The sequence below is a fragment of the Mordavella massiliensis genome, assembly GCF_016902415.1.
GTDB classification, from domain to species: domain Bacteria; phylum Bacillota; class Clostridia; order Lachnospirales; family Lachnospiraceae; genus Merdimonas; species Merdimonas faecigallinarum.
On the sequence record NZ_JACJLV010000018.1, the window covers coordinates 1 to 47,500 of the forward strand.

General features: G+C 51.1%; 46 protein-coding genes. 28 read left to right on the top strand and 18 right to left on the bottom strand.

Going from position 1 to position 47,500, the window contains the following annotated elements; all coding sequences use genetic code 11:
- On the top strand, nt 1-499 hold a 499-nt coding region (locus tag H6A13_RS06765), incomplete at its 5' end, for a hypothetical protein (RefSeq protein WP_204908856.1).
- 36 nt (nt 500-535) lie between these two features.
- On the opposite strand, the gene H6A13_RS06770 is transcribed toward H6A13_RS06765, so the two are convergent.
- The 8 genes from H6A13_RS06770 to H6A13_RS06805 form a co-directional block, all read right to left on the bottom strand.
- Nucleotides 536-1,453 carry a S1 RNA-binding domain-containing protein gene (locus tag H6A13_RS06770; protein WP_204908857.1) on the bottom strand — a complete coding sequence of 306 codons (918 nt, stop codon included), beginning with the start codon at nt 1,451-1,453 and terminating at the stop codon, nt 536-538.
- A gap of 16 nt (nt 1,454-1,469) precedes the next feature.
- On the bottom strand, nt 1,470-3,431 hold the full coding sequence (locus tag H6A13_RS06775) for a VirD4-like conjugal transfer protein, CD1115 family (protein ID WP_204908858.1): 1,962 nt from the start codon (nt 3,429-3,431) through the stop codon (nt 1,470-1,472).
- The gene (locus tag H6A13_RS06780) at nt 3,421-4,530 is read right to left on the bottom strand and encodes a hypothetical protein (protein WP_204908859.1); all 1,110 of its coding nucleotides are present in this window, start codon (nt 4,528-4,530) and stop codon (nt 3,421-3,423) included. Before H6A13_RS06780 ends, H6A13_RS06775 begins: the two co-directional genes overlap by 11 nt.
- A 127-nt stretch (nt 4,531-4,657) precedes the next feature.
- Complete coding sequence (locus H6A13_RS06785) at nt 4,658-5,380, bottom strand: DUF6100 family protein (RefSeq protein WP_275952150.1); 723 nt, start codon at nt 5,378-5,380, stop codon at nt 4,658-4,660.
- Nucleotides 5,320-5,856, bottom strand: coding sequence for a DUF5697 family protein (locus H6A13_RS06790; RefSeq protein WP_204908860.1), 537 nt, complete (start codon nt 5,854-5,856; stop codon nt 5,320-5,322). The genes H6A13_RS06785 and H6A13_RS06790 overlap by 61 nt, the downstream gene beginning before the upstream one ends.
- A 214-nt stretch (nt 5,857-6,070) precedes the next feature.
- Nucleotides 6,071-6,643: a hypothetical protein gene (locus H6A13_RS06795; RefSeq protein ID WP_204908861.1), complete on the bottom strand. Its 573-nt coding sequence runs from the start codon at nt 6,641-6,643 to the stop codon at nt 6,071-6,073.
- Entirely contained in the window at nt 6,636-7,799 is a 1,164-nt protein-coding gene (locus H6A13_RS06800; protein ID WP_204908862.1) for a MarR family transcriptional regulator, read from the bottom strand. The genes H6A13_RS06795 and H6A13_RS06800 overlap by 8 nt, the downstream gene beginning before the upstream one ends.
- A 376-nt stretch (nt 7,800-8,175) precedes the next feature.
- The gene (locus tag H6A13_RS06805) at nt 8,176-9,189 is read right to left on the bottom strand and encodes an acyltransferase (RefSeq protein WP_204908863.1); all 1,014 of its coding nucleotides are present in this window, start codon (nt 9,187-9,189) and stop codon (nt 8,176-8,178) included.
- Nucleotides 9,190-9,380: 191 nt separating this feature from the next.
- On the opposite strand from H6A13_RS06805, the gene H6A13_RS06810 reads away from it, so the two are divergent.
- Genes H6A13_RS06810 through H6A13_RS06830 form a run of 5 tightly spaced genes read left to right on the top strand, consistent with a single transcriptional unit; the run spans nt 9,381 to nt 16,297 of the window.
- Nucleotides 9,381-10,169 (top strand): EAL domain-containing protein, encoded by a 789-nt coding sequence (locus H6A13_RS06810; RefSeq protein ID WP_204908864.1) that lies wholly within the window; start codon nt 9,381-9,383, stop codon nt 10,167-10,169.
- A complete protein-coding gene (locus tag H6A13_RS13405) occupies nt 10,166-11,860 on the top strand; it encodes a GGDEF domain-containing protein (protein ID WP_275553017.1) in 1,695 nt (564 codons plus the stop codon). Before H6A13_RS06810 ends, H6A13_RS13405 begins: the two co-directional genes overlap by 4 nt.
- A 5-nt stretch (nt 11,861-11,865) precedes the next feature.
- Nucleotides 11,866-12,588 (top strand): glycosyltransferase family 2 protein, encoded by a 723-nt coding sequence (locus H6A13_RS06820; protein WP_204908865.1) that lies wholly within the window; start codon nt 11,866-11,868, stop codon nt 12,586-12,588.
- Nucleotides 12,585-14,519 (top strand): glycosyltransferase family 2 protein, encoded by a 1,935-nt coding sequence (locus tag H6A13_RS06825; protein WP_204908866.1) that lies wholly within the window; start codon nt 12,585-12,587, stop codon nt 14,517-14,519. The genes H6A13_RS06820 and H6A13_RS06825 overlap by 4 nt, the downstream gene beginning before the upstream one ends.
- Before the next feature lie 8 nt (nt 14,520-14,527).
- Complete coding sequence (locus H6A13_RS06830) at nt 14,528-16,297, top strand: hypothetical protein (RefSeq protein WP_204908867.1); 1,770 nt, start codon at nt 14,528-14,530, stop codon at nt 16,295-16,297.
- A 75-nt stretch (nt 16,298-16,372) separates the two neighbouring features.
- Here the strand turns inward: H6A13_RS06830 and H6A13_RS06835 are convergent, their stop codons facing one another.
- Entirely contained in the window at nt 16,373-17,659 is a 1,287-nt protein-coding gene (locus H6A13_RS06835; protein ID WP_204908868.1) for an MFS transporter, read from the bottom strand.
- A gap of 264 nt (nt 17,660-17,923) precedes the next feature.
- Between H6A13_RS06835 and H6A13_RS06840 the strand changes: the two genes are divergently transcribed.
- Nucleotides 17,924-18,733, top strand: coding sequence for a hypothetical protein (locus H6A13_RS06840; RefSeq protein WP_204908869.1), 810 nt, complete (start codon nt 17,924-17,926; stop codon nt 18,731-18,733).
- 167 nt (nt 18,734-18,900) lie between these two features.
- On the opposite strand, the gene bilS is transcribed toward H6A13_RS06840, so the two are convergent.
- Together bilS and H6A13_RS06850 are read right to left on the bottom strand one after the other, a co-directional pair.
- On the bottom strand, nt 18,901-19,413 hold the full coding sequence (gene bilS / locus H6A13_RS06845; RefSeq protein ID WP_204908870.1) for a flavodoxin family protein BilS: 513 nt from the start codon (nt 19,411-19,413) through the stop codon (nt 18,901-18,903).
- A 27-nt stretch (nt 19,414-19,440) separates the two neighbouring features.
- A complete protein-coding gene (locus H6A13_RS06850; RefSeq protein ID WP_204908871.1) occupies nt 19,441-19,836 on the bottom strand; it encodes a hypothetical protein in 396 nt (131 codons plus the stop codon).
- A gap of 211 nt (nt 19,837-20,047) precedes the next feature.
- Here H6A13_RS06850 and H6A13_RS06855 point away from each other — a divergent pair, with 211 nt between their 5' ends.
- From H6A13_RS06855 to rpsR, 6 genes are all read left to right on the top strand, one after another.
- Nucleotides 20,048-21,361, top strand: coding sequence for an L-cysteine desulfidase family protein (locus H6A13_RS06855; RefSeq protein WP_204908872.1), 1,314 nt, complete (start codon nt 20,048-20,050; stop codon nt 21,359-21,361).
- A 1-nt stretch (nt 21,362) separates the two neighbouring features.
- Entirely contained in the window at nt 21,363-22,163 is an 801-nt protein-coding gene (gene srtB, locus H6A13_RS06860) for a class B sortase (protein WP_204908873.1), read from the top strand.
- Nucleotides 22,163-22,357 (top strand): DUF951 domain-containing protein, encoded by a 195-nt coding sequence (locus tag H6A13_RS06865; RefSeq protein ID WP_204908900.1) that lies wholly within the window; start codon nt 22,163-22,165, stop codon nt 22,355-22,357. The genes srtB and H6A13_RS06865 overlap by 1 nt, the downstream gene beginning before the upstream one ends.
- Before the next feature lie 127 nt (nt 22,358-22,484).
- Nucleotides 22,485-22,772, top strand: coding sequence for a 30S ribosomal protein S6 (rpsF, locus tag H6A13_RS06870; RefSeq protein WP_204908901.1), 288 nt, complete (start codon nt 22,485-22,487; stop codon nt 22,770-22,772).
- A gap of 20 nt (nt 22,773-22,792) precedes the next feature.
- Nucleotides 22,793-23,248 carry a single-stranded DNA-binding protein gene (locus H6A13_RS06875; protein ID WP_204908874.1) on the top strand — a complete coding sequence of 152 codons (456 nt, stop codon included), beginning with the start codon at nt 22,793-22,795 and terminating at the stop codon, nt 23,246-23,248.
- A 15-nt stretch (nt 23,249-23,263) separates the two neighbouring features.
- Complete coding sequence (gene rpsR / locus H6A13_RS06880) at nt 23,264-23,530, top strand: 30S ribosomal protein S18 (protein ID WP_204908875.1); 267 nt, start codon at nt 23,264-23,266, stop codon at nt 23,528-23,530.
- 100 nt (nt 23,531-23,630) lie between these two features.
- Here rpsR and H6A13_RS06885 read toward each other — a convergent pair whose 3' ends face one another.
- A complete protein-coding gene (locus H6A13_RS06885) occupies nt 23,631-24,980 on the bottom strand; it encodes an MATE family efflux transporter (protein ID WP_243424749.1) in 1,350 nt (449 codons plus the stop codon).
- A gap of 233 nt (nt 24,981-25,213) precedes the next feature.
- Here H6A13_RS06885 and H6A13_RS06890 point away from each other — a divergent pair, with 233 nt between their 5' ends.
- Nucleotides 25,214-25,834 carry a carbohydrate-binding family 9-like protein gene (locus H6A13_RS06890; protein ID WP_338043025.1) on the top strand — a complete coding sequence of 207 codons (621 nt, stop codon included), beginning with the start codon at nt 25,214-25,216 and terminating at the stop codon, nt 25,832-25,834.
- Nucleotides 25,835-25,852: 18 nt separating this feature from the next.
- A complete protein-coding gene (gene nagB / locus H6A13_RS06895; RefSeq protein WP_204908878.1) occupies nt 25,853-26,584 on the top strand; it encodes a glucosamine-6-phosphate deaminase in 732 nt (243 codons plus the stop codon).
- Nucleotides 26,585-26,587: 3 nt separating this feature from the next.
- Here the strand turns inward: nagB and H6A13_RS06900 are convergent, their stop codons facing one another.
- Complete coding sequence (locus tag H6A13_RS06900) at nt 26,588-27,517, bottom strand: AraC family transcriptional regulator (protein ID WP_204908879.1); 930 nt, start codon at nt 27,515-27,517, stop codon at nt 26,588-26,590.
- A 168-nt stretch (nt 27,518-27,685) separates the two neighbouring features.
- On the opposite strand from H6A13_RS06900, the gene H6A13_RS06905 reads away from it, so the two are divergent.
- The 6 genes from H6A13_RS06905 to dnaB all read left to right on the top strand — a co-directional run bounded on the left by H6A13_RS06905 (nt 27,686) and on the right by dnaB (nt 34,762).
- Nucleotides 27,686-28,612 (top strand): nucleotidyltransferase family protein, encoded by a 927-nt coding sequence (locus H6A13_RS06905; RefSeq protein ID WP_204908880.1) that lies wholly within the window; start codon nt 27,686-27,688, stop codon nt 28,610-28,612.
- Nucleotides 28,613-28,614: 2 nt separating this feature from the next.
- Nucleotides 28,615-29,733: a phosphotransferase enzyme family protein gene (locus tag H6A13_RS06910; RefSeq protein ID WP_204908881.1), complete on the top strand. Its 1,119-nt coding sequence runs from the start codon at nt 28,615-28,617 to the stop codon at nt 29,731-29,733.
- A gap of 12 nt (nt 29,734-29,745) precedes the next feature.
- Nucleotides 29,746-30,768, top strand: a complete 1,023-nt coding sequence (galE, locus tag H6A13_RS06915) for a UDP-glucose 4-epimerase GalE (protein ID WP_204908882.1) — start codon at nt 29,746-29,748, stop codon at nt 30,766-30,768.
- A gap of 111 nt (nt 30,769-30,879) precedes the next feature.
- Nucleotides 30,880-32,940, top strand: coding sequence for a DHH family phosphoesterase (locus H6A13_RS06920; protein WP_204908883.1), 2,061 nt, complete (start codon nt 30,880-30,882; stop codon nt 32,938-32,940).
- 16 nt (nt 32,941-32,956) lie between these two features.
- The gene (rplI, locus tag H6A13_RS06925; RefSeq protein WP_204908884.1) at nt 32,957-33,406 is read left to right on the top strand and encodes a 50S ribosomal protein L9; all 450 of its coding nucleotides are present in this window, start codon (nt 32,957-32,959) and stop codon (nt 33,404-33,406) included.
- A gap of 15 nt (nt 33,407-33,421) precedes the next feature.
- The gene (gene dnaB, locus H6A13_RS06930) at nt 33,422-34,762 is read left to right on the top strand and encodes a replicative DNA helicase (RefSeq protein ID WP_204908885.1); all 1,341 of its coding nucleotides are present in this window, start codon (nt 33,422-33,424) and stop codon (nt 34,760-34,762) included.
- Here dnaB and H6A13_RS06935 read toward each other — a convergent pair.
- Both H6A13_RS06935 and H6A13_RS06940 read right to left on the bottom strand, forming a co-directional pair.
- Nucleotides 34,745-35,104 (bottom strand): hypothetical protein, encoded by a 360-nt coding sequence (locus H6A13_RS06935; RefSeq protein ID WP_204908886.1) that lies wholly within the window; start codon nt 35,102-35,104, stop codon nt 34,745-34,747. The genes dnaB and H6A13_RS06935 overlap by 18 nt on opposite strands.
- Before the next feature lie 152 nt (nt 35,105-35,256).
- Nucleotides 35,257-35,427 carry a DUF362 domain-containing protein gene (locus H6A13_RS06940; RefSeq protein ID WP_204908887.1) on the bottom strand — a complete coding sequence of 57 codons (171 nt, stop codon included), beginning with the start codon at nt 35,425-35,427 and terminating at the stop codon, nt 35,257-35,259.
- Between the two features lie 209 nt (nt 35,428-35,636).
- On the opposite strand from H6A13_RS06940, the gene H6A13_RS06945 reads away from it, so the two are divergent.
- Entirely contained in the window at nt 35,637-36,824 is a 1,188-nt protein-coding gene (locus H6A13_RS06945; RefSeq protein WP_243424750.1) for a substrate-binding domain-containing protein, read from the top strand.
- A gap of 40 nt (nt 36,825-36,864) precedes the next feature.
- On the opposite strand, the gene H6A13_RS06950 is transcribed toward H6A13_RS06945, so the two are convergent.
- Genes H6A13_RS06950 through H6A13_RS06960 form a run of 3 tightly spaced genes read right to left on the bottom strand, consistent with a single transcriptional unit; the run spans nt 36,865 to nt 41,404 of the window.
- A complete protein-coding gene (locus tag H6A13_RS06950; RefSeq protein WP_204908889.1) occupies nt 36,865-38,283 on the bottom strand; it encodes a sensor histidine kinase in 1,419 nt (472 codons plus the stop codon).
- Between the two features lie 17 nt (nt 38,284-38,300).
- Entirely contained in the window at nt 38,301-39,008 is a 708-nt protein-coding gene (locus tag H6A13_RS06955; RefSeq protein ID WP_204908890.1) for a response regulator transcription factor, read from the bottom strand.
- Nucleotides 39,009-39,028: 20 nt separating this feature from the next.
- Entirely contained in the window at nt 39,029-41,404 is a 2,376-nt protein-coding gene (locus tag H6A13_RS06960; RefSeq protein ID WP_204908891.1) for an endonuclease MutS2, read from the bottom strand.
- 116 nt (nt 41,405-41,520) lie between these two features.
- On the opposite strand from H6A13_RS06960, the gene H6A13_RS06965 reads away from it, so the two are divergent.
- The 6 genes from H6A13_RS06965 to H6A13_RS06990 all read left to right on the top strand — a co-directional run bounded on the left by H6A13_RS06965 (nt 41,521) and on the right by H6A13_RS06990 (nt 47,348).
- The gene (locus tag H6A13_RS06965; protein ID WP_204908892.1) at nt 41,521-42,804 is read left to right on the top strand and encodes a S1C family serine protease; all 1,284 of its coding nucleotides are present in this window, start codon (nt 41,521-41,523) and stop codon (nt 42,802-42,804) included.
- Nucleotides 42,805-42,887: 83 nt separating this feature from the next.
- Nucleotides 42,888-43,829 carry a 3'-5' exoribonuclease YhaM family protein gene (locus tag H6A13_RS06970; protein WP_204908893.1) on the top strand — a complete coding sequence of 314 codons (942 nt, stop codon included), beginning with the start codon at nt 42,888-42,890 and terminating at the stop codon, nt 43,827-43,829.
- Nucleotides 43,830-43,936: 107 nt separating this feature from the next.
- Nucleotides 43,937-45,334 carry a 23S rRNA (uracil(1939)-C(5))-methyltransferase RlmD gene (gene rlmD, locus H6A13_RS06975; RefSeq protein ID WP_204908894.1) on the top strand — a complete coding sequence of 466 codons (1,398 nt, stop codon included), beginning with the start codon at nt 43,937-43,939 and terminating at the stop codon, nt 45,332-45,334.
- Nucleotides 45,335-45,586: 252 nt separating this feature from the next.
- Nucleotides 45,587-46,582, top strand: coding sequence for a ParB/RepB/Spo0J family partition protein (locus H6A13_RS06980; protein WP_204908895.1), 996 nt, complete (start codon nt 45,587-45,589; stop codon nt 46,580-46,582).
- A 20-nt stretch (nt 46,583-46,602) separates the two neighbouring features.
- Nucleotides 46,603-46,953 (top strand): TnpV protein, encoded by a 351-nt coding sequence (locus H6A13_RS06985; protein WP_204908896.1) that lies wholly within the window; start codon nt 46,603-46,605, stop codon nt 46,951-46,953.
- 80 nt (nt 46,954-47,033) lie between these two features.
- Nucleotides 47,034-47,348 (top strand): helix-turn-helix domain-containing protein, encoded by a 315-nt coding sequence (locus H6A13_RS06990; protein WP_204908897.1) that lies wholly within the window; start codon nt 47,034-47,036, stop codon nt 47,346-47,348.
- The last annotated feature ends 152 nt before the right edge of the window (nt 47,349-47,500 follow it).

Below are 47,500 nucleotides of genomic sequence, written 5' to 3' on the forward strand. Positions count from 1 at the left end.
GCAATATAGGAATCAGAAGCATTTATGGGAAAAAGAAGAAAGAAATAAAGTTCTTTTTGAATCGAATTCTATATTTTTCTTCTTGACGAATAACACCTTTTTAGAGGAAATTCAGGGGATAACAGCAGAGAAGGCGTTTGCTAATCCATTACAAAAGAGTTTTTTAAAGAAAATGGAAAGTATCAAAGAAATATCTACAAAAATAGAACTTATTTTTTCTGGTGAAAATGCGCATTGTTTGGCGAAATTTGTATATTCATATCAGGATCTTTTGCATTCCTTATATCAGTATAAGATAATATTGGAAAAGCTGCAGGAGCATTCTGATCAGTTCCATGTGACTCTTGAAGAAGCACAAAGAAAGATACCCGAGCAGGAATACAGAGATAGAGTGTGGAAAGTAATGGATGATTTGGAAGCCTTATTTGTAGATATAGATTCAAATGATATGATGATAAAATTGGAAGACCAAATTAGACTTACAACAATGAATAAGTAGTGTGCAGGAAGACTAAAGCCTCCTGCACTTTTTATTTTAAAGGTTCTGCCGGATGATCCTCGTAATGATTCCGAGCGCCACATTACGTTCAGAGTCTATATGGGTAACGACAAAAGAAACTTCATCCTTTTTCCCCACAGTCCGGCTGTCATAGCAGGTATGAGCAATGGCATTGACACCAATCTGAAGCCTGACAAATACTGTCCCGTTATGGATATCTTCAACTGTGCCGGCATATTTTCCCTGTACCTTACAAAGTGCCAGATTTGCCTTGCTGGTATCCCCTTCTACACTTTTTACATCTGCCCGGACGGAAATGTGCTCCGGATCTTCTGCTTTTACTTCCTGAATCCGGACAAGGATATGATCCCCGACGTGAAAACGCTCTCTGGCATCACCCAGCCAGTCAAATGACAGATCCCTTGCGGGAATGGATGTCTCCACGCCGAATATCTCCGCGCGGACAACCTTTTCCGCAACAGAGATCACCCGGGCCTGCACCACCCGATCCGGATAGACTTTCGGAGTCCCGGATGAATCCTGATCAAAATAGAAGATCTGCCGTTTCTTGAGCATGGCATCTTTCCGGCTTGCGACAATGCTTCGTTCTTTACTGTCCAGACCTTTGATGATGAAGTCGATTTCGCAGCCAAGCATTGTGTTTACGATCTTATTCTGCCGCAGAGACAGCTCTCCGTAATTGTGTGTCTCATCTTCGACCAGATTGATCATCATTTCGGTTATAGGGATGACAACACGGAAATTTTTGTAGTAAACGATTGTGATTGTAGCTCCGCCCTCCAGCTTTTCAATTCCGCCAAGCATCCCGGTCAGTATCCGGCGGGTGCGGTAGGCGTTGGTTATCTCGTGCCATATCAGATCTTCTTTAGATTTTTGTGTTTCAATTGCAGCGTCACTTTCCAGAGTTAAAATATTGTTCATTTCATTTGGCATAGTTTGTATCCTTTCTTTAAGACATAATTGAATTTTTATCTATGGGTGTCAGAAAATCATCCTCTTCAGAAAGCAGGTCATCAAACTCTGTTTCTTGAGAAAAATCGGAGTCCATCTCCTGCACATTCATATCATCTGAAGGTACAGGAGGAAGGTCCGGGCGCTTCTTTTTCCGGCCGGGGCGTTTTGGCTTTGGTACAGACGGAGCATAGTCGGTTTCTTCCGTCTGCAGCTCCCGCCATTTGGGAATATGACTGGCAGCTTTCCGTTTCACCAGCTTCTTTGATTCGGGATGCCTGGTATAATCATATTTCTTAGCTTTCAGCACTTTCTGCCCTCGCAGGATAATGAGTTCTTCATCCAGAGACAGCCTCAGCACCTCATCAGGAGTCAGTACGGCTCTCTTTCCGATAGACTCCGTACGGCGATATTCCGGAGTGTAATCAGAAACACGCCAGCTATTGAGCTGTTTAGCCTCCGAAGAAACATTGACGGAGGCAATGCCCGTGCGCTCGGATATAAAAGTAGCAGTAATTGGATCTGTACAGCCTAAAAAGACTGTGGAATCGCAATTTCCTAAAATTTCCTGCCATGCATTATACGGATAGCGGTTTTGCATCTGGGGCAGGTTTTGGAAGATACAGCTAATGCTGATGCGGCGGCTGCGGATCACAGAGATCTTTGTCTGAAGATCCAGGATTGTTCCGGAAGCCGCGCCCAGTTCATCTGCAAGGATATGGACCGGCACAGGAAGCTGCCCGTCTTCGCCGTGGATATCTGCATAGCGCACTAATTTGATGAAAATAAAGGATAAAAAAAGTGAGGACAGGAAATCAAAACTATGATCCTGATCGCTCACAATACAAAAATAAGCGCATTTTTTCTGGCCGGGCAGTGTAAGGTCGATCTCATCATACGAAGTGATCTGCCGGATAATTTTGCTTTGGAAGATCTGGAGTCGTGATCCAAGACCGATGATTACGCCGCTTCGCACAGTTTCGGATGCCTGCTTATAAATACAGTATGGCACCTTTGCCGGATGACTGACTGGAAGGAGGTCAAATAGAGCATTCAGCTCCTTTTCGGAACTCATAGTCAGAAGTTTGTATACCTGCCCGATATTTTTTGCTTCAGGCGGATAGCCTTGCTCCACATAAAGGATCAGCGCCTTTAAAAGATTGAGCTCCGCGTTATCCCAGAATCGATCCCCTTTGCCGGTTCCGGTATTCTGGATGACCACATCTGCAAATATCTGTGCCATTGTTTCAGAACCATCAATTTCCATAAGACAGTTCCAACTGTCAGAGTTTTCAGGGCTTACCAGGTTAAAGACTTTTACGATATAGCCCTTGTTTTCCAGATAGACTGCAAGATCCTCATAAAGTTCAGATTTTGGATCGGTGCATATCAGGCTTTCTCCGCGGGCAACGCACTGAAAGGCTGCATTTCGTACATAGGCGCGGGATTTCATTGATCCGGATGCGCCGTATACCGCAACATTGCGGTTCATTCTGGTTTCTTCCGGAAGACAGACTGCTTTGTTCCCGAGCCTGCCGAGAATCTGTCCTTTCGTATGCCTTACATTGTCAACAAGTTCCAGAACCTGGTGCATCTCCTGCGGTGTCATAAAGCCGGAGGTGCCATAGGTCCCCTTATTGGAATAGCTTAGATTCCGTTCTCGGTCTGATACGCCTCCGTTTCTGTCAAGGCCCATCCGCATAAGCAGGAAGGCCAGCAGAGCAAAGGCTGCCAGACAAATAAAAATCCCATACAGATTGTACGGGAAGTCAGTTAAGGCTGCGAAACATTCTGTCGGAGCGATGGAGGGAAGAAGGGGATTTGTGCCATCCCCTGCGAAATGCCCTTCCCGTTCCCAGAGCTGATAGTTGCGTATAAACTGAGCGACATATCCTCCGGCATAAAGAGTGCAGCCGATAATTGGCAGAAGAAAAATTGATTTCCACCATTTATGGTCCATGTAAAAAACCCCTTTTAAACTTCAGAAGGTCAATACTGGAATACTGGAGGTCTTCTCCCAGGAAAGCCTTCAGTACAGGAAGTTGAAAGTCGAAGGCGATGAGAACACCGCGACGGCCAAACAGCTTTAATGCAGTATTGAATTTGTTGATGCGCAGCATGTCAAAATCATACGCAAACAGCACAACATCTTTTTCAGAAGTAAGGGCATCATGCTCAATGGCAAGCTGCCGATCCGGCGGCAGCAAGTCTGATCTGAGCAGTTGATTTAATCTTTTCTGGAGCAGAGGGCTGCACAATACTTTTAACAGCAGCTCTCCCTCCGGTGTGTTAGGAACATAGTGAAAGTGCTCATAGGAAGTGTCCAATGAGAAGAAGGCTTTCTTGTGACCGCCCGTGCTGGTCAACAGTCGGTACGCCATGTCCATATCCCGGCCCAGCATAATCGCTCGGACCTTTGGAATGCCGGGATAGGGATTCCCGGATAAATACTGTTGCAAAAATGCGTTGACGCGAATTTCTGTCCGATATTCCCATTTCATCAGGGCGTTTCCGGTATTATAGATTGCAAAGATGCATTCTGACGTGAGCACGATTCCCATGCACCGTGAATTACGGATTTTTGTTGTATCATCTCCCAGTCGTTTGATTTCTCTTGCGGAATAGAACAATGGATAGCTTCGCACATTCCAGATACCGGCTTTATAGCCGGGGAAAAACAGATCCGGCTTCTCATCAGGAAAAACAGGGATTCCCGCATGAAACAATGTAAGATATCCTTCTGCCCTGAGATGGAGCCGGAGACGCCGACTTTTTTCTGACCGGATCTGATTTGTGTCTGCATTACCGGTGAGATACAGGGCGAAGCGCTTTGGAGCTTCCTGTAAGAGATACTCCTTGGAGCGCTTAGTGAGACGGTATCCCCTCAGTTTATCCCGGTAGTGAACCCGCAGCAATTTTTCCGATTTAAGCTGAGTAATTACTTTTTCAGCATAGGATGAACTGGGGATCAGCCGATATAACTGATCAGCCGGGAACTCTCCGCAAAGTGCCGTCAGCTCCAGAAGATGATAACGTGTTGAGTCTTTTAGAATAAGCATCACTCCTAAAAAATACCCATCAGACTCCCGACTTGGGTAAATCCGGCGGGCTGACATCAAGCAGCGAAGCAGAAAAATCAGCGGTTATCTGGCATAATTACCTATGTCGGTAAAAAATCGGCTGAAATCAGGAAATTTCCGACAAGTCAGATATCTGCTCTTTCATACTCCGAAGCCATGCGGGAAATACGGATTTCTCCATAATGTTGACAGAAGTATAGTCCTCATTCCCTAATTCCGTTGTATGGTAGGAGTCGCAGTAAAGCCCGCTGTCATCCTTTAGAACAAACGGTGAAATAGTATCCAGGATCTGTTTAAATTCCATATTGTCGTAGTCACGAATACGTCTAAGGGGCAGTTTGCGGTCATATACTTGGATAAAGCAAACGACACAGTTTACAAAAACGGGAACCGGATGCTCAGCAAGGTAAGACTTGAGGCTATAGTACAGAGGATCGTTAATGTAACCTATGTTTGTGCGTACTTTCCGCTTAGGAAGCAGCCCGGGCAGGCGAATGGTCAGGATACTGCCGTCCGTATCAAACTGGATTCCCTGAACTTTGGCAGCACGATCCATATATTCCGGCTTTGGAAGAATATCTGTGGCAAAAATGATATTCCTTAGCTGACAGGCCAGCCGTTCTGCCCGCAGTGCAGCGTCGGTACTGAGTTCTTCATAATTGGCCGGATATTTTCGGATGTCGGTCATTTTCATTGCAAAAACTGTGTTTTTGAGCTTATCCATTCCATCCTCAATTGTCTCTATCCGCTGTAGAAGTTCTGTAGAGTCTATGAGTGATCTCCTCCTTTCTGGTAGTAGCTGACCGTTCCATCTGATGCCACCGTACAGAAAGCAAGTACATGGGGAATATGAAGTTCCCGAGCCTGATCTGGAGTCGAAACAATAACCAACCGGTTCGCATCGGTCTTCTGTTTGGCAAGAATACGGTTTAAAAGGAATTCTTTCCCTTCTGGAACATAAATGATCTCATATTCCTCTGCATTGGAGAAAAAATTAATCGTAACGGGAAATTCTCCGCTGGTGTGATACACGACTGCCTTCTCAAAGTCCAGCATAACCCAGTATGCTGCAATAATCCCAGCATTGGCTTCGTCAGCAGCTTCCGGACGATCTAAAAGCAGATTCTTGTCAGGATCGTAGTAAATACGCCCCTGTTTCAAAAGATTTTGAATCAGGTGACTTATTGTATCCGGCTTTTTGCGGAAACTGCGGATAACCTGTTCATAGGTCAATGCATGATAAGTGGTGATAATGTGCAGGAGGGAAGCACCTTCCTGGCTGTAGATTTCTTCTCTCGTCTTCATTTCTGAATCTCCTTGTTATTCTGTCTGTACGTGCAGATACACGTAATCAGTACGTGATACTCTGCACGTATTGTTCACGTACAAGTCTACGTGTAAGATTGGCAGTTTTCGGGATAGTCAGTGGTTTACATGTACAAAAAAAGCACCTTCTACGGGTGCTGATAAAATGTGAAAACTATAAGCATGACTATTGTAGCACTGCCGGATTACCCCTTCAATCGCATCTCTGTGCCAATGTACTGCCATCTTGTGACGTTCCCTCTTCGGGGAAAAACTGCTCCAGCAGATGAATGGTTTCTTTGGCAGTAAATCCCCATAAGATCGCACTGAGCGCTTCTATGGCAGCGTGCCGTCTCCGGTAAAAGGTGCGGTAAGAAAGCCTGTCTATATGCGGCGCAAGCCGGTCTATGATCTCGTCGGTATTCCTCAGCTCCTGCGGGGAGAGGAAGGAGTAGTAGAGAATCCAGTAGTATTGCTCCCCGTATTTATGATTGCTCCTCAGCAGATCAACAGCAGAGTCAAGGAGTTTGAGCATTTTGTTACTCCTCTCGATACTTTTTGCCCGCTCTTCGATATCCGAGCCGTTCAAATCCGCCCCTGCAGCATAGATGGAATCCAGAAAATGATCTATGGATGTTCCATAGTCAATCTGGAATTGCGTTTCAAGCTGGTGAACCACCACCTTCAGACTGTATGTGGCGTCGCGATAGTGCTTTAAAAACTGATAGGTATTATGGAATCTTGGATCTTCATTTTGGGCGATATGATTTTTCTTTGTTCTAGGCATGGGCGGAGCCTCCTTTCAATGCTACAGCAGGAATCTCGGCGAACAGTGTGGGTGGATCTTCCTGCGGTGTCATGGATAGTTCAAACCGATAGGCCATGTTCCCATAGGGGCAGATAATTTCAAGACTATAGATACTGTTTACCCCTCCCCTGCTGTCTGATAACCGAGATAATTGGTAACGGGCTTTCCTGCACTGACAGCATGGGAGCCCCTGTGTTTGCAGTAAATCTGCCATTTTTCCAACGACGTAACGAATCACCGGTTTTGGAACGCTATCGGATTCATCTGAAATGCTGATCTGCTCTGTAATGTCTGGTTCTGAAACGCTATCCGGATCATCCGGCACCTGAATGGGAAGGCTTAAGGCAAGCGCAACCTCTTCTTTGTCAATGAGGACATCACTGATGGAGAACATAGTAGACAGATAGTTGTTCAAGTAAATGATGCTGCCGTGTGAGCCGGTAAAAGGAATTAAGGTCAGCAGATCTAACGAATCCAGTTTTTTCAGGATACGGCAGACTGTTGCCCGTGATCGGCCCCAGCGCTCTGCAAGTTCAGTATAATTTGTTATCGGACTTCCGGTATGATTCCGAAAATATACCACCGGCCCCAGATCCGATCCCTGCACCTGAACATCGTTGTAGACAGCGTGTATCCAGAGATCCAGCAGGATATCCATTTCAGAGCATTTTCCAATACTGATCAGTTCATGGACTTTGGTAATCGGAAAGAAATAGAATCCGCTGTCTTTCTGGCAGGGATAACTGTATCCAAGAATCGTATTTTCTGTTTTCCAGTCCAGGATTGAGAACTTGACCAGCCGATTTTTACCGAGGATGGAATAGGAAACATAATGTTGTTCTTCCAGAAATTGCAACACTGAGATTACCTGGTGATGGAAGCGGAAACGAAATGCTTCCTGTAATTCTGTAATGGGGCAGATCCATTCACCTGCCTGCAGAGTATATGACATACCTTCAAGTCTTCTTCTGGACATTCGGTAATTCGCATATGAGCAGAGAACGATATAATAAAAAAGATAGGAGCCTCCGTTGGTACGGATGTTCCTATCTTCCATAAGATTTCGGATAAATGACCGGTAGATCCGGCAACGTGGATAATCCACAAGCTGTTTGATTTCTAATTGATATTTCATATGTTTAGTCCTCCAAATGGATTGATATGTAATGTAAATATTAAAAGTTTCAAAACAACGTAGACGAAAGGCAGACTTATAGCTTATAATGAGTGCGTAACTTGTAGGTGCAGAAAATCAGCAGTAAAATGGCAGAGGTCGGACTTTTAAAATACCTTAGTTGGCACGACTGCTCGGTTTGAATTTAGTGGAATAGGGTGGAAATAAGGTGGACACATTTAAAATTCCCCAGAGTTTTAGCGGGTTCCGAGGATTTTTTTGCTGGTCTGCAACACCTCGATTCACCGGTTCAAATCCGGTCTGCGCCTCTAAAAAAGCCTGAAGACAATTCGTCTTCAGGCTTTTTTCTTCAGGCTTTTTCGTTACATTTCCAGGTTTAGGTGATCTTCCGTCCGACTTTTGTCAGCCGGAGCACATATACGCATACAAAGGAGACGGCTGTGATCGTAAGGATCAGTCCGGGAACCGCGATCCACGCCGACAGATCCCAGGGTTCCATGTATTTCTTATAATTATCCAGAAACAGGATGTGGATCAGATAGATCCCAAAGGAGAGTCCGCCAAAGAGGTCGATGACCTGGCGGGCTTTTTCTTTTGGCTGGAAATGTCCGTCCTTTACGCGCAGCACATACAGGAAAAAGGCGGCACCGGACAGGATGACGGAGGGCATGGCGTAGGTAAGTGCCCCTTCGTAGTGGTCCTGCTCCAGAACGGTCACGCCGTAAGTTACGCCAAACGACACGGCCATACCGGCAAAGCAGAGAAAAGCCGTCCATTTCTGGCTGATGCGGATCTCATCTCTGTATTTGTAAATGTAATATCCGAGATAGAGATAGTAGGCGTAGACCCGGTCGCCGATCAGCGGCAGGTCATAGTAAAGCTCCGCGCCAAAGAGCCAGAGGATATAGTTGATGAGAACCGCCGCGGTGGCGATGATCAGAAAAGCCTTCTCAAACTGCCGGCTCATGTTGCGGCACAGCACCTGCAGAAACGGCAGGGTCAGGTAAATGGGGATCATGGCGTACAGATACCACAGATGGGCCTCCGCAGGCACGTAAAAGATCTCCCGTAAGTCAAAATCTGATTTCATATAAAAGGTGTTCCAAAGATAATAGATCACGCTCCAGACTACCAGGGCCAGGAAGAAGCGCCGGAGCCGTTTCCAGTGTTTGGAAAGCGGTTCGTCCCGTCCGAGAAGCAGGGCGCCCGAGATCATAAAGAAGCAGGGCACGCTCACCCGGGCAAAGGTATCGATGACCAGGGAAAACAGGTATTCTCCGTCTGAGATCTGGCCGTAAGCCCGGCAGAAATAGTTGCTTACATGTATGGCAATGACCAGGACGAACGACGCCATCCGGATCAGTTCAAGATTATAGTCTTTTGTCCGCATAACAATCTCCCTCTACATTTTTTCACAGCAAGACAATCATGGCACGGATCGCGCGTTTCGTCAAGAATCAAAATTGGAAATTGCCAGGGCTGCTTTTGCGCATTTTCATGCATAAGAGGGAGCGCTTTCAGACATGCTATGAAAAACAGATCCGGGCGACAGGAAGTAAAGGAGAGAAAAGAGCGGGAAATATGGGAAATAGATACGAAAATTTACAGGATATGGGAAAAGAAGAAATGCGCCTGACCGTGTCGGAGGCGGTGCGAAACCGGGAATATCAGGTCTGGTATCAGCCCCAGGTGGACATGGGGACTGGGGAGATCTTTGGCGCGGAGGCTCTGGTGCGCTGGCGGCATCCCCAAAAAGGCCTGCTTTTGCCGGGGAATTTTATTCCTGCCCTGGAAAAGAACGGGCTGATGCCGCTTCTGGACCGGGAGGTGCTGCGGATCGTCCGCCGGGACGCCGGGGAGGCAAAAAAGGCCGGGATCCCGGCCGGCCCGATCTCTGTCAACCTTTCCACATTCTGCGCAGGAACGAAAGGTCTGGCCGGGGAGGAAGACCTGTTATTTGAAATCACGGAAACGGCAAAGGAAGAAGAGGAAAACCGGGAGATCTGGAGATTTGCGAAACAGCTCAGGGAAGAAGGCTTCCGGATCGCCATGGATGACTATGGAATGGGCAGATCCACCCTGAAAATGCTCTGCCAGGTCCCTTTTGACATCCTGAAGCTGGACCGGTATTTTATCAGCCGCATTGGCGAAGAAAAAGGAGAAACGATCCTGAAGTCCACCATTGCCTTGGCAAAGGACCTGGGCATGGAGATTGTAGCAGAAGGTCTGGAAAGCAGGGAGCAGATCGCATTTCTTCTGCGGCATGGCTGCAGGCTGGGACAGGGGTATTATTATGCAAGACCGCTGGAAAAAGACCGGTATTTTCAGTTCCGGGCAGAAGGAAAACGGCTGCCGGAGGGACGACGATGAGGAAGCTGTATCAGAGGCTGGTACTCCTTTATCTGATCTCGGCCTTGCTGTTTGTCCTGCTTTTTGCGGTAAGCCTGTATCTTCGCGGCAGAAAGGAAAATGGATACTATCTGTATCAGCTTCTGGGGGCAGTGGACAGCAATCTGGAGGAGGCGGCCGGGGAGTATGAAGAGGAGGTCCGGCACCTTTCCGGGGAATATACTACCTATGCCCGGGAAGTTGCCTATATCCTTGCCAGGGAAGAGCGGATGGCACAGGCAGACGGACTGGAAACGCTGCGGGAACTGATGGATGTGGGCGCGATCTCTCTTCTCGATGAAAAGGGAGAAGTGGTGGCGACCACAGAGGAAAGCCTTCAGGGAAGCCGGGTGGATCCGGAGTGCATGGACGGCGAAGGAAAGACATGCGTGCAGGTGGATGAGCCGGATTTCTGGGACAGGCCGGCATATTTCTATGTGGTTGCGCCCATGGAAAATGTGGAGGGTGGATCATTTGCCGGGGTGCGGATCGACGTGGACATTGAAAGCAGCAGACTGACCAGCGGGGCAGAACGGGTCCGGGACACTTTAAAACGGGCCACCACAGAGTACGATACCAGTATCCTGGCTGCGGGAAAGGCCAGAGGCCTGATCATCGGGATTACGGAAAATAACCGGCAGGAAATAGAGTTTGAGCAGGTGCAGGAAGGAAATGAGATGGTGGAGTTTATGGATGCTCTGCCGGAAGGGGAGCCCGTGGTGCTCAAGATCAACGGGGAGTGGCAAAGCGTGGTGGTGCGGGAGCGTCATGACATGTACCTGGCCGCCTTTACCGCCATGGACCAGGTGGCGGCAGATATGCGGACCACACTGGTTGCCGGCCTGTGCGCCGTGGCTGTGATCAGCGGCCTTACCATTTTTATGGTACGCGTGTTTGTGCGGAAATATTTATTCGACCATTTCCGGCAGATCCAGACGGGGATCTATGACGTGCTGGAAGGCAAGAGAAATCTGGCGGAAGAGGACAGCGAGATCCCGGAACTGAAACCCCTGGCGGAGATGATCTTCCGGCTGGAGCGGGAATATATGGAGAAAGCCGAAGGGCTGACGCGGATGGAGGGGGAACTTTCCGCCGCAAAAAACGAAGCGGACTACGACCGCCTGACCGGGCTCTATAACCGGAACGGCTTTGAGCAAAGGGCAGAGAACTATCTGCAGAGCGGCCGGGCGGAGGGGGCGCTTCTATTGTTTGATCTGGATGATTTTAAAAAGGTCAATGACCGGGAAGGACACCCGGCGGGAGATCAGGTGCTGATCACCTTTGCCCGGTGTCTTACGGACACCTTCCGGAAAGAAGATGTGATCGCACGCCTGGGAGGGGATGAATTTGTCGTGCTGCTTCCGGGCCGGATCTCAAAGGACATCCTGGAAGAGAAGTTCCGCGCGCTTTTTGACAGGGTCCATGAAACCTTTGGCGACAGAGAGGAGGCGCGCCGGGTGTCCGTCAGCGCTGGGGCGGTCCTGGCGGACGATACCGTCCGGGAGTATGAAGATCTCTATGCCTGCGCCGATACCGCTCTCTATATCGCGAAAGATCTGGGGAAGGCTCGCTATTATATCAACGACAAAAAGATCCGGTGTATGCGCCGGGAGTGTATCGGCTGCAGGGAAGACTGTCCAAGGAGCAGGATCCTGAAAGGAGAAAGGAAGTGACGCGTATGGAAAGGCAGGTCTATGTGATCATGCCGGCGTTTCAGCCGGAGGCGGGACTGGCGGAACGGGTCCGGGAACTCGGGCAAGAGATCCGCGTCCGGATCCTTGTGATCGACGACGGATCCGGACCGGAATACGAAGAAATCTTTGCGGAAGCAGAAACCATCGAAGGCTGTCTGGTTCTTCGCCATGAAAGCAATCAGGGGAAAGGGCGGGCGCTGAAGACCGGGTTTTCCTTTGTCCGTTCCAGGCTTTCCGGGGCAGAAGAAGAGAGGGCCGGACGCCGGACGCTGATCCTCTGCGTAGACTGCGACGGCCAGCACTATGCGCCGGACGGCCTGCGGCTTCTTAAGAAGGCGGCCGGATATCCGGGCAGTCTGGTTCTGGGAGTGCGATCGTTTTCCGAAGATCATGTGCCGCTCCGGTCCAGGGCAGGGAACCGGGCGGCGTCCTGGATCCTTCAGAAAAGGACGGGAATCCGGATCCATGATACCCAGACCGGTTTCCGGGCCTTTGACAGCAGCCTGCTGGAACTGATGTGTCAGGTGCCGGGGGAGAGATTTGGTTACGAGACAGAGGTGCTGTTTGCCTGTGCCAGAAAGAAGATCCCGGTACTGACCGAAGAGATCCGCACCATTTACATCGATCACAATGCAGGCTCTCATTTCCGGCCGGTGCGGGACAGTCTGCAGGTATTATCGGCATTTTTGCGGGGCGGGAAACAATGAACGATAAAAAGAAAAATCGCATTTTCCTGGCCGCCATCATAAGTTCCGGAATTTATCTGTTCTGGCGGATCTTTTTTACTCTGCCCTGGCAGGAAGGCGTCGTTTCTGTAGCCGCGGGATGCGCCCTTGTTCTGGCGGAGACGGTGACCCTGTCCGGCACAGCGGAACTGATGATCAGCCGGATGCGCGCCCCGGCCTTCGAGATCCCGTTTCCGGAGAAGACAGAGCCGGAAAGATTTCCCCACGTGGACGTGCTGATCGCGACCCACAACGAACCGGAGGAACTTTTGTACAAAACCGTAAATGCCTGCACCTTTCTGGAGTACCCGGACCCGGCAAAAGTCCACATTTACGTGTGTGACGACGGCGGGCGCGAAAATGTCCGAAGAATGGCGGAGCATCTGGGGGCTGGCTATATCGGCATGAAGGAAAATCCCCATGCCAAATCCGGCAATTACAATCATGCGCTGGCGAAGACCTCTTCTCCACTGGTGGCAACTTTTGATGCGGACATGATCCCCCGGCGGACCTTTCTTATGCGGACCGTGCCGTATTTTCTGATCCCGGAATGGAAACTGGGCCTTTTGCAGACGCCCCAGAGTTTTTACAATCAGGATCTTTTTCAGTTTAATCTGTACGCGGAAAAAGGAATCCCCAATGAGCAGGATTTTTTCTCCCGGGAGATCAATCTTTTGCGAAATGCGACGAACACTGCGGCGTACACCGGCAGCAACACGGTGATCCTGCGGGAAGCCCTGGAGGAGATCGGAGGATTTCCTTACGGGACGGTGACGGAGGACTTTGAAACCAGCCTGCGGCTCCAGAAAGCGGGGTACCGCACGTATGCGTCTGCAGAGGTGCTGGCTGCCGGGCTGTCCACGACCACCGCAGGAAGCATGATCCGGCAGCGGATCCGCTGGGCCAGGGGCGTGATCCAGAGCATTCAGAATACCAATGCGATCTTTACGGGGAAGCTGCCGCTTCCAGCGCGGATCTCTTATCTCAATGCCTGGCTGTACTGGTGGTCCTTTCTGTGCCGGCTGATCTTTCTGCTGTCGCCGGTGTTGTTTGCGCTGTTTGATATTCAGCTGGTAGAATGCGGATTCTGGGAGCTTTTGTTGTTCTGGCTTCCGTCCCATCTGTTATCCCGGCTTGCCATGGAGTATCTCAGCACCAATATCCGGAGCGCCAGGTGGAGCCACATCATAGATACGATCCTGGCGCCTTACCTGGCAGGACCGGTGCTGCTGGAATCCATCGGGATCCACAGAAAGCAGTTTCAGGTGACAGACAAGAACAGGCGGCGGGAAAAGACGGCTTCCGGCCGGTATTTGATCCCCCACGGCATTCTGATCCTTCTGACGGCTGCGGCGATCCTCCGCTTTGCAAAGGGGAAATACGGAATGGCACTTTTCTATAGCAGTGTGATCCTTTACTGGTTGGGCTACAACCTGGTCCTGCTGTTGTACGCTGTATTCTTTATGCTAGGGCGGGAGTCCAGGCGGATCTCGGACCGGATCGGGGCAAAGGAGAAGGCGCAGATAATCTGGGGCGGGCGATCCTATCCGGCGATGACAGAAGATGTCTCGGAAGAGGGGATCGCACTTCGGTCTGCCGGTCCGGGATGGGAGAAAGAAGAACCGGGGGTAGAAAAAGAAGGACCGGGGGCGGCCCTGACCCTTCAAAAAGGGGATGCCTTTGAGATCGTGGTAACGACAGAATATTACCGCGCAAAGCTTCGGGCTGTCTGTGTCTACAGGGGAAAGGAAAAGATTACGGCAACAGTAGAGGCGGCGGATGAAGAAAATTACCGGAACTGGCTGCAGATCATCCATGACAGGGAACATTCCCTGCCAAGAGAACTGGATCCGTGGATGACCATCTATGACGAGATCAGCCAGAATGTTCTGGCGCGGTGGAAGAAGAGGTGAGTGTGAAAATGACGGGAATACTGCTGGCGTTTTCCCTGTGGGGATCCATTTTTGCAGTATGCAGGCTTGGAAAGATCCGGTTCTGGTTTGCTCCGGTTGTGGCAATATCCGGGATCGGCCTCTTTCTTTTTGCAGGAGCCTTAGCTGGAAAACTGCCCCTTTTTGCAGACCTTGCACTGGCCACGGGGCTTGCGGGATCTGGATATTTTGCAGGATGCCTGGCTAGGAAAAAGATTGCATTTCCAGGGTGGACGCTGCCCGGCGTCTGTATTGGCGCGCTGGCTGGGATCTTTTGCCTCCTTACCCTGCGCCTTAAGCTGACCCATTATGACAATTTTTCGCACTGGGCGCTGATCGTAAAATATCTGCTGCTTGTGGAAGCACTGCCGGGAGCGGAGACCACGATGATCCCGTTCCGGGATTATCCTCCGGGCGTCAGTCTCATCATCTATTATATCTGCCGTTACGCGGGACATTCCCAGGGAATGATGCTGTTAGCCCAGAACGGCGTGCTGTTTGCCTGCTTCTTTGCCCTGGCCGGTATTGTGGAAGAAAAACGGAGATTTCTGCTGTACTCGCTTCTGGGAGCGGGATGCGCCATGCTTTTTTATCTGAACCTGACGATCCGCATCAACAACCTGCTGGTGGATTTTCTGCTGCCGCTCCTTGCGCTTGCATCCATGGCATATTCTTGCCGGGAGCGGGAGAAGTTCCGCCTGTGTCTGGGGCAGAGCCTTTTGCTTGGGTTTACCGGCATCGTGAAGGGCACCGGGCTCTTTTTTGCCGGCGTGGCCGGTGTGTATGCCTGCTGGCGGCTGGTGCAGAAGGAAAGAGAAAAAGGCGCGCGAAAATCAGCAGCGTCGGTATCAGTCGCACCAATATCGGCAGCGCTGGCGGCCGTGCTGGTACTGGCAGTTTCTCTGGCTGCGCCCTTTTTGTTGTGGCAGGATCATGTCCGGACAGACCTGGCCGGGTTTGAAGGGAAATTTCAGATCATCGGGGATGCGAAGGAAGAGGCGGGTGAAGATTTGTATGGGCAGATCACCGGGGATTTTATCCGGGCGGCCATCCATCCGGCAGACCGGGCCTTTCAGGCTTTTGTGTTTTGCTCTGCTTTGACAGCCGGGGCGTCCCTTTATGCCAGAATCCGGCTGAAGCGAAAATGGAAACTTTTGCGGGTCTATTTTCTGGGAGTCCTGATGCTGGCGGCTTATTACGGAGGCATGCTGTATCTGTATCTTTTTACCATGCTGGAAGAAGAGGCCGTGCGCCTGGCGGGATTTTCCCGGTATGCCTGCAGCGGGATGGCGCTGTTTGCGGGAATGCTGCTGTTGTGTCTGGTAAAGGATGTGGAGAATTCGTTTGCCGTAGACATTGATGAGAGAGGAGCATACCGGGCGTACTCGTCGCCCGGGGCAAAACGGCGGTATCAGAACGCGGTTCTTGTCACATTTCTTCTGGGGGTGAATTTTTTCTATTCGGAATGCAGCGGACTCGAAGTGATCCGGGACGGATATGAGGAAACTCTGCCCGGGAGAGTGCAGGCTCTGACAGGAGATGCGTGGCCGGCCCGGGGGAAAGAAGACCCGGAGCGGTACCTGATCCTGGCATCAGATGCGGAGGGGCAGGTGTCCAGCGGGGAAATGCGATACGTTTTCCGGTACTTTCTGTGGGCAGAAGATGTGGAAGTGCGGGATATCCGGGAACCGGAAGCCTGGGAAGCAGAGATCCGGGAAGGGAAATATGACCGGATATTCTGGATGCCCGGGGAACCTTAGTGCGGTTCCCCGACACCGATGAAAGAATTGCGGTGGATGATTGCTCTCCGGCCTTGATGAAAGAATTGCGGTGGGTTATGGTTCCCCGGCGCCGATGACGGTGCCCGGGCGGAATTTTGCGTGCAGTTTTCGCAGCAGATTTTCATGCATCCATATCATCAGCCCCAGGATCACCAGCAGATAGAAGGGCAGAAGAGAGGCACTGATGTGGTTGGCGATCAGGCCGAATACCGGAGGCATCAGGCAGCTGCCCACATAAGCGGAGGCCATCTGTACGCCGATCATGGCCTGGGACCGGTCTGCGCCAAAGTGCTCCGGTGTGGAGTGAATGATGGACGGATAAATGGGGGCACAGCCAAGGCCGGTCAGGATCAGCCCCAGCAGGGAAGCCTGTGCGCCCAGAGGCAAAAACATACAAAGAATGCCGGCGGCGATGCCGCATTGCCCCAGACGGATCATCTGGGTATCGTTGAACTTGAGGGTCAGAAATCCGCTGAGCGCTCTGCCGGCAGTGATTCCCACATAAAAGAGGCTGGCAAATCCGGCCGCTGTCTCGGCGGCAAGGCCCTGGCGAAGCACCAGGTAGCTGCTGGCCCACAGCCCTGCAGTCTGCTCCAGCGCACAGTAGCAGAAAAATGTAACAATCACTTCCTTTGCCCCGGGGATGCGTAAGATCTCCGGAAGAGAAAGAGCGCGGGATCGTGAGGAAGGTTCCTTGCCGGAGCCGTCTCCAACCGTGTTTTTGACTGCGGTTTCGTTTGTATCCGCGTCTGGGGCTACAATTTTGCCGTGATTTTCAGCCGCGTCTGTCTTTGCGGCTTTTGTCCAGATGGGAAGGCTGATAAAAAGAATCGCAGTCAGAGCCGCCTGCAGGATGGCAATGTACTGGTATCCGCTGCCCCAGGCGTGCCCGCCGGTCAGCGCAAACCCCATAATGTACGGCCCGGCGGAAGCGCCGACACCCCACATACAGTGGAGCCAGCTCATGTGCCGGCTCGCGTAGTGGAGAGCTACATAGTTATTCAGAGCGGCATCCACACTGCCGGCGCCCAGCCCGTAGGGAACCGCCCACAGGCACAGCGCCAGAAACGAGTGGCTGACTGAGAAACCAAAGAGCGCCACAGCAGTCAGAAGAACACTGACAGCCGTCACCCGTCCGGGGCCAAAACGCTTTGTCAGCCGGTCACTTTGCAGACTGGAAAAAATCGTGCCGCAGGAAATAATCATAGAAATAATACCCGCAAACGAGACCGGAACACCAAATTCCGGGTACATCACAGGCCAGGCCGAACCCAGAAGCGAATCCGGGAGGCCAAGACTGATAAAAGCAAGATAAATAATACCCAATAACAAATGAAACATCTTGTCATCCTCCGAAAAAATCAAAGTCATAGCAATGTCAATACCACAAAACAGAATACTGCCAAATGGCGGGGAAAGCAAGAAGTTTTTCTTGTTTTTCGGCTGGTTTCGTGGTAGATTTATCCTATCTAAGACGGCAGGCAATTCGCCTCATCTGAAAGCCGTCAGAGAATCTGGTAGTTCTAATGCCTCGTTTTCAGAGGTAACAATCAACTGCTTGTAACCCAAAGACAATTTCGTTATAATGAAGAAAGGAAGAAGCCTATGAAAAATGAACTGGCCAGAGAACTTTCTCTGGCGGAAGGAAAGCACCAGTACGACAACCAGGTGAAACGGGTCCTTTCCAATAAGATCATCCTGGCATGGATTTACTATGACATCCGGTTTTCTGCTTATCTTGAAACCCGGAAGGAACGGATCCGGCTGCTGATCAATGTGAAAGCACAGAAAGCGTTTTATCCCGGATATTCTCTTACCACAAGAGGCATATTTTATGGAGCGCGGATGATCTCAGCCCAGAAAGGAATAGAATTTGCCGGCAGGGATTACGATAACATCCGTAAGGTATACAGTATCTGGATCTGCATGAATGCACCGGACTATATCGGAAATGCAATTTCTAAGTACCGGATCTGTAAAGAGGATCTGATCCCGGGGATACCGGATCAGAGGAACACATATGATAAGATGACGGTGGTGACGGTCTGTCTGAATCCGAAGTCCGGGAAGGGGAATCCATTGACCCGGATGCTGGGATTGCTTCTGTCACCAAAGATCAAGGGAAAAGTAAAGATACAACAACTGAAAGAAGAATTTGCGATACCAATGGAAAGTAAATCCATGGGAGAGAAGTTGAACCAGATGTGCAATCTAAGTGATTATGTAGAAGAATTAGGCATACAAAAAGGCTTGGAGCGAGGTCTCGAGCAGGGCCTTGAGCAGGGAAAAGAGCAACTTTTACGATTACAGATTGAAAAGAAGCTGGCAAAAGGCCTGTCGCCAGCAGAGATTGCGGAGGCTCTGGAGGAAGAGGAAGAGACGATCCGCAGAATGATTGGAGACCGGGCGGTCTGACGATACTGTCAATAGAGCCGTGGCCGTGAAGTAATCCGGCAAAAAGTAAGGATAGAAGAGGGGCAGAACGAGAAAGTTCTGTCCCTTTTTTCTATACAGGGTACACCCTAAAATTCAATTTGGTACAGGGCAAAATGCAAATGGGGACGTAGACCTTTGCAAAAGGTCTACGTCCCCATTAACAGTTTGTTCACAAATACTTTCGCATGTTCTTCGTCCAGGCTGTCCGGGTGCGTCAGGGCTTCGTCGAAGTTGCGGATGAACATATCCATCTGCGCGGCGTTTTCTTCTGTCCGCATGGCCTCGTATTTCTGGCGCACTTTTCTTGGCATTTTCCCCTGGCAGATGAAAGCGCCCAGGTACTGGTTGTCGTCTTCAATCCAGGCGCTTGCGTTTTTTTCAATGGCCTGATAATAATCCGGGGAATTTCCCATACCGCAGGTGGCAAAAAGTGCGATGTTTTTGCCGCTGAGGCTGCTTAGGATGTCGCTGACGGCCATGCTGCAGGATCCCCGGTGAACGCAGAACCCGATGAAATACGTCTGGGCCTCGGGGATCTCTTTTGCGGCGTCCAGGTCGATGAGATCTTTGGAATTACCCGGGAGATGGGCAAAGATGGTGGCAGCTATTTTTTTGGTGTTGCCGGTTTCGCTTTGATATAAAACCAGATAATCTAACATATGAAAACATCCTTTCTGTTCAATCAATTAACTTTTCTTGATGAATGTGGCGTTACACCTGGGGCAGCGGATCTCGATGCGTCCTTTCCCGCGGGGAACGCGGATTTTTTGTTTGCAGACCGGGCATTTATAAATGTGGTGGGTCTTTCGCTGCTGCATCAGGTTTTTCTGCTTTAGAAGAAATGTACGCAGCTTGTAGGTTTTGTTGAGGTACCACTGGTTTTCCGCAGAGCGTTTATAAATGTTCCTGGAAAAGACCCGAAAGTAAGCGTAGATGATCAGCGCCCAGGATAAGGTCACCAGAGTCAGGCTGTCTGTCCATCCGGCGATCAGCATGGCGATAATGCCGGCGATTACAAGGAATTTTCCAAGGGAATCAATGCCGTATCTTCCGTACATAAAGCGTAAAAATTTTTCTCTCAAGATTGTCACACTCCTCATGATAACTGCCGGGCGGGATGATCGCCCGCCCGCCGCTTATTTTCCATGATAAAACATACCATAAGAAAGTCAATAAACTGCGGATAAAAATTATATAAAGTTTTCTGTGCAGGGCCCGGTCCCCGTGTTATAATGGGGAGAGACCTTTGCGGAAAAACATTTGCGGGAATGATAGAAGAAAGGCGGAAGAACCATGGAAGAACTGACCAGACTGATCAGGGAGGATATGAAGCCGGCGCTGGGCGTGACAGAGCCGGGAGCCATTGCCTTTGCTGTGGCCAGCGCGAAAAAATATACCAAAGGAGAGATCGTTCGTGTAAAGGTGGCGCTGAATTCGGGTATGTATAAAAATGCGTTTACCTGCGGGATCCCGAATTCTGCCCGGTTTGGCAATCTCTACGCGGCGGCGCTTGGAGCCGTGGCTGCGGATGAGGAAAAAGGGCTGGAATCTCTGGATGCGGTCCGGCCGGAGGATGACGAAGAGGCGGCCCGGATGGTGGAGGCCGGCAGGGTCGAAGTGGTTATGGACCATGTGGGATCAGAGATCACCATTGACGCTGCGGTGACGACTGCAGAGGATACCTGCACCGTGCGGATCCGGGGAAGCCATACCAATATTGTGGAAATAGAGAGAAACGGACAGGTCATCTGGCGCAGGGAAGAGAAGTCGGAGGAAAAGGATTCCGCGGCCCGGCAGACAGAGGGCGGGGAGTCTTTGCAGGGACCGGTGATCCACCGGTATACGCTTAAACAGATCCTTCATTATACAGAGACTGTTCCGGTTGATGAAATCGAATTTATCCGGGAAGCATTTCCCATGAATCTGGAACTTTTGCAGGAAGGACTGGATTCGGGAAGGGCTGTGATCGCCGCAAAACTTCTGGAGGAAAATGGCGGGGAGCTGATCTCCGGTGATCCTCTCAAAACCGCGCAGCTTCTGTGCAGCGGAGCGATCGAGGCGAGAGTGCTGGGGCTTAGCCGTCCGGCCATGAGCATTACCGGAAGCGGCGCCCACGGGATCATAGCGACGATGCCGCTGTATGCATGGGCGCAGGTGAAAGGGCTGGATGAAGAAGCCAGGGTCCGGGCTGCGGCGCTTAGTTATCTGATCACGATGTATATTAAAGAATATTCCGGAAAGCTTTCGGCTTTCTGCGGCTGCGGGATCGCGGCAGGAACCGGCATGGCCTGCGGCCTGGCGTGGATGAGAGGCGCGGATGAAGTAGCCATTTCCCGGGTGATCTGGAATATGGCAAGCGGCCTGACCGGCATGATCTGCGATGGCGGAAATCACGGATGCGCCATGAAAGGGATCGTGGCAGTAGACGCGGCCTTCCGGTCGGTGGATCTTTCCCTGGCAGGGATCAGCATCGAAGCGATTCACGGGATCAACGGCAAGACGCCGGAAGACACGATGAAATATATGGGCATGATCGCCTCTCCCGGCATGACCGGCACGGAGAAGACGATCGTGGAGATTATGGAACAGAAAAATCAGAAAGGATAATATGGCAGGTAAAAAATATCACAGAGGCAGAAAAAAAGCGAAAAAGAAAGGCAGTCTGGTTTTGAACTTGATCCTGATCCTGGCGCTGATCGTATTTGCGGTGTCCGCATTTCAGCTCTTTCAGATCGTGAAAGGCTATATGGACGGCCGCGGAGAATATGAGGACATCCGGGAGCTGGCTATAGAAGAGGTGGACGATGGAGAAGAGGGAACGCCGCAGTTCCGGGTAAATTTTGACGAACTGCTGGCGATCAATCCGGACACCATCGGCTGGATCCGGTTTTCGCCGGAACCGTCGATCATCAGTTATCCCATTGTCCAGGGCGAGGATAACGACGAGTACCTTCACAAGACATTTTCTGCCAATGAAAATACATTGGGAGCGATTTTCCTGAATGCAGGAAATCAGTCGGATTTTTCCGACCGTAATTCCATCATTTACGGACACCGGATGAAAGACGGCTCTATGTTCCGGCATCTGCAGGACTACGAAGAACGCGCCTTCTGGGAAAATAACCCGTATTTTTACATTTACACGCCGGACGGAAGGGAGATCACCTACCACATCTATTCGGCGGGGCAGGTGGAGGACACTTCGGACACCTATCTGACAAGCTTTGCGTCAGATGAGGAGTATCAGGCATTTCTGGATATGACCAAGGAAGTGTCGCTGTATGATACCGGCGTAGAGCTGACCACGGAAGATACCATTGTTACGCTGTCTACCTGTACCAGCGCCAGTGACGAGCACCGGTTCGTGGTACGGGGTGTGAAAGAAAAAGAGGTGAATATCAATCCATGATGAAGAAGGAATATCAGTATGAAGTGGGGGATATCGTAACCCTGAAAAAGCCGCATCCCTGCGGCAGCAAAGAGTGGGAGATCCTCCGGGTCGGCGCGGATTTCCGGTTGAAATGTATAGGCTGCGGACATCAGATCATGATCGCCCGGAAGATCGTGGAGAAAAACACGAAAGATTTAAAGAAAAAGGCTTGAAACAGCCATGGAAATATGGTATCATGCTAAATTGTGATACATGAATTCTGTCGGAAATATCCGGCGGGAATCCTTGCTCCCGGGAACAACGCGGGGGCCAAAAGACCAGAAGGAGGTGCAGATGACGATGAACAAATACGAATTAGCGGTTGTTGTCAGTGCAAAAATCGAAGATGACGAAAGAGCACAGGTAATCGAAAGAGTGAAAGCTTTAGTAGAGCGCTTTGGCGGCCAGATCTCTGACGTTGATGAATGGGGTAAGAAGAAATTAGCTTACGAGATTCAGAAGATGAGAGAAGCATACTACTATTTCATCCACTTCGAGGCTGATGCTACAGTTCCGGGCGAAATCGAGCAGAGAATTCGCATCATGGACAACGTGATCAGGTATTTATGCGTGAAACAGGAAGCATAAGCAGGAAGTAGAGGTAAGATATGAATAAAGTAATTTTGATGGGACGCTTAACCAGAGACCCGGAGATCCGTTATTCACAGGGTGATAACCCGACAGCGGTAGCAAGATATACCCTTGCGGTTGACCGCCGGTTCCGCCGCGGAGGCGACGGAGAGCAGACTGCAGACTTCATCGGATGCGTGGCATTCGGAAGAAGCGCAGAATTTGCAGAGAAATATTTCCATCAGGGATTAAAGGTTATCGTGACAGGACGGATCCAGACAGGAAGCTATACCAACCGGGATGGACAGAAGGTCTACACGACAGACGTTGTAGTAGAGGATCAGGAGTTCGCAGAGAGTAAAGCGGCAAGCGACGCTAACTCAGGCGGTTTCCGCGCAGCGGCCCCCTCACCGGCTCCGGCCCCGGCAGCGGATGCAGGAGACGGCTTCATGAACATTCCAGATGGAATTGATGAGGAATTACCATTTAATTAGAAAGGAGAAGCAATCATGGCTTACGATAAAGCAGCTCGTCCGGAAGGCGGTTTCAGAAAGAGACCGGGCGGACGCAGAAGAAAAAAAGTATGTGTATTCTGTGGTAAGGAAAACAACGAGATCGATTACAAGGATGTAGCAAAGTTAAGAAAGTACATCTCTGAGAGAGGTAAGATCCTTCCCAGAAGAATCACAGGAAACTGTGCAAAACATCAGAGAGCGCTGACTGTAGCGATCAAGAGAGCACGTCACATCGCTCTGATGCCGTACGTTCAGGACTAATTTAATTAGTCGAGTATGAGTGGATAAAAGAAAAGCCTTTAAGTACCGGGAATCCGGTGTTTAAAGGCTTTTTTGATGTCTGGGAGTGACCAGCGGCCACCTACGCCGGCAGTTTCCGGACTGCGCTCCGGTACGACAGATAGAGGAGCGTCAGCGCCCCGGTCCAGGCCAGGACTTCTGCGGCGTAGATCCCGTATTCTCCGATAAAATGAGGCAGGATCAGCGCAGCTGAGATACGCATCACCAGTTCCACTGCACCGGAGAGCAGGGGAATGTAAGTGTTTCCCATGCCCTGCAGGGCGGAACGGTAAATGTGCAGTCCATAGAGGATGAAGAGGAAGGACGCCATGACGCGGAGGAAGTGGCGGCCATAGGTAATCACCTGCGCGGCGTCCGGGTTGCTGCCATCTACGAACAGGCCGACCAGGGTATTTCCGGAGAGGAACATACAGGCGCTGATCACAAGGGAGGTGAGGACAGCCATAACGGCGCCCTCCCGCACGCCAATGCGGATCCGTTTGTACTCGCCGGCGCCCAGGTTCTGTCCGGTATACGTGGAGACGGAGAAGCCAAAGGAAATGGCTGCGATCTCCAGCAGGCCGTACAGTTTGTTTGCGGCAGTAAAGCCAGCCACAAAGATCACGCCAAAGCTGTTGACGATGGACTGAAGGATCATGCCGCCGATGCTGATAATCGTATTTTGCAGAGCCACTGGTGTCCCCAGTTTAAATAATTTGCTGACCAGGGCCTTGTCCGGCTGAAAATCCTGCCTGGAAAAATGCAGGACGGGTGTTTTCCGGATGTGGCGGGCGCAGAACAGGCAGGAGCATACCTGGGCGATCAGCGTAGCTGCTGCCGCGCCGGGGATGCCAAGCCCGAAGCCGGCCACAAAGAGAATGTCCAGCACAATATTTACAATGGAGGCAATCCCCATGGCCATCAGAGGCGTTTTGCCGTCTCCCACAGCGCGCAGCACGCTGGACAGCCAGTTGTAGGTCATAACAATGGGGATGCCCGCAAACATGATCCGCACATAGACCAGAGCGTCGCCAATGATCTCTTCTCTGGTTCCCATCCAGGTTAGCACCGGCCTTGAAAGCAGCAGGAACAAAGCTGCAAGCACAACCGCCGCCGCCAGAGAGAGCACCAGAGACACCGCCAGAGACCGCTTCATTTCCCTGACATTTTTGGCGCCGTACTGCTGGGCGATCAGGATGGAGAAACCTTGCGTAAGCCCGGAACACACGCCAAGACTCATCCAGTTAAACCAGTCGGAAGAACCAAGGGCCGCAAGGGCATTCACGCCCACCACCTGGCCCACCACAGCCGTATCCACAAGCGTGTAGGCCTGCTGAAAAATATTGCCCATCATCAGCGGAAGGGCAAAGAAAAAAATCTGCCGGCCGGAAGGGCCCGATGTCATATCCTTCTCTTTCGCATCTGCAATCATGTATATACCTCGTTTCGTCATGTCAATAATCCGTATGCCATTATAATTGATTCAGGCATAAAACACAACCGGGTACACCTTGAAATTCATTTTGGTACACCCTGAAATGCAATTTGGGACGTAGACCTTTGCAAAAAGTCTACGTCTTCCTTTTTCCTTCCTCTTGTTTTTGAAATTGCTTTTTGGTACTATTAACACAAGAATGCAATTGAAATGAAAGAGAGGAAATGCTTGTGGAAGTGGAAATCCTTAGAAGCGGAGACGAACTGGAGGAGACGAAGCCTTTCCGGGTGGAGACGCTCCTTTGGGGGACAAAGAAGATTCCGGAGACGTTCGGGTACCTGGGCTATGTGCCGGGGGAAGGGTTTTACCTGAAGATGGTGTGCGTGGAGAAGGATCCTCTGCGGACTTACATAGCGGATCAGGATCCGGTTTACCAGGACAGTGCAATGGAAGCTTTTCTGCAGTTTGAATCTGCCAGGGAAAGAGAGGACTCTCCCATTTACATGAACTTCGAGGTGAATGCCAATGGCGCGCTGCTGGCGGGCTACGGCACATCCCGCATCTACCGGTCTTATTTTTCCAAAGAGGATCTGGAGGAGATCGGCTGCCGGGCTGCTATCGAAGATGACCGCTGGAACTTTACGCTGAAGATCCCCCAGAGGATCCTGGAGAGTGTTTACGGCCCGATTCATTTAGAGGAGGGAAGCAAGTTCCGGTGCAACTTTTATAAAATATGCGAGACGGCATCCAATGAGCACTATGCGTCTTATTCCCCGGTGCTGTCCGAGATCCCAAGCTTTCATCTGCCGGAGTTTTTTGCATCCGCAAAGCTTGTGAAAAGAGAACAATAGTAGGAGGTAACTGTCAACATGAGGATTTACAAAGCAAAAGATTATGAAGAAATGAGCCAGAAGGCGGCAAATATCATCGCCGCTCAGGTGGTGTTAAAGCCGGAGTGCGTGCTGGGGCTTGCTACGGGATCTACGCCCATCGGTACCTACAGCCGTCTGGTAGAGAAATATGAAAAGGGCGACCTGGATTTCTCCAAAGTCACCACTGTGAACCTGGACGAATATAAGGGCCTGCCAAGAGAAAATGACCAGAGCTATTACTACTTTATGCATGAGAATCTGTTTGACAAGGTGAACATTGATCCGGCAAGCACCAACCTTCCGGACGGCACCAAAGAGGACAGCGATGCGGAGTGCGCGCGCTACGAGGCGCTGATCCAGTCTCTGGGCGGCGTGGACCTGCAGCTTCTCGGCCTTGGCCACAACGGACATATTGGTTTCAACGAGCCGGCGGATGTGTTTGAGAAAGATACCCACTGCGTAGATCTGCAGGAGCGCACCATCGAGGCAAATAAGCGGTTCTTCGCATCCGCGGATGATGTGCCGCGCCAGGCATACACCATGGGAATCGGCACGATCATGCGTGCAAAGAAGATCCTGGTGGTTGTCAGCGGAGAAGACAAGGCAGAGACTGTGGCAAAAGCGTTCTTCGGCCCGGTAACCCCGCAGGTACCGGCATCCATCCTGCAGATGCACCCGGATGTAACGGTGGTAGCAGACGAGGCCGCTCTGTCCAAGTCCCCGGTGTAAGATCTAACGGTCTTCTTCAAAATGGCCTTCGGCCATGGCTTTGATAGATGACGCGTACTCAGTAGGCGTCATGCCGGTGGTTTTCTTAAACTGCCGGGAAAAATAATGAATCGACGTGTAGCCAAGGTGTTCGGAGATCTGGGTGAAATTCATCCGGTTCGTACGGATCATTTCCTTGGCTGCATTTATTTTCATGTGAGAAAAATATTCAATGATCCCCAGTCCGCAGCGGTCTTTGAAGAGCTTCTGGAGCTGGGAGCGCCCGATGATATTGTCGCGGCAGATCTGCTCAATGGTCACGTGGCTGTCCAGGTGCGCCTCCAGGTAGGCGATGATCCTGCGGAGGGTCTCCATATCATTTTTTTCTTTGGTGCTTTTCAGGGATTCCAGCGGCGTTTCCCGGCCTGGGGAGGCGCAGCGCTCCGCGCGCCGGATCAGATGGATCAGGAAATATTCCAGGTTCAGCCGGATCATCTGCTGGGCGCCGAATTTGTCCGGGGTCTTTAAGGGCATGTTCTGGAGATAGGGATCGTCCAGCCGGCAGGCAAAGCACCACCTGGCTTCGGCGATGATGGTGGCCAGGAGGCTGTGCTCTTCTTTATCAATCTGAAACCTTTGTCTCTGGCGGAAAAATTCCATGGAGGCGTCGTCCACGCAGCAAAAAGAAGCCACCATCAGGTTGGGCGCGGTCTTGCCGTCTGCCTTTACCGCATGGAATTCATTGGGCTGGTGGAACAGAAGGTCGCCCTTTTTCAGCAGGAGATGCTCCTGCCCTGCGGTCACCTCGACTTCTCCTTTGTCTACAAAGATAAATTCCCAGAAATCGTGAGATTCCCCCTCAAACGAAAAGTCATTCATATATTCAAAATAATGGATGCTGAAAATCTTATCAATGGAAATGGAATTTTCCAGATGAATGCCGACATAACTCATAAAGATCCCTCCTTTTCTTCCTATCATATCCTATTGTTTGCAGGAAATCAAAGAAAAAGGTAGAAAATTGTGCAAATCAAAGATAAAATAGTCTAAAGAATATTTTTCTGTTCTCTATTACAATGAAGACAATAAGAAAACCAGAACGAAAAAAGAGGAGGATGCGATATGAATAAACCAGTGTTAGTGATCATGGCGGCAGGTATGGGGAGCCGTTACGGCGGCCTGAAGCAGATCGATCCTGTGGACGGGGAAGGCCACATTATCATGGACTTCTCCATGTTTGACGCAAAGCGCGCAGGCTTTGAAAAGGTGATCTTTATCATCAAGAAAGAAAATGAGGCGGACTTTAAGGAAGCGGTCGGAGACCGGATGGGCAAGTACATGGAGGTTTCCTATGCGTTCCAGGAGCTTTCCAACATCCCGGAAGGCTACGAGGTGCCGGAAGGACGTGTGAAGCCCTGGGGAACGGCTCACGCGGTATTAAGCTGTATCGATCAGATCGACGGACCATTTGCCGTGATCAACGCAGACGACTATTACGGAGTAGAGGCATTCAAGCTGATCTACGATTATCTGTCCACTCATCAGGACGATGACAAGTACCGTTACACCATGGTGGGATATCACCTGGGCAACACGGTGACAGACAACGGCCATGTGGCCCGCGGTATCTGTGAGATGAACGAGGCGGGAGAACTTCTGTCCATCCGCGAGCGGACCAGGATCGAGAAGCGCGACGGCGGCATCGCATTTACAGAAGACGACGGGGAGACCTGGACATTTGTTCCGGCGGACACCACCGTTTCCATGAATATGTGGGGATTCTCAAAGAGCATCCTGGAAGAGATCAAAAAAGGATTCCCTGCATTCCTTGACAAGGGATTAAAGGAAAATCCGATGAAATGCGAATACTTCCTGCCTGCAGTAGTCAGCAGCCTGGTGGAAGAAGACCGGGCGTCTGTGGCAGTTTTAAAATCCGCAGATAAATGGTATGGCGTAACCTATAAAGAGGATAAACCCGTTGTAGAGGCAGCTGTGAAGAGAATGAAAGAAGAAGGCGTGTATCCGACGCACTTATGGGAGGGAAAATAGACATGGAGCCAGTGACACACCAGCAGAAAAATGAAGCGATCGCAGGATTTCCTTTTGAGGGGATCCTGGTCAGCGAAAATCCTTACGGAAGCGGACACATCAACGATACCTTCCTTCTGGTCTTTGACCTGGGGGATGACGAAGAGGTGAAGGTGATCCTGCAGCGGATGAACAAAGACGTTTTTGCAGATCCGGAAGCTCTGATGGAAAATATTGTCGGCGTTACCTCTTATTTAAGAAAGAAGATCGAGGAAAACGGAGGAGATCCGGACAGAGAGACCCTGAACGTGATCCCTGCGGGAGACGGCAAGTCTTACTATAAAGATTCCCAGGGAGATTACTGGAGAGCCTACAAGTTTATCACCGACGCCACCAGTTACGACAAGGTGGAAAAGCCGGAAGACTTCTACCAGAGCGCCGTGGCATTTGGTAATTTCCAGTGCCTGCTGGCCGATTATCCGGCCCACGAGCTTCATGAGACCATCAAGGATTTCCACAACACCAAGGCCCGGTTCCAGGCTTTCAAAAAAGCGGTGGAAGAGGACGTGATGGGAAGAGCCGCGTCTGTAAAGAAAGAGATTGATTTCGTGCTGCAGCATGAGGATGTGGCGGATTATCTCTGCGACCTGCTGGAAAAGAAGGAAATCCCGCTTCGTGTTACCCATAACGATACCAAGCTGAATAACATCATGATCGACGACAAGACCGGAAAAGGCATCTGCGTCATCGACCTGGATACCGTAATGCCGGGACTTGCCATCCATGATTTCGGAGACTCCATCCGTTTCGGAGCAAGCACCGCAGCAGAAGATGAGCAGGATCTTTCCAAGGTGTCCTGCAGCATGGAGCTGTTTGAACTCTACACCAGAGGATTTATCGAGGGCTGTGCAGGCAAGCTGACAGACCGGGAGATCGAGCTTCTGCCCATGGGCGCAAAGACCATGACCTTTGAGTGCGGCATGCGTTTCCTGACCGATTATCTCCAGGGAGACACCTACTTTAAGATCCACAGAGAAGGCCACAATCTGGACCGGTGCAGAACCCAGTTCAAGCTGGTTGAAGATATGGAAAATAAGTGGTATACTATGAACGAAATCGTAAAAAAATTAAAGGATAACTAGGAGGTAGTTTCGATGGCAAAGATACTGATCACAGGCGGCGCCGGATATATCGGAAGCCACACTGCGCTGGAGCTGTTAAATGAAGGATATGAGGTGGTTGTATATGATAACCTCTGCAATTCATCGGAAGAATCCCTGAAAAGAGTGCAGGAACTGACCGGGAAAGAGATCAAATTTTATGAAGGCGACGTGCTGGACGGCGCGGCTCTGGAAGCGATGTTCCGCGCAGAGAACGTGGACGCGGTGATCCACTGTGCGGCCTTAAAGGCAGTAGGCGAGTCTGTGCAGAAGCCTCTGGAGTATTATCAGAACAACATCACCGGAACACTGACACTGATGGATGTGATGAACCGTGTCGGCGTGAAAAATATCGTGTTCAGTTCTTCCGCCACAGTATACGGAAGCCCTGCAGAGATGCCGATCACAGAGGCCTGCCCCAAGGGACAGTGCACCAATCCTTATGGATGGACCAAATCCATGATGGAACAGATCATGAGCGACGTGCAGAAAGCAAATCCGGACTGGAATGTCATCCTTCTGCGTTACTTCAACCCGGTAGGAGCTCACAAGAGCGGACGCATCGGCGAAGACCCGAAGGGCATCCCCAACAACCTGATGCCGTACATTTCCCAGGTGGCCGTAGGCAAGCTTGAGAAACTGGGCGTATTCGGAAATGACTACAATACCCATGACGGCACAGGCGTGCGTGATTACATCCATGTAGTAGACCTGGCCATCGGACATGTAAAAGCCATTAATTATATCTTTACCAACCCGGGACTGGATGTGATCAATCTGGGAACCGGAACCGGATATTCCGTACTGGATATGGTAAAAGCCTTCTCCAAAGCATGCGGAAAAGAGATTCCTTATGAGATCAAACCCCGCCGTGCAGGAGACATTGACATGTGCTACGCAGATCCTTCCAAAGCACTGAAGGTGCTTGGCTGGAAAGCAGAGCGCGGCCTGGACGAGATGTGCGAGGATACCTGGAGATGGCAGTCCCAGAATCCGAACGGTTACCGCGAGGCGTAAAACTGCCGGAAAAAGAACACAAAAGACAGCATTTTGAACAAAAATGCTGTCTTTTCTTTTGTAGGAAATGGTGGTATAATCAAGCGTAGGTATGAGCCGGAGGATGAGAAAATGTCTGAAAAGCAAAATGGAAAAGTACGGTTAACCGGACAACTGAAACTGTATATGGAACTTCCAGCAGTCATGGCATTTTTGCTGGCTGCCTTAAACATCTGGATCTACCGCCTGGACAGGCGCGTGGGATTTTTGATGCTGTTCTTTGTGCTGATCTACATCTTTATGGTGGGTTATCTCTACATTTACAGTAAATCCATCGTCATGAAGGATCTGGTAGAATTTGCGGCACAGTACGGCATTGTCCAGAACGTGCTGTTAAAGGAGCTTGCCATTCCTTATGCCATCCTCCTGGATGACGGAAAAGCCGTCTGGATGAATGAACAGTTTGAACGGGTGCTGGGCGGAAAGCCCAAGGGCGACGCCTATATCAGCAAGTATATCCCGGAACTGAATGTGAGCATTTTCCCCAGACGGGAAGGGGACGTGGTGGAGATCGAGGTCTACCACGCGGATAAAGAGTACCGGGCGGAGCTTCGCCGGGTATCGGTGGAAGGATTTGCAGAGACGGAGAAGCTTCTGGAGATGCCGGAGGAGAAGGAATATTTCATCGCGGTCTATCTGCAGGATGTGACAGAGCTGAACCGTTATATCAAGGAAAATGAACAGCAGCGTCTGGTGGCGGGGCTGATTTATATTGATAATTATGATGAAGTGGTGGACAGCGTGGAAGAAGTGCGCCAGTCCCTTCTGATGGCTCTGGTGGACCGGAAGATCAACCAGTACATTGCCGGCGTGGACGGCATTGTAAAGAAGATGGAGAATGACAAATACTTCATCGTGATCAAGAAGCAATATTTCAAACAGCTGGAAGAGGACAAGCTCTCTCTTCTGGAAGATGTGAAGTCCGTTAATATCGGAAATAATATCCCGGCCACACTGAGTATCGGTCTGGGCTCAAGCACCGTGTCCTATGCGCAGAGTTATAACTATGCCCGGGTAGCCATTGACCTGGCTCTTGCAAGAGGCGGCGACCAGGCCGTGATCAAGGACTGCGACGGGATCACCTACTATGGAGGCAGACGGGAGCAGACAGCCAAGAATACCCGTGTCAAAGCCCGTGTCAAGGCCGAGGCGCTCCGGGAGTTTATTACCGTGAAAGACAAGATCTTTGTAATGGGTCATAAACTGACCGACGTGGATGCGTTCGGCGCGGCCATCGGTATCTACCGGGCTGCGGCAGCCCTGGAGAAGAACGTCCATATCGTGATCAATGAGATCTCGGCGTCCCTTCGCCCGCTGTATGAGAGTTACGAAAAGGACAGCTCCTATCCGGACGACCTGTTCCTGACCTCAGCAGAGGCCATTCCCATGGTGGATGAAGATTCCATGGTGATCGTGGTGGACACCAACCGTCCGCAGATGACCGAATGCGAGGAACTTCTCAAGAAGACCCGCACCATCGTGGTGCTGGATCATCACAGACAGAGCAGCGACAACATTGAAAATGCCCTGCTGTCCTACATCGAGCCTTATGCATCTTCTTCCTGTGAGATGGTGTCTGAGGTTCTGCAGTACATCGTAGACGACATCAAGATCCCCAAGCTGGAGGCCAGCAGTATGTACGCGGGGATCATGATCGATACCAACAATTTTGTAAACCGTACCGGAGTGCGGACCTTCGAGGCGGCGGCGTTCTTAAGAAGATGCGGCGCGGATATCACGCTGGTGCGCAAGATGTTCCGGGACGACATGGAGTCCTACCGGGCAAAAGCGGAGATCATCAGCAGCGCGGAAGTTTACCAGCAGAAATTTGCCATTGCGGTGGGGCGGGACCTGACCATCGAAAGCCCGACCATCATCGGGGCCCAGGCTGCGGACGAGCTGCTGGATATCAGCGGCATCAAAGCCTCCTTTGTCCTGACAGAGTATAACGGAAGGATCTATGTCAGCGCGCGGGCCATTGACGAAGTGAATGTGCAGATCATTATGGAGCGGTTCGGCGGAGGCGGACACATGAACGCATCCGGAGCCCAGTTCGACCATACGGATATGGAGAAGGCCGTGGCAGATCTTAAGAAGGTGCTGGACGACATGGTCAAAGAAGGAGATATATAAAAGGAGACAGATTCATATGAAAGTTATTTTGACAGAAGATATCAAATCCCTTGGGAAAAAGGGACAGATCGTAGACGTCAGCGACGGCTACGCAAGAAATTTTATCCTGAAAAAGAAGAAAGGCCTGGAAGCGAACAGCCAGAACTTAAATGACCTGAAGCTTAAAAAGGCCAATGACGACAAAGTTGCCCAGGAGCAGTACGAGGCGGCAGTCGAGCTTGGCAAGAAGATCGAGGCCGGCAGGATCCGGGTGTCCATTAAGATGGGAGAGGGCGGAAAAGCGTTTGGATCCGTGTCCTCCAAAGAGATCGCAGAGGAAGTAAAGAGCCAGATGGGGCTGGATATTGACAAGAAAAAGGTACAGCTCAAAGAAGCGATCAAGACCCCCGGGACCCACATCGTACCGGTCCGTCTGCATACAAAAGTAACGGCAGACCTGAAGGTAGAGGTAGCCGAAGAAGCATAGCAGGAGGAGTCGTATATGGAAGAAGCACTCATCAAACGAGTGATGCCCCATAGCATAGAAGCAGAACAGTCCGTCGTCGGCGCCATGCTGATGGATAAGGATGCGATCACTGCCGCGTCAGAGATGATCAGTGGCAGTGATTTTTATCAGAGCGCATACGGAGTCATCTTTGATTCCATGGTGGAGCTGTTTAACGAAGGCAAGCCGGTGGATCTCATCACCCTGCAGGAGAGACTGCGGGAAAAAGAGGTCCCTGCAGAGATCGCGAGCCTGGAGTTTGTAAGGGATCTGGTCACGGCCGTTCCCACGTCTGCCAATATCAAGTATTATGCCCAGATCGTGGCGGACAAGTCCATGATGCGCCGGCTGATCAAACTGAACGAAGAGATTGAAAATGTCTGCTATGCAGGGAAAGAACCGTTGGAAGCGGTGCTGGAAAAGACGGAGAAATCTGTTTTTGAACTGCTGCAGCGCAGAAATACCGGAGATTACGTGCCGATCCGCCAGGTGGTCTTAAACGCCCTGGAGCGGATCGAGAAGGCGTCCAAGAACAAGGGGACTGTTACCGGCATCCCCACCGGATTCATCGACCTGGATTATAAGCTGTCAGGGCTGCAGCCCTCAGACCTGATCCTGGTAGCGGCAAGACCTTCTATGGGAAAAACCGCATTTGTGCTGAATATCGCCCAGTACGTGGCATTTAAGAAAAAGAAAAGCGTGGCCATCTTCAGTCTGGAGATGTCAAAGGAGCAGCTGGTGAACCGTCTCTTCTCCCTGGAATCCCAGGTGGATGCCCAGGCGCTCCGTACCGGCAATATGAAGGATTCCGACTGGGAAAAGCTCATCGAAGGAGCGGGCATCATCGGTCAGTCCCAGCTGATCATCGACGATACGCCGGGTATCTCGGTGTCCGAACTTCGCTCCAAGTGCCGCAAGTATAAGCTGGAAAATGACCTGGATCTGATCATCATCGACTACCTGCAATTGATGACGGGAAGCATCGGCAGAAGTTCTGAATCCAGGCAGCAGGAGATTTCCGAGATCTCCCGGTCCTTAAAAGGACTGGCAAGGGAACTGAATGTTCCGGTGATCGCCCTGTCTCAGCTGTCCCGTGCGGTAGAAGGCCGTCCCGATAAAAGGCCCATGCTTTCAGACCTTCGAGAGTCGGGAGCCATCGAGCAGGACGCCGACGTGGTAATGTTTATCTATCGAGACGAATATTACAACAAAGATTCCGAATATAAGAAACAGGCAGAGATCATAATCGCAAAACAAAGAAACGGTCCTGTGGGGACCGTTCATCTGGCATGGCTTGGCGAATATACCAAGTTTGCAAATTTAAGCAGGCAGGATTAATTTTTTCAGCCTGGCAAGAGGACCGGCCTCCGCCGCAGACTTCCGGAAGGATTGCTGTTGGCGGATGAGCTGGTCCAGTTTTTTGAACTCCTCTTCCTGGCGGCGCTCCTTGGCGTCCAGGAGAAAGGACATTTCTTTGCTGAACATGGACAGCAGTACCTCGTTGTTATTTTCCAGCATTCTTTTCAGGTAAAGCTGTTCTCTGGTCCTTCTGATATCCGGGATCAGGGCCTTTAATTCTGCGAAGGGAACGCCCTGCTCATACAGTTCCCGGATGCATCCGAAGAGCCGCTCGTCATCTTTTGTCTCCCGCTTTAACTGTTCCAGAGCATGGTTACTCATCTCTTTCAAACCCCCTTATTAATATGGATATGTTTTATGGCACTGTTATCATACCACAGGTTTTCCGCGAAAAAAGGGGAAAGCCGTCGAGGGCAAAAGAAAAAGACATTGCGTAGTCCGCAATGCCTTTTCATAAAATATCTGCATATTGATTAGCCTTCAGAAATAGCTCCTGTCGGGCACTGTGCAGCACAAGCTCCACAATCAACGCAAGCGTCCGGATCGATCTCGTAGTGGTCTGCACCCTGAGAGATAGCTCCTACTGGACATTCAGCTTCGCAAGCGCCGCAGCTTACGCACTCATCACTAATTACATGTGCCATGATCGTAACCTCCTTTTAGAATGTCGGCAGGCGGTAAGCCTGTCTTTTTATGTTTATCCCTATCATAATACAAACCGGATGATTATACAAGAGCGAAGAAAAAAATAAGGTCCGTGTACGAAATAAAATCCAAGACACAAAATTTAAGAAAAAATTTAAACACTTTTCTGTTAAATTGGTGTATAGTGTTGGAATGGGAGTGGATGCAAATGAATTACAGGAAAAAAACGTATAGAAGCGCGGCGGCAATTACCGTAGCCGCCATGATCCTGGGAGGCTGCGCGGCCCGGGAGGAATATACCGGCGGACATGTGACAGAAGAGGCGCCGCAGATCAGCGCAGAGCAGGCAAAACTGAATATGATACAGACCAGCGCCTATAATAATGTAAACGGGCTGAACCTGGAGCAGGATTCGTATATCTCCATCCTGGGAAGATCCGGGGAAGGCGCCTACTGGGATCAGATCCGGGAAGGCATGGACCAGGCAGTGGAAGATCTGAACACCCTTCTGGGATATGAAGGCGGCGACAAGATCCGGGCGACCTACAATGCCCCGGACAGAGAGGATAATGTGGACGACCAGGTCAGCATTCTGGACGAAGAACTGGACCGGTATCCGCTGGCTGTGGGGATCGCGATCGCGGATGTGAGCGCCTGCGAGGTGCAGTTCGATCTGGCCGCGGAGAACGGGATCCCGGTGGTGGCCTTTGATTCCGGCAGCGATTATCAGGGTCTGATGGCTACCGTGCAGACCGACAATGACGGATCCGCAAGAGAGGCTGCAGATCATATGGCAGAGCAGATGGGAGAGACCGGCCAGGTACTGATCCTGGTGGATAACTCTAAAGCAAAAGCACAGACTACAAGAGAGAGCGCATTCCGTGATCAGATGGCAACGGGCCATACCGGCATTACCGTAGCCGGCACCTGCTATCTGGATCAGATGGAGGAAGCAGCCGAAGCGGCAGAGGAAGCGGCCGATACAGAAGAGACAGCCGCAGCGGACGGCGAGACGGAAGAACTGGATCCGGTACAGGAGATCCTGAGCCAGTACCCGGATGTGACCGGCATCTTTGCCGTCAGCTCCAATGCGGTATCCTTTGGCCTGGAACTGACAGAAGCCATGGCGGATGCTTCGGAGGAGACAGGTGCAGAGGCAGAAAATCAGCTGGTATTTGTAGGATATGACGCGGAGGAGGAAGAGATCGAGGCTCTTTCGGAAGGAACCATCAGCGGCCTGATCGTGCAGAATCCTTATGGAATGGGATACGCCACCGTGGTGGCGGCAGCCAGAGCCGCGCTGGGACAGGGAAATGAAGCAGTTGTAAATACCGGATATCAGTGGGTGACCGCGGAAAATCTGGAGACAGAAGAAATACAGAGAATCCTGTACTAGGATTCTCTGTTATTTTATACAGATCTGTAATGATGCGTTTTTATGCGTCCGGGGAGGCCTTGGGAAGGGAGAAGATAAACTCCGTACCCACGCCTTCTGTGCTGACCACATTGATATTTTCCCCGTGGGCCTGGACGGCTTCCTTTACAATGGCAAGCCCGAGGCCGGTCCCTTTCTTATCTTTTCCGCGGGAGAGGTCGGTTTTATAAAACCGCTCCCAGATCTTGTTCAGGGCATTTCTTGGGATGCCGATCCCGTAATCTTTTACTGAGATATAGACTTTTTCTCCACGCTCCGTGGTCTCAATGGTGACTGTGGACTCCGGGTCGCTGAACTTGATGGCATTGTCCAACAGGTTGTAAAGGACCTGGTGGATCTTGCGTTTGTCCGCGTAGACCGGCAGATGCTTGGTGGCGAGGAGAAGTTCAATGGATATTTTTTTCTGGGTACAGGTGCCTTCAAAAGAGGCGGCTGTATTTTTTATGACTTCATGGATGTCAAATTTCTCCCGGTTCAGCAGCATATTTTTATTGTCGAACTCGTTCAGTGTCAGAAGATCCCGGGTCAGATCCGTCAGGCGCTCTGTTTCAAAAAGGATGATCTTCAGATATTTTTCATGCATTTCCGGTGGAATGGTGCCGTCGGCCATGGCCTCCACATAGCCTTTGATGGAAGTCAGGGGCGAGCGGAAGTCGTGGGAAACATTTGCCACGAATTTCTTCTGATAATCCTCGATATCCTTCAGCTGGGACGACATGTAGTTCAAAGACGCGGATAAGTATCCCATCTCGTCTTCGGTGCGGACCGGGATCTCGTAGTCCAGGTTGCCGGAAGCGTACTGGGTGGCTGCCTCCGTGATCTTGTGGAGGGGCCGGTAGACAAAAAACTGGAAGCCCAGAAGGATCACAAAGGACAGAAGGAAAATCACGATCAGCGTGATGTATACGGCCCGCATCAGCATGGACTGCAGGTCCTGGGTGTCGGATGCGTACTTGTGGATCATAAGGTAGCCGTGGGGGGAATAGCCATAGACGACCGGGGCGATGACCGTGATCACGTCCTCTTCAAAATACGAGTGGTAGGTGCCGATCTGGTAGCGGGCGCTTCCGCCTTCCGCGGGATCGAAATCCTCCACCATATCGGGCGCTTCCGGGTAGCCTTCGGATTTGGCCGAAGTCAGGACTTCCCCGTCCTGGGAAAGAAACCAGACAGAAGCGCCAAGCTGTGTCTCCATGCCGGTAAGCTGAAGATGGACGTCGTTTAAGGACAGCCGCTCGGAAAAATACTGGGGCAGGTAGTCGTTTGCCACCAGGCTCGCCTCCTGGTAGATGCTGGAGGCGATGTAGCGCCTTAATGGCTGTTCCACCAGGCCCGAGGTCAGGGTGGCTGCCGTAAACAGACTTAAGAAGCCAAATATCACATATAAAATGATGAATTTCAGGTACAGTGTGCTTCGCATGGGTTCCTTTCTGATGCTTAGGATTTTACTTCAAATTTATAGCCGATGCCCCAGACAGTGCTTAAACTCCAGGAGTCGTGATCCTTGATCTTTTCCCGGAGGCGCTTGATGTGCACGTCCACGGTGCGGGTATCTCCGATGTATTCATAGCCCCAGATCTGGTCCAGGAGCTGTTCTCTGGTAAAGACCTGGTTGGGAGAAGAGGCAAGGAAGTATAAAAGTTCCAGTTCCTTTGGCGGCATGTCTACGGTCTGGCCGTCCACCATGACCGAGTAGTTAGTCAGATTGATGGTGATGCCCGGGTAGGACACCCGTTTCTCTTTGCCTGCGGCGGAAGACTCCGGCTTTGGCACGGCCTGGTAACGGCGCAGCACCGCCCGGACTCTGGCCACCATTTCCTTGGAGTCAAAGGGCTTCATAATGTAATCATCGGCGCCCAGTTCCAGGCCCAGGACTTTGTCAAAGACTTCGCCCTTGGCGGAGAGCATGATGATGGGCACATTTGACCGCGCCCGGATCTCCCGGCAGACCTGGTAGCCGTCGATCCCCGGCAGCATCAGATCCAGGAGGATCAGGTCGGGCTGGTAGGAATCAAAGGCGATCAGAGCCTTTTCCCCGTCGTGGACCATGAGCGTATCAAAGCACTCCTTGGTCAGATAGAGGGAGATCAGTTCCGCAATATTTTCATCGTCATCTACGATCAGGATTTTCTGTTTATTTACCATGGATGTCTCCTTTATATGTGTTATTTCAGTTCTACGATGGTCACGCCTGCGTCGCCCTCTCCGAAGGCTCCCAGGCGGAAGGACTTGACGTGCTTTTGCCGGCGCAGATAGTTGTGGATGCCGGCCCGTAACGCGCCGGTGCCTTTTCCGTGGACCACGCGCACGCTGGACAGATGGGCCAGTGAGGCGTCGTCCAGGTATTTATCCAGGGCTGCCACGGCTTCGTCCACCGTTTTTCCCAGAAGGTTGATCTCCGGGCTTACAGAGAAGGATTTGCCCATCTTCATCTTGCCCTTTGAGGTGCGGTGCATGCCTTTGGCGCTGTAGGAAGGCGCTTCTTCCAGGATCTCCAGGTCGGAAATGTGGACCTGGGAGTGGAGGATGCCCATCTGCACCGTGACATTTCCCTTGGCGTCTGGCAGAGAAGTGATGGTGCCGGTCAGGTTCATGCTTAAGACCTTGACCGATTCGCCAAGCTTGAAGTCGGAAGGCTTATGCTGCTTCTTTGGCTTGTCGGTTCCCAGCTTTGTGTGGGAGCTGACGGAATCGATCTTCTTGCGGAGGCGTTCCCGTTCCCGCTCCAGTTCTGCGGCGGACATCTGGTCTTTGCCGGACTTGCGGAAGGCCCGGATGGTCTCGTCTGCGGTTTCCTTGGCATCGGAAAGGATGTCTCTTGCCTTTTCGTTGGCTTCCCGGATGATCCGCTCTCTCTGGGCTTCCAGCTTCTCCTTTTTCTCGTTGATCTCTGTCTTCAGGCGTTCCAGTTCCCGCTTGTAGGCGGCGATTTCTGCCTGTTCCTTTTCGATGGTCCGCTTGCTGGACTCCAGGTCGGTCAGAAGATCCTCGAAGGATTCGTCCTGCTCCGAGAGCCGGGTCCTGGCGTCGGCGATGATGTGCTCCGGAAGCCCCAGTTTCCCTGCGATGGCAAAGGCATTACTCTTGCCGGGGATGCCGATCAGCAGATGGTAGGTGGGACGGAGCGTCTCCACGTCGAATTCGCAGCAGGCATTTTCCACGCCCGGCGTAGACAGCGCATAGACCTTCAGCTCGCTGTAGTGGGTGGTGGCCATGGTGCGGATGCCCCGCTCATGCAGGTAATGCAGGATGGAGATGGCAAGGGCCGCGCCTTCTGTGGGGTCCGTGCCGGCTCCCAGTTCGTCGAAGAGGACCAGGGAGTGTTCATCCACATCCTTTAAAAAGGAAACGATGTTGGTCATATGAGAGGAGAAGGTACTTAAGCTCTGCTCAATACTCTGCTCGTCTCCGATATCCGCGTATACCTGGTGGAAAATGGCAAGCTCTGAGCGGTCCAGGGCAGGGATGTGAAGCCCGGCCTGTCCCATCAGGGTAAATAAGCCTACGGTTTTCAGGGAAACGGTCTTGCCGCCGGTGTTGGGGCCGGTGACAATGAGAAGATCAAAATCCTCTCCCAGCATCACGGTGATGGGAACCACGGTTTTCCGGTCCAGAAGCGGGTGGCGTCCCTCCCGGATGTGGATCCGGCCTTCGGTGTTGAAAATGGGCATGGAGGCGTTCTCTTCCAGGGCAAGGGCGCCCTTTGCAAAGATAAAGTCCAGGTCAGTCAATACCGTGTAATCCGTATGGATGGCGTCGGTATATCCGGCGGTGTCGGCGCTTAGCCGGGCCAGGATCACCTGGATCTCCTCCTGCTCCTTTGCATACAGTTCTTTCAGGTCGTTATTTAATTTTACGACAGCCATGGGCTCAATGAATAACGTAGAGCCGGTGGCAGACTGATCGTGGATGAGTCCGGCCACCTGGCTTCTGTACTCTGCTTTTACAGGGATACAATACCGGTCGCCCCGCATGGTGATGATGGGGTCCTGCAGATAAGTCCGGAGAGACCCGTTGACCAGGGAGGACAGGGTGGAATGTACCTTGTCGTTGATCTGTCCCATGGAGCGGCGGATCTGCTTCAAAGCAGGGCTTGCGTCGTCGCTGATCTCGTCTTCTTCCGGGATGCAGCGGCGGATCTCGGCGCTTAGGAAGGAAAGGGGCTCCAGTCTGGCAAACAGAGGGTCCAGACAGTCCTCCTGATCGTCGCTGTTTTCATGGCGTCCGTAGGATTTGACCTGCGCCGCATTTTCCAGGACCTTGCAGATCCGCAAGAGTTCCCCGCTTCCCAGGATCCCGCCGATCTCCAGACGTTTGAGAGAGTCGTTGACCGGCTGGACATTTCCAAAGGAGGGACGTCCCTTTTTGACAATGCGGGTAAAAGCGGCGGCGGTTTCCTCCTGGGAACGGCGCACCGCGTCAATATCGGTCATGGGCTTCAGCTTCCGGCAGCGGTTCTGGCCGCCGAAAGAAGAGGCATGGCCTGTCAGTAATTCGATGATTTTGTTGTATTCTAATTTGATTAATGTTTTTTGATTCATATGCTTCACCTAACCCCTATTCTACCTTATTTGCCGGATAAAGAAAAGGTAAATATTGAACATTTAAGCGCCATCATGTATACTAATAAAAGGACTGTAAAGGAGATGGAACTCTGATGGATGAGCAGAAAGATCTCGAAAATATGCAGGAAAATGACCAGAAAACGGAGCAGGAAGAATATTCTTTTTTGCAGGAGACGATCAAGGATGAGGCAGGCGGCCCGGCCCGGCGGCTGAAAAAGGATCTGCTCAGGATCTCATGCCTGGGGCTGGTGTTCGGTATCATAGCCTGCTTTGGTTTTTTTGCGTCAAAACCGCTGATGGAGGAGATCTTTGGCGAGGACCCCAGGAAGGTGACCATTCCGGAAGAAGAGGAAGAGGAGACTCTGGAGGAAGAAGGGGAGGCGCAGCAGGAGGCCGTGCAGACCCTGGATCAGGAAAGTTTCCGGCAGATGCAGCAGTCCATGACGGCTGTGGCTCTGGAGGCGGACCGCTTTGTGGCGGAGATCACCGGTGTGTCCGGGGATCAGGACTGGATGAATGAGTCGTATGATTCCGGGAACAGCGTGTCCGGGCTGATCATTGCGGACAACGGACGGGAGCTTCTGATCTTTGCCAGAACTTCTGCGACAGAAGACGCGCAGGAGATCCGGGCATCCTTCCACGATGGCAGTTCTTACGCGGCCACGCTGAAGAAGCAGGACGCGAATCTGGGCTTTGGCATCTATGCGGTGAACCGCGGGGAGATCCAGCAGTCCACCTGGAGCCAGATAAAGACGGCGGACCTTGGCAGTTCCAACACCATTTCCAGGGGAAGCCCGGTGATCGCGGTGGGGAAACAGTTCGGATACAGTAACGGCATTGGATTTGGGACCGTTGCGTCCACGCGCAACTATGCGGATGTGGCCGACGGGGAATACCGCCTGATCTGTACGGACATCGCGGCGGCTGAAAACGGCACCGGCATCCTGGTAAATCTGGACGGCCAGGTGGTGGCGGTCATTGACCAGACCATTTCCGAGGAAGACAGTATGCGCCTGGTCACAGGCTATGGCATTACAGATATTAAGGACATGATCGAGAAGCTGTCCAACGGGGAGGCGATTCCCTATCTTGGCGTCAAAGGCATCGATGTGCCGGAAGAGATCCGGCAGCAGGGCATACCGGCAGGTGTATACGTGAAGGAAGTGGAGACAGATTCTCCGGCCATGACGGCGGGGATCCAGGCCGGCGACATCATTACCAGCATCGGCGGCGAAGAGGTGTCTTCGCTGATGGCGTATCATGACGCGCTGATGGAGAAGGACAGCGGAGACGAAGTGCGGATCCGCGGGCAGAGGCGCGGAAGCGGCGGCTATGTGGACATTACATTTTCCGTGACCGTGGGAAGCAGGGAATAATGCGGCGTGGAAACCGGCCCGGGGCAGTTAGGGCAGATTTTCGTGCGCAGGCGGAAAGAAATCGATAGAAATGAGGCAGACTTATGAGATATATCAATACCCTCCGGGAGGGAGAAACCATTCGGAACATTTATCTGTGCAAAGGCAAGCGTTCGGCGGAGACCAGGAACGGCAAGCCCTACGACAACCTGATCCTGCAGGACAAAACAGGCACCCTGGACGGCAAGGTCTGGGACCCGAACTCCGGCGGGATCGCAGATTATGACGAGAAAGACTTCATCGAAGTCTATGGCGATATCATCAGCTACAACAACAATCTGCAGATGAACATCAAGCAGATCCGGAAGGCGGGCGAAGGCGAGTACGATCCGGCGGACTACATGCCCACCACAGATAAAGATCCGGACGCCATGTATCAGGAATTGCTGGGCTATGTAAAGCAGATCTCTAATCCCTACCTGCGGAAAGCAGTGGAGTATTATTTCGTGGACGACCCGGAATTCATCAAACGCTTCCGGAAACATTCGGCGGCAAAAAGCGTGCACCACGGCTTTGCCGGCGGCCTTCTGGAACACACCTTAAGCGTGGTCAAATTCTGTGAATATATGGTGGGGGCATATCCCATCCTGAAAAAAGACCTGCTGTACGCGGCGGCTATCTGCCACGACATCGGAAAAATCAAAGAACTGTCCGCATTTCCGGACAACGATTACACCGACGACGGCCAGCTCCTTGGCCACATCGTCATTGGCATCGAGATGATGGACGACGCCATCCGCAGCATCCCGGACTTCCCGCCGCGCCTGGCAAGCGAACTGAAGCACTGCATCGTGGCACATCACGGCGAGCTGGAGTACGGTTCCCCGAAGAAGCCGGCGCTGGCAGAGGCACTGGCTCTGAACTTCGCGGACTGCACAGACGCCAAGATGCAGACACTGACAGAAATCTTCAGAGAGAAAAACAGCAGCGACTGGCTGGGGTATAACCGGCTGTTTGAATCTAACCTGCGGAAGACGCAAGGATAACAATGGGGACGTAGACAAATGCAAAAGGTCTACGTCCCAAATTGTCATTTGGGGTGTCCCAAATCGTCATTCAGGGTGTACCCGACTGAAATGAGGGAGTGAAAATTATGCAGAAAAATGAGATTGCAGTGATTGAGATTGAGGATATGGGAGCCGGCGGCGAGGGCATCGGCAAGGCGGACGGATATACCCTGTTTGTCAAGGATGCGGTGATCGGCGATGTGGTGGAAGTGAAGGTGATGAAGGCGAAGAAGCATTATGGCTATGCCAGGCTGATGAAGATCGTGAAGCCTTCGGATCAGAGAGTTGCGGCCAGATGTCCGGAGGCCAGGCGGTGCGGCGGATGCCAGATCCAGGAAATGGATTACCAGGCGCAGCTTGCTTTTAAGAACCGGAAGGTGAGGAATCATCTGCTCCGGCTGGGCGAGGTGCCGGAAGAGTTGCTTGACCGGGTGATGGAGCCGGTCTGCGGCATGGAGGAGCCGTTCCGCTATCGGAACAAAGCCCAGTTCCCTGTCGGGAGAGACCGGGAGGGGAATCTGACGGCGGGATTTTATGCGGGCCGGACGCATAGTATCATCCCTGTGCCGGAGCTGGACTGCCTGCTTGGGGCAAAAGAAAATCAGAAGATCCTGCGGATCATTTTAGAATATATGAAGGAATACGGCGTGGAGCCATATGACGAGGAGAGCGGCAGGGGCCTGGTGCGCCATGTGCTGCTGCGGAAGGGATTTTCCACGGGAGAGCTGATGGTCTGTCTGGTCATCAACGGAAGGAAGCTTCCCCGGGCGGAGGCGCTGATCGGGCGGCTGAAAGAGATCCCCGGCATGACCAGCATTTCCTGCAGCGTAAATATGGAGCGGACCAATGTGATCATGGGCAGCGAAATCCTCCCGCTGTATGGGAAAGATTATATTACGGACAGGATCGGCCCGGTGAAATATCAGATTTCGCCGCTGTCTTTTTACCAGGTGAATCCGGTGATGACGGAGAAGCTGTATGGCGCGGCGCTGGAATATGCGGAGCTTACCGGTTCAGAGGTGGTCTGGGATCTGTATTGCGGCATCGGGACCATTTCTCTTTTTCTCGCGCAGCAGGCGAAACAGGTCTACGGCGTGGAGATCGTGCCGGCGGCGATTGAGGACGCTAGACGTAATGCCCGGATCAACGGGATTGAAAATGCAGAGTTTTACGTGGGAAAAGCGGAGGAAGTTCTGCCGGATTATTATGCCAGGTATGAGAAGGAGACCGGCCGGAGCGCCCGCGCGGATGTGATCGTGGTGGATCCGCCGCGGAAGGGCTGCGACGAGGCCCTGCTTGAGACGATCGTGAAAATGCAGCCGGAGCGGGTGGTGTATGTGAGCTGTGATTCCGCTACGCTGGCCAGGGATGTGAAATATCTGCGGGGGAACGGGTACGAAGTGCGGAAGGTGCGGGCATTTGATCCCTTCTGCCAGACCGTGCATGTGGAGACTGTCTGTTGTCTACATCGGGTGAATTCGTAGAAATCCTTTGTTTTAGGCATTTTGCGAGGTATATGAGTTTCGCACCGACAGGAAAACAGGGACGAAAAAAACAGATTATGGATGGCATAGAGGTGTCTGTAGTTCTGCATGTGGTATGAGTAGACACATAAAAGTTGATGTAACATTTCAATTTGAATATCGTAGATAAGAGTGAAAAGGACGCTTGTTTTCAGAGGTTTTCTGAAAGGTAAGAGTCCTTTTTCTTTTGTACGGAACAGGAGGAAAAATCAAATGGTAAAAAAGAAAGCGATGTGTTCATCACAGACTGACGTGCCGGGTGCAGACATTGGAATGATTAAAATAAGGGAATTGCATGACTTCAAAGAACATCCGTTTAAAGTAGAACGAAATCAGGAACTCTTTGAGTTGCGCAGAAGTATTCAGCAGGAAGGTATACTGGTGCCGCTGCTGGTCCGTAAAAATCCGGATGGAGAAGGATTTGAAATCATTGCAGGGCATCGAAGAAAAGAAGCTGCCCTCTGGGCGGGAATCAAAGAAGTTCCAGCTATCATCTGTAGTATGGATGATGATCAGGCAGTTATCGCAATGATAGACAGTAACTTACAGAGAGAAAAAATTTTGCCGAGCGAAAAAGCCTTTGCTTATAAGATGCGGTTACAGGCAATGAACCGGCAGGGAAAAAGAAAGGAATTATCTTCGGACCCATTGGAACCGAAGTGTATTGAGGAAATGGTTGAGATATCTTTATTAGAAGCGGATATCTCTGAAAATGGCAAGGTAAATATTAAAATGACGGATTCTGCAGGCGGTTATCGGAGCAATGAGCAGCTTGCCCGGATGGTGGGGGAAAGTGTGACACAAATTAAGCGTTATATTCGTCTGACAAAACTGATACCGAAGATTTTGGATATGGTTGACCGGGAATTGCTGGCAATTCGTTCTGCAGTGGAAATTTCATTTCTGACAGAAGAAGAACAGTATGAGCTTCATGCTGTAATGGAACTGGAACAGTGTATTCCGAATATTTCACAGGCCAACCGGTTAAAGAGGATGAGCCAGCAGAAACAGCTTGATATGGACATGATTTATGATATTCTTCAGGAACTCAAGCCTAACCAGAGGGAACAGGTAAAAATTCCTTTTGACCGGATTGGAAAGTATTTCCCACCAGATTATACACCAGCTCAACAGGCAGATCTGATTGAAAAACTACTGAAAGGGTGGGCACATCAGAATAAGAAAAAAGATGTTCAACAGGAAATATAATGGAAAGAGAGGGTAGAGTTATGGAACTGAATTATAAAAATGTGAATGGGTATTTGCTGCCGGAACTGGAATATAAATCTGGAGAACAGATGTTGCATATCGGAAAATACGGATTCTTGCGCAGGGATTACCTGAAAAACTGCAAACGGGCAAAATATCAGGTGATGCTTTTAAAAGATACGCTTGGCGAGCATTTGTTGGAAATTGACCGGGTAGCAAAGGAGCGGGAAGAAATTATACTGAAACAGCTGGAAAAGAGCGATCCTTTGCCAGATAAGGAGGATGACCAGATGGCATGGGTAAGAGCAGTCAATCAGCATAGGGCAATTGCAGAGGAAATGATTTTGGCGGAACTGATTTACGTTTCCTAAAAGAAAAGATAAACAAAATAAATAGAAGATACGGCACAGGTCATGAAAGGCTTTGTGCCTTTTTTATTGGAGGTGAAGCTATGTCACAGGTGTTCCGGGTGGAGCAGACGAAGAATTTTACAGTTATGAGCAATCATCATTTCAAGAATAAGAAACTCTCTTTAAAGGCAAAAGGTCTTCTTTCTCTTATGCTGAGTTTGCCAGATGACTGGAATTATAACATGAAGGGGCTGGCATCTTTAAGTAGGGATGGGATTGATTCTGTAAGATCAGCGATAAAAGAATTAGAACATCATGGATATGTGGAGAGACACAGGATCAGGTATTGTGACGGCTGTTATGGGGATACGGAATATATTGTCCGTGAAGTACCTTCGGGGAAGGAAAATGAATGAGCAGATATGAAAATATGCCATACAGGTTTTAAAATCTGGATACATCAGACCATAGGAAATCCCTGCATGGGTTATTCCCATCTGGGAATGTCAGGCCATAGGAGAAGCCTATGTGGGAAAAACCTGTGCAGGATCATGGGACACTATTAAGT

Coding starts and splice junctions, on each gene's coding strand:
- H6A13_RS06770 (WP_204908857.1), bottom strand. CDS start 1,453: ATGCCAAATGAAATGAACAATATTTTAACTCTGGAAAGTGACGCTGCA.
- H6A13_RS06775 (WP_204908858.1), bottom strand. CDS start 3,431: ATGGACCATAAATGGTGGAAATCAATTTTTCTTCTGCCAATTATCGGC.
- H6A13_RS06780 (WP_204908859.1), bottom strand. CDS start 4,530: ATGCTTATTCTAAAAGACTCAACACGTTATCATCTTCTGGAGCTGACG.
- H6A13_RS06790 (WP_204908860.1), bottom strand. CDS start 5,856: ATGAAGACGAGAGAAGAAATCTACAGCCAGGAAGGTGCTTCCCTCCTG.
- H6A13_RS06795 (WP_204908861.1), bottom strand. CDS start 6,643: ATGCCTAGAACAAAGAAAAATCATATCGCCCAAAATGAAGATCCAAGA.
- H6A13_RS06800 (WP_204908862.1), bottom strand. CDS start 7,799: ATGAAATATCAATTAGAAATCAAACAGCTTGTGGATTATCCACGTTGC.
- H6A13_RS06805 (WP_204908863.1), bottom strand. CDS start 9,189: ATGCGGACAAAAGACTATAATCTTGAACTGATCCGGATGGCGTCGTTC.
- H6A13_RS06810 (WP_204908864.1), top strand. CDS start 9,381: ATGGGAAATAGATACGAAAATTTACAGGATATGGGAAAAGAAGAAATG.
- H6A13_RS13405 (WP_275553017.1), top strand. CDS start 10,166: ATGAGGAAGCTGTATCAGAGGCTGGTACTCCTTTATCTGATCTCGGCC.
- H6A13_RS06820 (WP_204908865.1), top strand. CDS start 11,866: ATGGAAAGGCAGGTCTATGTGATCATGCCGGCGTTTCAGCCGGAGGCG.
- H6A13_RS06825 (WP_204908866.1), top strand. CDS start 12,585: ATGAACGATAAAAAGAAAAATCGCATTTTCCTGGCCGCCATCATAAGT.
- H6A13_RS06830 (WP_204908867.1), top strand. CDS start 14,528: ATGACGGGAATACTGCTGGCGTTTTCCCTGTGGGGATCCATTTTTGCA.
- H6A13_RS06835 (WP_204908868.1), bottom strand. CDS start 17,659: ATGTTTCATTTGTTATTGGGTATTATTTATCTTGCTTTTATCAGTCTT.
- H6A13_RS06840 (WP_204908869.1), top strand. CDS start 17,924: ATGAAAAATGAACTGGCCAGAGAACTTTCTCTGGCGGAAGGAAAGCAC.
- bilS (WP_204908870.1), bottom strand. CDS start 19,413: ATGTTAGATTATCTGGTTTTATATCAAAGCGAAACCGGCAACACCAAA.
- H6A13_RS06855 (WP_204908872.1), top strand. CDS start 20,048: ATGGAAGAACTGACCAGACTGATCAGGGAGGATATGAAGCCGGCGCTG.
- srtB (WP_204908873.1), top strand. CDS start 21,363: ATGGCAGGTAAAAAATATCACAGAGGCAGAAAAAAAGCGAAAAAGAAA.
- H6A13_RS06865 (WP_204908900.1), top strand. CDS start 22,163: ATGAAGAAGGAATATCAGTATGAAGTGGGGGATATCGTAACCCTGAAA.
- rpsF (WP_204908901.1), top strand. CDS start 22,485: ATGAACAAATACGAATTAGCGGTTGTTGTCAGTGCAAAAATCGAAGAT.
- H6A13_RS06875 (WP_204908874.1), top strand. CDS start 22,793: ATGAATAAAGTAATTTTGATGGGACGCTTAACCAGAGACCCGGAGATC.
- rpsR (WP_204908875.1), top strand. CDS start 23,264: ATGGCTTACGATAAAGCAGCTCGTCCGGAAGGCGGTTTCAGAAAGAGA.
- H6A13_RS06885 (WP_243424749.1), bottom strand. CDS start 24,980: ATGATTGCAGATGCGAAAGAGAAGGATATGACATCGGGCCCTTCCGGC.
- nagB (WP_204908878.1), top strand. CDS start 25,853: ATGAGGATTTACAAAGCAAAAGATTATGAAGAAATGAGCCAGAAGGCG.
- H6A13_RS06900 (WP_204908879.1), bottom strand. CDS start 27,517: ATGAGTTATGTCGGCATTCATCTGGAAAATTCCATTTCCATTGATAAG.
- H6A13_RS06905 (WP_204908880.1), top strand. CDS start 27,686: ATGAATAAACCAGTGTTAGTGATCATGGCGGCAGGTATGGGGAGCCGT.
- H6A13_RS06910 (WP_204908881.1), top strand. CDS start 28,615: ATGGAGCCAGTGACACACCAGCAGAAAAATGAAGCGATCGCAGGATTT.
- galE (WP_204908882.1), top strand. CDS start 29,746: ATGGCAAAGATACTGATCACAGGCGGCGCCGGATATATCGGAAGCCAC.
- H6A13_RS06920 (WP_204908883.1), top strand. CDS start 30,880: ATGTCTGAAAAGCAAAATGGAAAAGTACGGTTAACCGGACAACTGAAA.
- rplI (WP_204908884.1), top strand. CDS start 32,957: ATGAAAGTTATTTTGACAGAAGATATCAAATCCCTTGGGAAAAAGGGA.
- dnaB (WP_204908885.1), top strand. CDS start 33,422: ATGGAAGAAGCACTCATCAAACGAGTGATGCCCCATAGCATAGAAGCA.
- H6A13_RS06935 (WP_204908886.1), bottom strand. CDS start 35,104: ATGAGTAACCATGCTCTGGAACAGTTAAAGCGGGAGACAAAAGATGAC.
- H6A13_RS06940 (WP_204908887.1), bottom strand. CDS start 35,427: ATGGCACATGTAATTAGTGATGAGTGCGTAAGCTGCGGCGCTTGCGAA.
- H6A13_RS06945 (WP_243424750.1), top strand. CDS start 35,637: ATGAATTACAGGAAAAAAACGTATAGAAGCGCGGCGGCAATTACCGTA.
- H6A13_RS06950 (WP_204908889.1), bottom strand. CDS start 38,283: ATGCGAAGCACACTGTACCTGAAATTCATCATTTTATATGTGATATTT.
- H6A13_RS06955 (WP_204908890.1), bottom strand. CDS start 39,008: ATGGTAAATAAACAGAAAATCCTGATCGTAGATGACGATGAAAATATT.
- H6A13_RS06960 (WP_204908891.1), bottom strand. CDS start 41,404: ATGAATCAAAAAACATTAATCAAATTAGAATACAACAAAATCATCGAA.
- H6A13_RS06965 (WP_204908892.1), top strand. CDS start 41,521: ATGGATGAGCAGAAAGATCTCGAAAATATGCAGGAAAATGACCAGAAA.
- H6A13_RS06970 (WP_204908893.1), top strand. CDS start 42,888: ATGAGATATATCAATACCCTCCGGGAGGGAGAAACCATTCGGAACATT.
- rlmD (WP_204908894.1), top strand. CDS start 43,937: ATGCAGAAAAATGAGATTGCAGTGATTGAGATTGAGGATATGGGAGCC.
- H6A13_RS06980 (WP_204908895.1), top strand. CDS start 45,587: ATGGTAAAAAAGAAAGCGATGTGTTCATCACAGACTGACGTGCCGGGT.
- H6A13_RS06985 (WP_204908896.1), top strand. CDS start 46,603: ATGGAACTGAATTATAAAAATGTGAATGGGTATTTGCTGCCGGAACTG.
- H6A13_RS06990 (WP_204908897.1), top strand. CDS start 47,034: ATGTCACAGGTGTTCCGGGTGGAGCAGACGAAGAATTTTACAGTTATG.